This is a genomic window from Puerhibacterium puerhi, from assembly GCF_009846865.1.
GTDB classification, from domain to species: domain Bacteria; phylum Actinomycetota; class Actinomycetes; order Actinomycetales; family Cellulomonadaceae; genus Puerhibacterium; species Puerhibacterium puerhi.
Map to the genome: position 1 here is coordinate 1 of NZ_WUWN01000022.1, position 50555 is coordinate 50555.

General features: G+C 76.3%; 48 protein-coding genes and 1 riboswitch. Of the genes, 30 read left to right on the forward strand and 18 right to left on the reverse strand.

The features are described 5' to 3' along the window. Positions 1-154: 154 nt before the first annotated feature. Positions 155-976, reverse strand: a complete 822-nt coding sequence (locus GSF02_RS12250) for an alpha/beta hydrolase (protein WP_159796739.1) — start codon at positions 974-976, stop codon at positions 155-157. 672 nt (positions 977-1648) lie between these two features. Here GSF02_RS12250 and mihF point away from each other — a divergent pair. From mihF to GSF02_RS12285, 7 genes are all read left to right on the forward strand, one after another. After that, complete coding sequence (gene mihF, locus GSF02_RS12255) at positions 1649-1960, forward strand: integration host factor, actinobacterial type (RefSeq protein WP_069984477.1); 312 nt, start codon at positions 1649-1651, stop codon at positions 1958-1960. A gap of 40 nt (positions 1961-2000) precedes the next feature. Beyond that, on the forward strand, positions 2001-2642 hold the full coding sequence (gene gmk / locus GSF02_RS12260; protein WP_235915537.1) for a guanylate kinase: 642 nt from the start codon (positions 2001-2003) through the stop codon (positions 2640-2642). 56 nt (positions 2643-2698) lie between these two features. Then, positions 2699-2995: a DNA-directed RNA polymerase subunit omega gene (gene rpoZ / locus GSF02_RS12265; RefSeq protein WP_159796745.1), complete on the forward strand. Its 297-nt coding sequence runs from the start codon at positions 2699-2701 to the stop codon at positions 2993-2995. A 49-nt stretch (positions 2996-3044) separates the two neighbouring features. Continuing rightward, positions 3045-4271, forward strand: a complete 1227-nt coding sequence (gene coaBC / locus GSF02_RS12270; RefSeq protein WP_159796748.1) for a bifunctional phosphopantothenoylcysteine decarboxylase/phosphopantothenate--cysteine ligase CoaBC — start codon at positions 3045-3047, stop codon at positions 4269-4271. Positions 4272-4407: 136 nt separating this feature from the next. Continuing rightward, positions 4408-5601 carry a methionine adenosyltransferase gene (gene metK, locus GSF02_RS12275; RefSeq protein WP_159796751.1) on the forward strand — a complete coding sequence of 398 codons (1194 nt, stop codon included), beginning with the start codon at positions 4408-4410 and terminating at the stop codon, positions 5599-5601. Between the two features lie 54 nt (positions 5602-5655). After that, entirely contained in the window at positions 5656-7962 is a 2307-nt protein-coding gene (locus tag GSF02_RS12280; RefSeq protein ID WP_159796754.1) for a primosomal protein N' family DNA-binding protein, read from the forward strand. Further along, a complete protein-coding gene (locus tag GSF02_RS12285; RefSeq protein WP_159796757.1) occupies positions 7959-8666 on the forward strand; it encodes an HAD family hydrolase in 708 nt (235 codons plus the stop codon). Before GSF02_RS12280 ends, GSF02_RS12285 begins: the two co-directional genes overlap by 4 nt. On the opposite strand, the gene GSF02_RS18900 is transcribed toward GSF02_RS12285, so the two are convergent. Next, positions 8660-9451 carry a M15 family metallopeptidase gene (locus GSF02_RS18900; protein ID WP_235915530.1) on the reverse strand — a complete coding sequence of 264 codons (792 nt, stop codon included), beginning with the start codon at positions 9449-9451 and terminating at the stop codon, positions 8660-8662. The two genes, GSF02_RS12285 and GSF02_RS18900, sit on opposite strands and share 7 nt — an antisense overlap. A gap of 290 nt (positions 9452-9741) precedes the next feature. On the opposite strand from GSF02_RS18900, the gene fmt reads away from it, so the two are divergent. From fmt to GSF02_RS12340, 10 genes are all read left to right on the forward strand, one after another. Beyond that, a complete protein-coding gene (fmt, locus tag GSF02_RS12295; RefSeq protein WP_159796760.1) occupies positions 9742-10689 on the forward strand; it encodes a methionyl-tRNA formyltransferase in 948 nt (315 codons plus the stop codon). After that, positions 10686-12236, forward strand: a complete 1551-nt coding sequence (locus tag GSF02_RS12300; protein ID WP_159796763.1) for an RsmB/NOP family class I SAM-dependent RNA methyltransferase — start codon at positions 10686-10688, stop codon at positions 12234-12236. Before fmt ends, GSF02_RS12300 begins: the two co-directional genes overlap by 4 nt. A gap of 59 nt (positions 12237-12295) precedes the next feature. Then, positions 12296-12958 carry a ribulose-phosphate 3-epimerase gene (rpe, locus tag GSF02_RS12305; RefSeq protein ID WP_159796766.1) on the forward strand — a complete coding sequence of 221 codons (663 nt, stop codon included), beginning with the start codon at positions 12296-12298 and terminating at the stop codon, positions 12956-12958. Positions 12959-13049: 91 nt separating this feature from the next. Further along, positions 13050-13181, forward strand: a riboswitch (FMN riboswitch). Positions 13182-13386: 205 nt separating this feature from the next. Then, positions 13387-14451: a bifunctional diaminohydroxyphosphoribosylaminopyrimidine deaminase/5-amino-6-(5-phosphoribosylamino)uracil reductase RibD gene (ribD, locus tag GSF02_RS12310; protein ID WP_159796847.1), complete on the forward strand. Its 1065-nt coding sequence runs from the start codon at positions 13387-13389 to the stop codon at positions 14449-14451. Further along, positions 14452-15132 carry a riboflavin synthase gene (locus tag GSF02_RS12315; protein ID WP_159796769.1) on the forward strand — a complete coding sequence of 227 codons (681 nt, stop codon included), beginning with the start codon at positions 14452-14454 and terminating at the stop codon, positions 15130-15132. Beyond that, positions 15129-16448 (forward strand): 3,4-dihydroxy-2-butanone-4-phosphate synthase, encoded by a 1320-nt coding sequence (ribB, locus tag GSF02_RS12320; RefSeq protein ID WP_159796772.1) that lies wholly within the window; start codon positions 15129-15131, stop codon positions 16446-16448. The genes GSF02_RS12315 and ribB overlap by 4 nt, the downstream gene beginning before the upstream one ends. After that, positions 16445-16915: a 6,7-dimethyl-8-ribityllumazine synthase gene (ribH, locus tag GSF02_RS12325; protein ID WP_159796775.1), complete on the forward strand. Its 471-nt coding sequence runs from the start codon at positions 16445-16447 to the stop codon at positions 16913-16915. Before ribB ends, ribH begins: the two co-directional genes overlap by 4 nt. Positions 16916-17080: 165 nt before the next feature. Then, positions 17081-17344, forward strand: coding sequence for a phosphoribosyl-ATP diphosphatase (locus tag GSF02_RS12330; protein WP_069982556.1), 264 nt, complete (start codon positions 17081-17083; stop codon positions 17342-17344). A 57-nt stretch (positions 17345-17401) separates the two neighbouring features. Further along, complete coding sequence (gene hisG / locus GSF02_RS12335; protein WP_159796778.1) at positions 17402-18250, forward strand: ATP phosphoribosyltransferase; 849 nt, start codon at positions 17402-17404, stop codon at positions 18248-18250. Between the two features lie 70 nt (positions 18251-18320). Then, positions 18321-18782 carry a PH domain-containing protein gene (locus GSF02_RS12340; protein WP_159796781.1) on the forward strand — a complete coding sequence of 154 codons (462 nt, stop codon included), beginning with the start codon at positions 18321-18323 and terminating at the stop codon, positions 18780-18782. Between the two features lie 109 nt (positions 18783-18891). Here GSF02_RS12340 and GSF02_RS12345 read toward each other — a convergent pair whose 3' ends face one another. Continuing rightward, complete coding sequence (locus GSF02_RS12345; protein WP_159796784.1) at positions 18892-20811, reverse strand: DEAD/DEAH box helicase; 1920 nt, start codon at positions 20809-20811, stop codon at positions 18892-18894. A gap of 352 nt (positions 20812-21163) precedes the next feature. Between GSF02_RS12345 and GSF02_RS12350 the strand changes: the two genes are divergently transcribed. The 9 genes from GSF02_RS12350 (at position 21164) to GSF02_RS12390 (ending at position 27758) form a co-directional block, all read left to right on the forward strand. Next, positions 21164-21775 carry a CDP-alcohol phosphatidyltransferase family protein gene (locus tag GSF02_RS12350; RefSeq protein ID WP_159796787.1) on the forward strand — a complete coding sequence of 204 codons (612 nt, stop codon included), beginning with the start codon at positions 21164-21166 and terminating at the stop codon, positions 21773-21775. After that, the gene (locus GSF02_RS12355; RefSeq protein WP_159796790.1) at positions 21772-22659 is read left to right on the forward strand and encodes a DUF881 domain-containing protein; all 888 of its coding nucleotides are present in this window, start codon (positions 21772-21774) and stop codon (positions 22657-22659) included. The genes GSF02_RS12350 and GSF02_RS12355 overlap by 4 nt, the downstream gene beginning before the upstream one ends. 58 nt (positions 22660-22717) lie before the next feature. Further along, a complete protein-coding gene (locus GSF02_RS12360; RefSeq protein WP_159796793.1) occupies positions 22718-23050 on the forward strand; it encodes a small basic family protein in 333 nt (110 codons plus the stop codon). A 2-nt stretch (positions 23051-23052) separates the two neighbouring features. Next, positions 23053-24096: a DUF881 domain-containing protein gene (locus GSF02_RS12365; protein WP_235915531.1), complete on the forward strand. Its 1044-nt coding sequence runs from the start codon at positions 23053-23055 to the stop codon at positions 24094-24096. Positions 24097-24274: 178 nt separating this feature from the next. Then, on the forward strand, positions 24275-24745 hold the full coding sequence (locus GSF02_RS12370) for an FHA domain-containing protein (RefSeq protein ID WP_159796796.1): 471 nt from the start codon (positions 24275-24277) through the stop codon (positions 24743-24745). Then, positions 24742-25503: a transcriptional regulator FtsR gene (gene ftsR, locus GSF02_RS12375; protein ID WP_235915532.1), complete on the forward strand. Its 762-nt coding sequence runs from the start codon at positions 24742-24744 to the stop codon at positions 25501-25503. Before GSF02_RS12370 ends, ftsR begins: the two co-directional genes overlap by 4 nt. Positions 25504-25656: 153 nt before the next feature. Continuing rightward, positions 25657-26196, forward strand: coding sequence for a bifunctional nuclease family protein (locus GSF02_RS12380; RefSeq protein WP_235915533.1), 540 nt, complete (start codon positions 25657-25659; stop codon positions 26194-26196). A 208-nt stretch (positions 26197-26404) separates the two neighbouring features. Beyond that, entirely contained in the window at positions 26405-27010 is a 606-nt protein-coding gene (locus GSF02_RS12385) for a MerR family transcriptional regulator (protein WP_159796799.1), read from the forward strand. Between the two features lie 88 nt (positions 27011-27098). Beyond that, positions 27099-27758: an MBL fold metallo-hydrolase gene (locus GSF02_RS12390; RefSeq protein WP_159796802.1), complete on the forward strand. Its 660-nt coding sequence runs from the start codon at positions 27099-27101 to the stop codon at positions 27756-27758. 16 nt (positions 27759-27774) lie between these two features. On the opposite strand, the gene GSF02_RS12395 is transcribed toward GSF02_RS12390, so the two are convergent. From GSF02_RS12395 to GSF02_RS12415, 5 genes are all read right to left on the reverse strand, one after another. Beyond that, positions 27775-29079, reverse strand: coding sequence for a phospholipase D-like domain-containing protein (locus tag GSF02_RS12395; protein WP_201308910.1), 1305 nt, complete (start codon positions 29077-29079; stop codon positions 27775-27777). Positions 29080-29135: 56 nt separating this feature from the next. After that, positions 29136-30185, reverse strand: a complete 1050-nt coding sequence (locus tag GSF02_RS12400) for a tyrosine-type recombinase/integrase (protein ID WP_159796805.1) — start codon at positions 30183-30185, stop codon at positions 29136-29138. Between the two features lie 892 nt (positions 30186-31077). Then, a complete protein-coding gene (locus GSF02_RS12405) occupies positions 31078-31566 on the reverse strand; it encodes an SRPBCC family protein (protein WP_159796808.1) in 489 nt (162 codons plus the stop codon). After that, the gene (locus tag GSF02_RS12410) at positions 31563-32201 is read right to left on the reverse strand and encodes a P-loop NTPase family protein (protein ID WP_235915534.1); all 639 of its coding nucleotides are present in this window, start codon (positions 32199-32201) and stop codon (positions 31563-31565) included. The genes GSF02_RS12405 and GSF02_RS12410 overlap by 4 nt, the downstream gene beginning before the upstream one ends. Next, complete coding sequence (locus GSF02_RS12415) at positions 32188-34590, reverse strand: ATP-binding cassette domain-containing protein (RefSeq protein ID WP_159796811.1); 2403 nt, start codon at positions 34588-34590, stop codon at positions 32188-32190. Before GSF02_RS12415 ends, GSF02_RS12410 begins: the two co-directional genes overlap by 14 nt. A 103-nt stretch (positions 34591-34693) precedes the next feature. Here GSF02_RS12415 and GSF02_RS12420 point away from each other — a divergent pair, with 103 nt between their 5' ends. Continuing rightward, positions 34694-35182 (forward strand): GNAT family N-acetyltransferase, encoded by a 489-nt coding sequence (locus GSF02_RS12420; RefSeq protein ID WP_328799027.1) that lies wholly within the window; start codon positions 34694-34696, stop codon positions 35180-35182. A gap of 41 nt (positions 35183-35223) precedes the next feature. Here GSF02_RS12420 and GSF02_RS12425 read toward each other — a convergent pair whose 3' ends face one another. Both GSF02_RS12425 and GSF02_RS12430 read right to left on the reverse strand, forming a co-directional pair. Next, entirely contained in the window at positions 35224-36585 is a 1362-nt protein-coding gene (locus GSF02_RS12425; RefSeq protein WP_159796814.1) for a Calx-beta domain-containing protein, read from the reverse strand. An 81-nt stretch (positions 36586-36666) separates the two neighbouring features. After that, entirely contained in the window at positions 36667-37689 is a 1023-nt protein-coding gene (locus GSF02_RS12430; protein ID WP_159796817.1) for an LLM class flavin-dependent oxidoreductase, read from the reverse strand. A 120-nt stretch (positions 37690-37809) separates the two neighbouring features. On the opposite strand from GSF02_RS12430, the gene GSF02_RS12435 reads away from it, so the two are divergent. Continuing rightward, the gene (locus tag GSF02_RS12435) at positions 37810-38304 is read left to right on the forward strand and encodes a GNAT family N-acetyltransferase (RefSeq protein ID WP_235915535.1); all 495 of its coding nucleotides are present in this window, start codon (positions 37810-37812) and stop codon (positions 38302-38304) included. Between the two features lie 47 nt (positions 38305-38351). On the opposite strand, the gene GSF02_RS12440 is transcribed toward GSF02_RS12435, so the two are convergent. Then, positions 38352-39305 (reverse strand): ribonuclease Z, encoded by a 954-nt coding sequence (locus GSF02_RS12440; protein ID WP_159796820.1) that lies wholly within the window; start codon positions 39303-39305, stop codon positions 38352-38354. 60 nt (positions 39306-39365) lie between these two features. Further along, on the reverse strand, positions 39366-39812 hold the full coding sequence (locus GSF02_RS12445; protein WP_328799028.1) for an Lrp/AsnC family transcriptional regulator: 447 nt from the start codon (positions 39810-39812) through the stop codon (positions 39366-39368). Between the two features lie 296 nt (positions 39813-40108). On the opposite strand from GSF02_RS12445, the gene ald reads away from it, so the two are divergent. After that, a complete protein-coding gene (gene ald, locus GSF02_RS12450; protein ID WP_159796826.1) occupies positions 40109-41221 on the forward strand; it encodes an alanine dehydrogenase in 1113 nt (370 codons plus the stop codon). Between the two features lie 27 nt (positions 41222-41248). Here ald and GSF02_RS12455 read toward each other — a convergent pair whose 3' ends face one another. Further along, entirely contained in the window at positions 41249-41884 is a 636-nt protein-coding gene (locus tag GSF02_RS12455; RefSeq protein ID WP_159796829.1) for an FMN reductase, read from the reverse strand. A gap of 53 nt (positions 41885-41937) precedes the next feature. Then, positions 41938-43128 carry an LLM class flavin-dependent oxidoreductase gene (locus GSF02_RS12460; RefSeq protein WP_159796832.1) on the reverse strand — a complete coding sequence of 397 codons (1191 nt, stop codon included), beginning with the start codon at positions 43126-43128 and terminating at the stop codon, positions 41938-41940. A gap of 404 nt (positions 43129-43532) precedes the next feature. Here GSF02_RS12460 and GSF02_RS12465 point away from each other — a divergent pair, with 404 nt between their 5' ends. Next, the gene (locus tag GSF02_RS12465) at positions 43533-43877 is read left to right on the forward strand and encodes an RNA polymerase-binding protein RbpA (RefSeq protein ID WP_069982539.1); all 345 of its coding nucleotides are present in this window, start codon (positions 43533-43535) and stop codon (positions 43875-43877) included. 167 nt (positions 43878-44044) lie between these two features. Here the strand turns inward: GSF02_RS12465 and GSF02_RS12470 are convergent, their stop codons facing one another. From GSF02_RS12470 to GSF02_RS12485, 4 genes are all read right to left on the reverse strand, one after another. Then, complete coding sequence (locus GSF02_RS12470; protein ID WP_159796835.1) at positions 44045-44815, reverse strand: polyprenol monophosphomannose synthase; 771 nt, start codon at positions 44813-44815, stop codon at positions 44045-44047. Then, positions 44812-46614 (reverse strand): apolipoprotein N-acyltransferase, encoded by a 1803-nt coding sequence (gene lnt, locus GSF02_RS12475; RefSeq protein WP_235915536.1) that lies wholly within the window; start codon positions 46612-46614, stop codon positions 44812-44814. Before lnt ends, GSF02_RS12470 begins: the two co-directional genes overlap by 4 nt. A gap of 83 nt (positions 46615-46697) precedes the next feature. Continuing rightward, entirely contained in the window at positions 46698-48353 is a 1656-nt protein-coding gene (locus GSF02_RS12480) for an amidohydrolase (protein ID WP_159796838.1), read from the reverse strand. A 144-nt stretch (positions 48354-48497) separates the two neighbouring features. Next, positions 48498-50555, reverse strand: a 2058-nt coding sequence (locus GSF02_RS12485; RefSeq protein ID WP_159796841.1) for a DEAD/DEAH box helicase, incomplete at its 5' end; no start/stop codon positions are given.

Here is a 50555-nt window from a genome sequence, read left to right on the forward strand (position 1 = left end):
CGGCGCGCTGCGGTCCGCCGCCGCCGAGGCCGCCCGGGAGGCCGCCGCCGCGCTGCGCGGCTGACAGCCGGGGCGCCGGCCGGGGGAGACCCGGCCGGCGCCCCGCCGCGCGGCCGACGCCGACCGGCGTCGCCTGGCGCCGACCGCCGTCGTCTCAGCCGGGCCCCGCGCCGTGCGCGGTGATCCACCGGACGGCCAGCCCGTCCACGAGCTGGGCGCCGACCGTCCCGGGCAGGTCGAAGGTGTGCTGGCCGTGCGGCACGACGACGAGCTCGACGTCCGCGCCCCCGGCCCGCGCGGCGTCGACGAAGGCCCGCGCGCCCGCGGGCGGGACGATCCCGTCGTGGTCCGGGACCACGACGAGCGTGGGCGGCGCCTGCGCCGTGACGTGCGTGGCCGGCGTGATCGCGCGGTATCGCTCCGGGTGCTGCGCCGGGGTGCCGCCGGTGTAGGCGCGGGCCATCCACCGCGTCAGCGGCCCCAGCACCGGGTCGGGGTTGTCGTGGAAGCCGGCCGGGTCGGCGACGGGGGAGGTGACGACGACGGAGGCGGGCACCGGCAACCGCCCGCCGCAGGACGGCTCGAGCGTGCCCGCCGCCGCGCGGTAGGCCACGTCGAGCGCCAGGTTGCCCCCGGCCGACGCCCCCATCAGCGTCAGGCGGTCGGCGTCCCCGCCGTGGTCTCCCGCGTGCCGGCCCAGCCACGCCAGCGCGCACGCCACCTGCGGCTCGGTGGTGTCCCACCGGTGCGTGGTGGCGTCCGAGAGGCTGTAGTCGACGTGCGCCACCAGCCACCCGCGCCGGCGCAGCTGCTCCAGGTGCGCCAGGCCCACCGGTGCCAGCCGCGTGCTCGACACCCAGCCGCCGCCGTGCAGCCACACCGCGACCGGTGCGGGTCCGCCGGAGTGGTCGGCGCCGTCGTGCGGCTCCCACAGCGACAGCTCGACCGGGCGCCCGCCGTCGGTCGTGTACGCCACCGTGGCGTCCGGCGGGGGGGACCGGGTCCGGCCACCGGAACGGGTCGACGGCCACGCCGGCGGCGTCCGCGGCGCCCAGCAGGCGCTCGAGCACCAGGCCGCACCCGACGAGCCCCGCGGCGGCGACCGCCGCGACGACGCCGCGCAGCACCGTGCGCCGGGCCCACCAGCGCGCCGTCGCGCCGGCGAGCCCGGCGGCCGCCAGCACGCACAGCCAGCCGGCGTAGCCGGCGCCGTGCGCGGCCTGCGACACGAGCGGCAGGGTGGGCGCCACCGCGCCGAGGGCGACGACGCCCGGCACGCCGACGGCCAGGGCCGTCGCCGCAGCGGCGAGGGCCCGGGCACGGCGGCGGGCGGGGCGCGCGTGCCTGGTCGCCATGGGAGCTCCTCGTCGCGCCGGGCGCTGTCGCGGCAGTCGTGCTCGGGCGGGCCCGCGGCGCGGGTCCCGTCGAGCGCCACGGTAGGGCCGCGGGGCCGGCCGCGCGAGCGGCCCGCGCGGGCGCGACCCAGGGCCCGCGGGGCGCCGTTACGCGCCGGATGCCCGGAACGCACCGCCGCCGGGTACGACCGTGTCGCGCCACGCCGTCGATCACCGATTGCCCGCGCCGCAGGTCGTGGTTACTTTCGTCGGGAGCAGTACCCCCCATCGGCTCGACTGAGTAGGTGACTTGAGTGGCCCTTCCCCCTCTCACCCCGGAACAGCGTGCTGCGGCACTCGAGAAGGCCGCCGAGGCGCGCCGGGTGCGCGCGGAGATCAAGAACCGCCTGAAGTACTCCCAGGGCTCGCTCAAGGAGGTGATCGAGCAGGGCCAGACGGACGACGTGGTCGGCAAGCTCAAGGTCGTCTCGCTGCTGGAGTCGCTCCCCGGTGTCGGTAAGGTGAAGGCCCGGGCGATCATGGAGGAGATCGGGATCGCCGAGACCCGCCGCGTCCGTGGCCTCGGACCGCACCAGACCGCGGCGCTGATCGAGAGGTTTGGCTGACATTTCCGCGACACCCGCCGGCACCCCGGCCCCCCAGGACCTGCACGACCAGGAGCCCCGCTCCGCCCGCCTCACCGTCCTGGCCGGGCCGACCGCCGTCGGGAAGGGGACGGTGTCGGCGGACGTGCGCGCCCGCTACCCGCAGGTGTGGCTGTCGGTGTCGGCGACGACGCGGCCGCCGCGGCCCGGCGAGGTCGACGGCGTGCACTACCTCTTCGTGACGCCGGAGGAGTTCGACGCCATGGTCGCCGCCGGCGAGATGCTCGAGTGGGCGGTGGTGCACGGCCGCAACCGGTACGGCACCCCGCGCCGCCCCGTCGAGGAGCACCTCGCGGCCGGCGTGCCCACGCTCCTGGAGATCGACCTGCAGGGCGCCCGCCAGGTGCGCGAGACCATGCCCGAGGCGCGCTTCGTGTTCCTGGCGCCGCCGTCGTTCGACGAGCTGGTGCGCCGGCTCGTGGGGCGCGGCACGGAGGACGCGGAGGAGCGCGAGCGGCGGCTGGCGACCGCGCGCGTCGAGCTGGCGGCGGAGAGCGAGTTCGACGTCACGATCGTCAACGACGACGTGCGCCGGGCCACCGACGAGCTGGTCCGGGCGATGGGCATCGAGCCGACGCCGGCCGTGCCCGCCGCGCCCCCTGCGCCGGACGGTGCGCCGGACGGTGCCCCGGCCGTGCGCTGACGGCCGGGTAGACTGGCCAGTCGAATCCCATTCCTCCCACCACTGGAGCGTGAACCGTGGCCGGAACCGTCGCGCAGCCCATCGGCATCACCGACCCGCCGATCGACGAGCTGCTCGAGAAGACCGACTCGAAGTACGGCCTGGTGCTGTACGCCGCCAAGCGTGCCCGCCAGATCAACGCCTACTACTCCCAGCTCAACGAGGGCCTGCTCGAGAACGTGGGCCCGCTCGTCGAGGCCCGCTCGCAGGAGAAGCCCCTGTCGATCGCCATGCGCGAGATCAACGAGGGCCTGCTCACCTCGACCCCGACCGAGGACCCGGACGCCGCCAAGGACTCGAAGACCTCGCTCTGAGCGCACGCTCGAGCGACCGGTCCGGACCATCGGAGGACGACAGGCCCGCATGAGGATCCTCCTGGGCGTCAGCGGGGGCATCGCCGCGTACAAGGCGGTGCTCCTGCTGCGTCTGCTGCGCGAGGCGGGGCACGCCGTGCGCGTCATCCCCACCGCGGCGGCGCTGCGGTTCGTCGGCGCCCCCACGTGGGAGGCGCTGTCGGGCGAGCCCGTGAGCACCGAGGTGTTCGACGACGTCGAGCACGTCCAGCACGTTGCCCTCGGCAAGGGCGCCGACCTCGTGGTCGTCGCCCCGGCCACCGCCGACCTGCTGGCGCGCGCCGCGACCGGGCGCGCCGACGACCTGCTGACCTCCACCCTGCTCACCGCACGCTGCCCGGTCGTCATGGCCCCGGCCATGCACACGGAGATGTGGGACCACCCGGCCACCCGGGCGAACGTCGCGACCCTGCGGGCGCGCGGCGTGCACGTCATCGAGCCGGCCTCGGGCCGGCTCACCGGCAAGGACACCGGGCCCGGCCGGCTGCCGGAGCCCGAGGACATCGCCCGGGCGGCCCTCGCCGTCGTCGGAGCGCCGGACGCCGGCGGCGCGCCCGACGCGGTGCGGGACCTCGCCGGGCGCCGCGTCGTGGTGTCGGCGGGCGGCACCCGCGAGCCGATCGACCCGGTCCGGTTCATCGGCAACCGCTCCACCGGGCGCCAGGGCGTGGCCCTGGCCCAGGCGGCACGCGCCCGCGGCGCGCACGTCACGCTGGTGGCGGCCAACATCGCCGACCCGCCGGCAGGTGCGGCCGACGACGTCGTGGCGGTGGAGACGACTGCGCAGCTGCGGGACGCGGTCCGCACCGCCGCGGCGCAGGCCGACGTCGTGGTGATGGCCGCCGCGGTGGCCGACTTCCGGCCCGCCGCCGCGCCGGCGGCGAAGATCAAGAAGGTGCCCGGGCAGGGCCCGGCGCCGATCGAGCTCGTCGAGAACCCGGACGTCCTCGCGGAGCTGGCCGCCGACCGGCTGCGGCCCGGGCAGGTCGTGGTCGGCTTCGCGGCGGAGACGGGCGACGACCAGGGCGACGTGCTGCACCACGGCCGCGCCAAGGCCCGGCGCAAGGGCGCCGACCTGCTGGCCGTCAACGCCGTCGGCGGCGGCCTCGGCTTCGGCACGGCGGACAACGCCGTGACCCTGCTCGACGCGGCGGGGGAGACCGTCGCCGAGGCGGCGGGCAGCAAGCGCGACGTCGCGGACGCGATCTGGGACGCGGTCGCCAAGCTGTTTGCCTGACCGCCGCGCTCGCGCAGGTTCACCCCGACGCCGCCCGCCGGGACTCGGTCCGCCATGCGAGACTTTCTCGTGTTGTGAGACGCGCGTTGCCCGGGAGGGGGACGCGCGGCCCGTCGAGCCCTTAGGGTTGTGCGCCATGACCGATGCCCTGCGTCTGTTCACGTCCGAGTCCGTCACCGAGGGGCACCCGGACAAGGTCTGCGACCAGATCTCGGACGCGATCCTCGACTCCCTGCTCGAGCAGGACCCGCACTCGCGCGTGGCGGTGGAGACCATGGTCACCACCGGCCTCGTGCACGTCGCCGGCGAGGTGACCACCGACGCCTACGTCGAGATCCCGCAGATCGTGCGCGACGTCGTGCGCGGGATCGGGTACACCTCCTCGGCGATCGGTTTCGACGGCGACTCGTGCGGCGTGTCGGTCTCGATCGGCCAGCAGTCGCCCGACATCGCCCAGGGCGTGGACAAGTCGGCCGAGCAGCGCGACGACGCCTCCGACCTCGACCCGCTCGACGCCCAGGGCGCCGGCGACCAGGGCCTGATGTTCGGCTACGCCTGCGACGACACGCCGCAGCTCATGCCGCTGCCGATCTGGCTGTCGCACCGGCTCGCCGAGCGCCTCGCCCAGGTGCGCAAGACGGGGGAGGTCCCGGGCCTGCGTCCCGACGGCAAGACCCAGGTGACGATCGCCTACGACGGCGACCGGCCGGTGCGCGTCGACGCCGTCGTCGTCTCCACGCAGCACGACGGCGACGTGGCCCAGGACAAGCTGCACCAGGAGATCGCCGAGCGCGTCGTGGCGCCGGTGCTCGCCACCGTCGACCTGGAGTCCGCCGGCGCCCACCTCTACGTGAACCCGACGGGCAAGTTCGTCGTCGGCGGCCCGCAGGGCGACGCCGGCCTCACCGGCCGCAAGATCATCGTCGACACCTACGGCGGCATGTCCCGCCACGGCGGCGGCGCCTTCTCCGGCAAGGACCCCTCGAAGGTGGACCGCTCGGCGGCGTACGCGATGCGGTGGGTGGCCAAGAACGTCGTCGCGGCGGGCCTGGCGCGCCGCTGCGAGGTGCAGGTCGCCTACGCGATCGGGCGGGCCCACCCGGTCGGCCTGTACGTCGAGACGTTCGGCACCGAGACCGTCCCGGTGGAGCGGATCATCGGCGCGATCGACGCCGTGTTCGACCTGCGCCCGGCCGCGATCATCCGCGACCTCGACCTGCTGCGCCCCATCTACTCCAAGACCTCGGCGTACGGGCACTTCGGCCGCGAGCTGCCGGAGTTCACCTGGGAGCGCACGGACCGCGTCGACGCGCTGCGCGCCGCGGTCTGAGCCCGGGGCTCGAGCCGCAGGATCCCGGCGGGCCTGTGGGCGGGGCGTGGTGAGATGGTGGCCGTGAGCGACGTCGAGATCCCGGAGCAGCCGGCGCTGCTGGGGCTCGACGACGTCCCCGCCCCCGCCCGGGGGCGGGGCGGCCGCCGCCGGGTGCCGCTCGGCGCCCAGGAGATGGCCACCGAGCTGCCGGTCGCCCGCGTCGTGCTCGACCTGCAGCCCGCGCACCTGGACCACGAGTACGACTACCTCGTGCCCGCGTCGATGGCGCGGGACGCCGTCCCGGGCGCACGCGTGCGGGCGCGGTTCGGCCCCCAGGAGGTCGACGGCTACGTGGTCGCGCGCCTCGAGTCCTCGGACCACCCGGGCCGGCTGGTGCCGCTGCGCCGCGTCGTGTCGGGCGACCCGGTGCTCGCGCCGCAGGTGCTGCGGCTGGCCCGGGCGGTGGCGGACCGGTGGGCCGGCACGCTGTCCGACGTGCTGCGCCTGGCGGTGCCGCCGCGCCACGCGCGCGTCGAGAAGGAGGTCCTCGCGCGGGTCGCCGGCGGTGCGACCGACGCCGAGGCTGACGCAGAGGCCGACGCCGAGGCTGACGCAGGGACCGACGCAGGGACGGACGTGGACGACGGCGCCGCGGCCGAGGGCGGCACCGAGGCCGCCGGCACCGAGACGGGCGACACGCCCGGCGCGCCGGTGCGCCCGCCGGGACCGCGCGTCCTGCCGGCCGCCTGGGCGCACCTGTGGTCCCCGTACCACGGCGGCGAGGCGTTCCTGGGCCACGTGGCGGCCGGCGGCGCGCCGAAGGCCGTCTGGACCCCGCTCCCGGGCCTGGCCCCCGCCCCGTCGGACGACGAGCCCCCGCGGCTGCCGCACTGGGCCGCCGCCGTCGCGGTGGCCGTGCGCAGCGCCGTGGCCGCGGGCCGCGGTGCGCTCGTCGTCGTCCCGGACGCCCGGGACGCCGAGCGGGCGTGCGCCGCGCTGGACGCGGCCGGGGTGCGCGACCACGTGCGGCTGCTCGCCGACGACGGTCCCGCACCGCGGTACCGGGCCTTCCTCGCGGCGCGGCACGGGCTCGCGCGCGTCGTCGTGGGCACGCGGGCGGCGGCGTTCGCGCCCGTGACGGACCTCGGCCTGGTCGTGCTGTGGGACGACGGCGAGGACACCCACGCCGAGCCGCACGCGCCCTACCCGCACGCGCGCGACGTTCTGGCCCTGCGCAGCGACCTGGAGACCGCGGCGCTCCTGCTCGGCTCGCCGGGCCGCACGGTCGAGGCGCAGGCGCTGCTGGCCTCCGGGTGGGCGCGGGAGGTCGCCGCGCCCCGCGACGTCGTGCGCGCGCGGGCCCCGCGGGTGCGGGCGCTGACGTCGGTCGAGCTCGCGGCCGAGGGCGCGGGCGCCGCCGCCCGCGTGCCGACGGCCGCCTGGCGGGCCGCGCGCGACGCGCTGACCCGTGGGCCGGTGCTCGTGCAGGTCCCCCGCACGGGCTACCTGCCGGTGGTGGCCTGCTCGCGGTGCCGCACCCCGGCGCGGTGCGCCGCGTGCCACGGTCCGCTCGCGCTCGGCGGCGCCGCGTCGACGCCGCAGTGCCGCTGGTGCGGCCGCCTGGCCGGCGGGTGGCGGTGCGACGAGTGCGGCAACGGCAGCATGCGCGCCGTGCGCGTGGGCACGGAGCGCACGGCGGAGGAGCTCGGGCGCGCGTTCCCCGGGGTGCCGGTGCGCGTGTCCGCCTCGACGGCGCCGGGCGGCGTGCTGGGCGCGGTGCCTGGCACGCCCGCGGTGGTCGTCGCGACCCCCGGCGCCGAGCCGGTCGCCGAGGGCGGGTACGCCGCAGCGCTCCTGCTCGACGCCGCCGTCGCCACCGCCGGGGTGGGCCTGGCGAGCGCGACGCGCGCGCTGCACCGCTGGCTCGCGGCCGCCCACCTCGTCCGCCCGGCCGGTGCCGGGGGCCAGGTCCTGCTCGTCGGCGACGGCGCGCCCGGCCCGACCGGCGCGCTCGTGCGGTTCGACCCCGGCGGCTTCGCCGACCGCGAGCTGGCCGAGCGCGTGGAGCTCGACCTGCCCCCGGCGGTGCGCGTCGCCGCCGTGACCGGCGACCGCGCCGGCGTGCTGGCGGTCGTCGACCGCGTCGGGCTCGCCGGGCCGCAGTCCGTCCTGGGGCCCGTGGAGACCGAGCCCGACCCGCGGGACGTCGTCGGGGACGGCAGCCTGTTCGACGCCGCCCCCGTCCGCGTCGTCGTGCGCGTGCCCGCGCGCGACGGCCTCGCCCTCGCCCAGCAGCTGCGCGCCTCGCTCGCCGTCCGCTCCGCCCGGCGCGAGCCCGGCAGCGTGCGCGTGCAGCTCGACCCCCCGGAGATGCTGTGACCGACCAGGACGCCGGCCGCGACCACCCGCGCCCCGCCATCGACACCGTCGTGTACGACTTCGGCAACGTGCTGGTCCGCTGGGACCCGCGGGGCGCCTACGCCGACCACGACCCGGCTGCCGTCGACGCGTTCTTCGCCGACTTCGACTTCGCGACCTTCAACCACGCCCAGGACGCCGGGCGGCCCTACGCCCAGGGTCGCGCCGCGGTGGCGGCCACCGCGCCGCACCACGTGCCGATGCTCGACGCCTACCTCGAGAACTACGCCGGCACGCTCGGCGGCCCCGTGCCCGGGTCGGCCGAGCTGGTCGCCGAGCTCAAGGAGCGGGGCCTGCGGCTCTACGGGCTGACGAACTGGTGGGCGGAGACCTTCCACCACGCGGCGCAGGCGGCCCCGGCGATCGACCTCATGGACGGGGTGGTCGTGTCCGGCCGGGTGTGCCTGGCCAAGCCCGACCCGGCGATCTTCCGCCACCTCGCCGAGACCTTCGACGTCGAGCCCGCGCGGGCCGTGTTCGTCGACGACACGGCGGTCAACGTCGAGGCGGCCGCGTCGGTCGGCTTCCACGCGCTGCGCTTCACGACGACGGAGCGGCTGCGCGCAGACCTGCGGGCGCTCGGCGTGCCGGTGCGGCCGGACGGGGACGCGGGTGCGTCGCCGGACGCGCCCGACGGGGACGGGCGCCCTCGGCGCCCTCAGTAGGTGGGCGCGGCCGGCAGGCCGAAGTACTCCTCGAGGCTGCGCGCGCCGGAGGCGGCGACGTCGGCGGCCGTGGCGGCGCCGACGTAGCGCAGGTGCCACGGCTCGGCCGTGTACCCGGTGACGTCCTCCTGGCCGTCCTGGTAGCGCACCACGAAGCCGTAGTCGGGCGCGTGCTCGGCCAGCCACGCCGCCTGGGGCGTGTCGCCGAAGCAGCCGAACGCCTGGCACGTGCCGTCGGCCGGCAGCACGTCCAGGGCCAGGCCGGTCTGGTGCTCGGAGTAGCCCGGGCGCGCCGACTGCACGTCGGCCTCGGCCGACCCCAGCACGTCCTCCCAGTGGGCGTACGTGGCGACCTGGGTCTCGTACGACCGGAACCCGCTGCGCGGCAGCATCGGCACCCCGGCGCGCTCGGCGTCGGCCAGCAGCCGGTCGGCGGCCGCCGCGGCGTCCTCGCGCAGCTCGACGTCGGTGCCCGCGACGGCGCCCAGGTGGTGCGGGGCGTAGTCGAGCGGCTCGAGCGGGCGCTGCTTGTTCACGACGACGAGGGTCCCGGCCGCCGTGACGGCCGGCTCCGGGGCCCGGGGCGGGGGAGCGACGAGCGAGCCGGCCCGGCTCGGGTCCGGGATCGCGACCGGCCGGCGCGGGGTCCCCAGCGCGACCGCCCGGTGCTCTGGGCCGGCGGCGGTGACGGTCTGCGCGACGGCCGGCTCGGCGCTGACGGTTCGCGCGACGGCCGTGGCGGGCAGGGCCGTGGCGGGGACGAGGGCGGCGGCCAGGAGCAGCACGACGGCGCGGCGGCGGGCACGGGGCTGCGGGAGAGCGGCTCCGCGTCGGGCGAGGTGTCGGGCTCGGGTCGGCACGGTCGGTCCTGGGTCTCGGCGTACGGGCTGGACGGTCGGGGGCGGTGACAGCGGCGCGTGGTGCGCCCCGGCCTGCGGCACGGCCCGCGGCGGCGACGCCGTGAAGCACGTGCCGGAGGTGACCGTACCCGCCCCGCGCCCCGGTGGCCACAGCGGCGGAGCACCCGGGCGCGGGCACGGCCGGGCCGCCGCCCCGCGGTCCGTAGAATCGGCGGGTGCGCCTCCTCTTCGCCGGAACCCCGCAGGTCGCCGTCCCGTCGCTGGAGGCGCTGATCGCCTCGCGGCACGAGGTGGTCGCCGTGCTCACCCGCGCCGACGCCCCCGCCGGGCGCGGCCGACGGCTCGTGCCGAGCCCGGTGCGGGTCGCCGCCGAGGAGGCGGGCATCCCCGTCATCACGGACCCGCCGCGCGGCGAGGAGTTCCTCGCCCGCCTGCGCGAGCTCGCCGTCGACGCGGCGCCCGTGGTCGCCTACGGGCACCTGCTGCGCCCCGACGTGCTCGCCGTGCCGCGGCACGGCTGGGTCAACCTGCACTTCTCCGTGCTGCCCGCCTGGCGCGGCGCCGCGCCCGTGCAGCGCGCCGTCATCGCCGGCGACGAGGTCACCGGTGCCACCACCTTCCTGCTGGACGAGGGCATGGACACCGGCCCGGTGCTCGGCACGCTCACCGAGACGGTCCGGCCCCGCGACACGGCCGGCGACCTGCTCGACCGCCTGTCCCGGGCGGGCGCCGGCCTGCTCGTGGCCAGCCTGGACGCGCTGGAGGAGGGCAGCGCGCAGCCGCAGCCGCAGCCCGCCGACGGGGTCTCGATCGCCCCCAAGCTCACCCCGGCCGACGCCTTCGTCGACTTCCGCGTCCCGGCCCTCGCGGTGGACCGGCTGGTGCGCGGGTGCACGCCCGCCCCCGGCGCCTGGACCACCCTGCCGGCCGGCGACGGCCAGGCCACCCGGCTCGGCCTCGGCCCGGTCGTCCCGCGCCCGGACGTGACCGACCTGTCGCCGGGGGAGCTGCGCGCGGGCAAGAAGGAGGTGCTCGTGGGCACCGCCACCCACGCCGTCCAGCTCGGGGACGTGCAGCCGGTCGGCAAGCGGCCCATGGCGGCCGCCGACTGGGCGCGCGGCGCCCGGCCCGCCGAGGGCACCGTGCTGGGGGCCGCGCGATGAGCCCGCGCGACGAGGCGCGCGGGCGCGGGAGCGAGCCCGGCCGCAGCGGTGGCCGGGGAGGCGACGAGCGGCGGGACGCCCGCGGCCGGCAGCGCGGTGCCGCGCGCGCCCGCGGCGAGCGCAGCCGCACGTCGCAGGCCCCGTCCCAGCGACGCCGGGGCACCGACCCGGCCCGCACCGCCGCGTTCGACGTGCTGCGCGAGGTGGACGGCTCGGACGCCTACGCCAACCTCGTGCTGCCCCCGCTGCTGCGCGAGCGGCGCATCGCCGGCCGCGACGCCGCGTTCGCCACCGAGCTGGCCTACGGCACCCTGCGCCTGCGCGGCCGGTACGACGCCGTGCTGGCCCGCTGCGTCGACCGTCCGCTGGAGCGGCTCGACGCGCCCCTGCTGGACGTGCTGCGCCTGGGCGCCCACCAGCTGCTCGGCATGCGGGTGCCGCAGCACGCCGCGGTGTCCGAGACGGTCGGCCTGGCGCGCGACCGCGTCGGCGCGGGGCCGGCCCAGATGGTCAACGCGGTGCTGCGCCGCGTGGCCGGCACCGACCTCGACGGCTGGCTCGAGCGGCTGCGCGCGGAGGCGCCCGACGCCGTCGCGGCCAGCGCCGCGGTCGGCTCGCACCCCGCGTGGATCGTCCGCGCCCTGCGCGAGGCCCTCGCCGGCAACGGGCGCGACCCGGGCGAGACAGACGCCCTCCTCGAGGCCGACAACGCCGCGCCCCGCGTCACGCTGGTGGCCCGGCCCGGGCTCGTCGCGCCCGACGAGCTGACCGACGGGGCACCCGAGGGCGTCCGGGTGGCGCCGGGACGGTGGTCCCCGACCGCGTCCGTGCTCGAGTCGGGTGACCCCGTCGCGGTGCCGGCGGTGGCCGACGGCCGCGCCGGCGTCCAGGACGAGGGCTCCCAGCTCGTGGCCCTGGCGCTGGCGGCGGCCCCGCTGGACGGCCCGGACGCCCGCTGGCTGGACCTGTGCGCGGGGCCCGGCGGCAAGGCTGCCCTGCTGGCCGCCCTGGCCGCGCAGCGCGGCGCGCGCCTCGTGGCGAACGAGGTGGCGCCGCACCGCGCACGCCTGGTGCGCCAGGCGCTGCGCGCCGTGCCCGACGGCGTGGTGGAGGACGTGCGCACCGGCGACGGCCGCGAGCTCGGGGGCCTCGAGCCCGGCGGGTTCGACCGCGTCATGGTCGACGCCCCGTGCACCGGGCTGGGCGCCCTGCGGCGGCGCCCGGAGTCGCGCTGGCGCCGCACGCCCGCCGACCTGGCGCACCTGACCACGCTGCAGCGCGAGCTGCTCGCCTCGGCCCTGGACGCGGTCCGCGTCGGCGGCGTCGTGGCCTACGTCACGTGCTCGCCGCACCTCGCCGAGACGCGGCTGGTGGTCGACGACGTCCTGCGCCGGCGCGACGACGTCGAGCGCCTGGACGCCCCCGCCGCGCTCGGGGCGGCCACGGGCCGCGACGTGCCGCTGGCCGACCGCACGGACGTCCAGCTGTGGCCGCACGTGCACGGCACCGACGCGATGCACCTGACGCTGCTGCGCCGCACGCGCTGAGCCCGCGGGCGGTGCGCGGAGGGCGCGGGCGGGGCGCGCGCACGCCCTACCCTGGGGCCATGCCCGCTCGCATCGCCCCCAGCATCCTGTCCGCCGACTTCGTGAACCTCGAGCGCGACCTGGCCGCCATCGCCTCGGCGGACCTGGCGCACGTGGACGTCATGGACAACCACTTCGTGCCCAACCTCACGCTGGGGCTGCCGATCTTCGAGCGCATCGCGCAGGTCTCGCCGGTGCCGATCGACGCCCACCTCATGATCGAGGACCCCGACCGGTGGGCGCCGGCGTTCGCCGAGGCCGGCGCCGCGTCGGTCACCTTCCACGCCGAGGCCGCCACGGCGCCGGTCCGCCTGGCCCGCGAGCTGCGCGGCCGCGGCGTGCGCGCCGGGCTCGCCCTGCGGCCGGCCACGCCCGTGGAGCCGTACCTCGACCTGCTGCCCGAGTTCGACATGATCCTCGTGATGACGGTGGAGCCCGGCTTCGGCGGCCAGTCGTTCATCGAGGGGACGCTGCCCAAGATCCGTCGCACCCGCGAGGCCGTCGGCGCGTCCGGGCAGGACGTGTGGATCCAGGTCGACGGCGGCGTCTCGCGCGCCACGATCGAGCGGGCCGCCGACGCCGGCGCCGACGTCTTCGTGGCCGGCTCGGCCGTCTACGGCGCCGAGAACATCCCCGAGGAGATCGCCGCGCTGCGCGAGCTCGCCGCCGCGCACGTCCACTGAGCCGTGCCACCGGGTCGGCGGGCGCGAACGGCCCGCCGACCCGGTGGTTTGCCCTCGCCGGGGTGGGCGGGGCAGGATCGCCGGAGCACGAAGCATGCTCCGGGGGCGGTGAGATTCCGCACCGGCGGTGACAGCCCGCGACCCGCAGACCCGCAAGGGCGAGCGGTTGACCTGGTGGAACTCCAGGGCCGACGGTGAAAGTCCGGATGGGAGGAAGCATGTGCGGTGCGCGCACCCGCGCGCACCGTGACGTCGTCGTGCGCCCGCACCCGCGGCCCTGAGCGGCCGCGCGCCGCGGGCGCGTGCCGTCGCCGTACCCCCGGAGCACCGACGCTCCGGGAGGATCTCGCGTGACCGGCACCCCGCCGACATCCCCGTCGACGTCTCTACCGACGTGCCCGCCGACGTCCCTGGACGTCCCCGCGGCGATGGACCGCGCCCTCGAGCTCGCGCGCCGCGGGCCCGCCCACGGCCCCAACCCCCGGGTCGGGTGCGTGCTGCTCGCCGGCGGCGTGCCCGACGGGTCGCCCGCCCGCGTCCTCGGCGAGGGCTGGCACCGCGGGGCGGGCACCGCGCACGCGGAGGTCGCCGCCCTGGCGGACGCCGCCGCGCGTGGCCACGACGTCCGCGGCGCGACGGCCGTCGTCACGCTCGAGCCGTGCGCGCACACCGGCCGCACGGGCCCGTGCGCGCACGCGCTCGCCGACGCGGGCGTGGCCCACGTGGTGCACGCCGTGGAGGACCCCAACCCCGCCGCGGCCGGCGGCGCGGCCGCCCTGCGGGCCCGCGGCGTGCGGGTGACCTCGGGCGTCCGCGCCGCCGAGGCCGCCGAGCTGCTGCGCGTGTGGGCCACAGCCGCGGCGCGCGGGACGCCGTACGTCACCCTCAAGACGGCCACCAGCCTCGACGGTCGGGTGGCCGCGCGCGACGGCACGAGCCGGTGGGTCACCGGCCCGCAGGCCCGCGCGCACGCCCACGCGGTGCGCGCAGCCGTCGACGCGGTCGCCGTGACGACCGGGACCGTCCTCGCCGACGACCCGGCCCTCACCGCGCGCCGCCCCGACGGCTCGCTCGTCGACCACCAGCCGCTGCGCGTCGTCGTCGGGCGCCGCGACGTGCCCGCCGCCGCCCGCCTGCGCGGCGCCGGCGGCCCGCTGCTGCACGTGCGCAGCCACGCCGTCGCCGACCTCCTCGCCGCCGTCGCCGCGCGCGAGGTGCGCCACCTGCTCGTCGAGGGCGGCCCTGCCCTGGCCACGGCGCTGCTCGCCGCGGACGCCGTCGACGAGCTGCACGCCTACCTCGCGCCCGTCGTCCTCGGCGCCGGCCCCGCCGCCGTCGGCGACCTCGGCGTGAGCACCCTCGCCGCCGCGCCGCGGCTGCGCACCGCGCGCGTCGAGCGGCTCGGCGACGACGTCCTGCTCGTCGCCCGCCGCGAGCCCGCCCCGGCCGTCGCTCCGGCCGCCGCCACCGCCCCCATCGAAGGAGACAGCTGAATGTTCACCGGCATCGTCGAGGAGACCGGCCGCGTCCGGTCCCTCACCCACCCGGACGCCACGGCGGTCGACGCCGTCCTGGTCGTCGAGGCCGACGTCGCGACCCGCGACGCGCACCCCGGCGACTCGATCGCCGTCGCCGGCGTGTGCCTGACCGTCACCGGCCTCGACGAGCGCGGGGCCTTCGCGGTCGACGTGATGCCCGAGACCCTGCGCCGCACCGGCCTCGGCCGGCTCCGGCCGGGCGACGCCGTCAACCTCGAGCGTGCGCTGCCCGTCGGCGGGCGCCTGGGCGGGCACGTCGTGCAGGGTCACGTCGACGGCACCGCCACGCTGCTGGCCCGCAGCCCGGGGCCGCGGTGGGACGAGCTGACGTTCGCCCTGCCCGCGCCGCTCGCGCCGTACGTGGCCACGAAGGGCTCCGTCGCGCTCGACGGCGTCTCCCTCACCGTGGCGGAGGCCGGCGCCGACACCTTCACCGTCTGCCTGGTGCCCACCACGCTCGCGCGCACCACCCTCGGCGCGCTGCGGCCCGGCGACGTCGTCAACGTCGAGGTCGACGTGCTGGCCAAGTACGTCGAGCGGCTGCTCGCCCACGGGGCGGCAGCGGGCCGGGCGGGCACCGTGGCGGACGTGCCGGCGGACGGCGTCCTGCCCGCCGCGCCGGAGGAGGCCCGGTGAGCGCGGTCGCGGCGGCCCTGGCCGCCCTTGCCGCGGGGCGCCCCGTGCTCGTGGCCGACGACGCGGCGCGCGAGGACGAGGTGGACGTCGTGCTGGCGGCGCGGGACGCCGACGCGGCGACCGTCGCCTGGGTGGTGCGGCACAGCTCGGGCTACCTGTGCGCCCCGATGCCGGCCGCGCGCGCCGACGCGCTCGACCTGCCGCTGATGGTCGCGCGCAACGAGGACTCGCTCCGCACCGCCTACACGGTCTCCGTGGACGCGGCCTCGGGCGTGGGCACCGGGATCAGCGCCGCCGACCGGGCCCGGACGCTGCGGGTGCTCGCCGACCCGGACGCGGCGCCGGGCGACCTGGTGCGCCCGGGGCACGTGCTGCCCCTGCGCGCCCGGCCCGGCGGCGTCCTGGAGCGGCCCGGGCACACCGAGGCGGCGGTCGACCTCGTGCGGCTCGCCGGGCGCGGCGAGGTCGGCCTCATCGCCGAGCTCGTGCACGACGACGGCCGGATGGTGCGCCGGGACGACGCCCGCCGTCTCGCGGAGGCCGAGGGCCTCGTGCTGCTGACCGTCGCCGAGCTGGTCGCCTGGCGCCGGGAGCACGACCCCGCCGGTGCGCCGAGCGCCCTCGCGGAGCCTGGCGAGGCGGACGAGCAGCCGGACGAGCGCGTCGCGGCCGTGGCCGAGGCGGCCCTGCCCACCCGGCACGGCGCCTTCCGGCTGCACGCGTTCCGCGACCGGCGCACCGGGGCCGAGCACGTGGCGCTGGTGGCCGCGCCGCCGGACGGCCCGGGCTCCCGGGGGCCCGGCGCAGCGCCGCTGGTGCGCGTGCACTCCGAGTGCCTCACCGGGGACGCGCTGGGGTCGCTGCGCTGCGACTGCGGGCCCCAGCTGGAGGCCGCCCTCGCGCGCGTGGCGGCCCACGGCGGCGCCGTCGTGTACCTCGGCGGCCACGAGGGCCGGGGCATCGGCCTGGCCGCCAAGGTCGCCGCCTACGCGCTGCAGGACGCCGGCATGGACACCGTCGCGGCGAACGTCCACCTGGGCCTGCCGGTCGACGCCCGGGAGTACGGCGCCGCGGCGGCGATCCTGCGGGCGCTCGGGCTCGGGCGCGTCACCCTGCTGACCAACAACCCGCAGAAGGTGGCGGGCCTGCGGCGGGCGGGCGTCGACGTCGCGGCCACCGCGCCGCTCGAGGTGGGCCACGGCGCGCACAACCACCGGTACCTGCTGACCAAGAAGACCGCGATGGGCCACCGGCTGGCCCTCGCCGCGCCGGCCGACGCACGGCCGGCGCCGACCCTGGAGGAGGAGAGCGCATGAGCGGTGCGGGAGCGCCGACGATGTCGGTGGACGGGACGGGCCTGCGGGTCGTGGTCGTGGCCGCCAGCTGGCACGAGCGCGTCATGGACGGGCTGCTGGACGGCGCGCGGCGGGCGCTGCGCGCCGCCGGGGTGGGGGAGTGGCAGGAGGTGCGGGTGCCGGGCTCGTTCGAGCTGCCGGTCGCCGCGGCGCGCGCCGCCGCGGCGGGGGCGGACGCCGTCGTCGCGCTCGGCGTCGTGGTGCGGGGCGGCACCCCGCACTTCGACTACGTGTGCTCGGCGGCCACGTCGGGGCTGACGGAGGTGAGCGTGCGCACCGGCGTGCCCGTCGGGTTCGGTGTGCTCACCTGCGACGACGAGCAGCAGGCCCTCGAGCGCGCGGGCCTGGCCGGCTCGAGCGAGGACAAGGGCCACGAGGCGGCCCAGGCGGCGGTCGCGACGGCGGTCGCGCTCCGCGCCCTCGGCTGACACTCCCGGTTGTCAGTACCGGCGCACGCCCGAGCCTGCGCTGGTACTGACAACCGTAGGAGACGAGATTAATAGTGTGCCAAGCGTCCTCTCACCGCTGTGACCTCCGTCCCGAGCACCGAACCCCAGCCCGGAGGGGAGGGGCGGCCCCACTAGGCTGACCCCGTGAAGACCTTCGACTCCCTGTTCGCCGAGCTCGCCGAGAAGTCCGTCACGCGCCCCGCCGGCTCCGGCACGGTCGCGGAGCTGGACGCCGGCGTCCATGCGATCGGGAAGAAGATCGTCGAGGAGGCGGCCGAGGTCTGGATGGCGGCCGAGCACGAGGGCGACGAGCGCACCGCGGAGGAGATCTCCCAGCTGCTCTACCACCTGCAGGTGCTCATGGTGGCCAAGGGGCTCACGCTCGAGGACGTCTACACCCACCTGTGAGCGGCGCGAACGCCGCACGCCCGCCGACCGCCTGACCACCCCAGCGAGGTTTCCCTGATGCTCCGCATCGCCGTGCCCAACAAGGGCTCCCTGTCCGAGCCGGCCGTCGCCATGCTGCGCGAGGCCGGCTACAAGCAGCGCCGGGACTCGCGCGAGCTCGTGCTCGCCGACCCGGACAACGACGTCGAGTTCTTCTTCCTGCGGCCGCGCGACGTCGCCGTCTACGTCGGCTCCGGCACCGTGGACGCCGGCATCACCGGCCGCGACCTGCTGCTCGACTCCGGTGCCGCCGCGATCGAGCACCTGCCCCTCGGCTTCGCCCGCTCGACGTTCCGCTTCGCCGCGCCGGCCGGCACCATGTCCGACGTCGCCGCGATCGCCGGGCGCCGCGTGGCGTCGTCGTACACCACGCTCGTGCGCGACCACCTCGCCTCGCGCGGCGTGGAGCCTGCCGCCGTCGTGCACCTGGACGGCGCCGTCGAGAGCTCCGTGCAGCTCGGCGTCGCGGACGTGATCGCCGACGTCGTGGAGACCGGCACCACGCTGCGCGCCGCTGGCCTCGAGGTCTTCGGCGAGCCGATCCTGCGCTCCGAGGCCGTGCTGATCCGCCGCGCCGACGCGCCGGAGCCCGCCGGGCTGAGCGTGCTCACCCGCCGCCTGCAGGGCGTCATCACGGCGCGCGAGTACGTCCTGATGGACTTCGACGTGCGCAACGACCACGTCGACGCGGCGGTGGCCATCACCCCGGGCTTCGAGTCCCCGACGATCTCGCCGCTGCACGACCGCGACTGGTCGGCGGTGCGCGTCCTGGTGCCGCGCAAGGACATGAACCGGATCATGGACGCGCTGTACGAGGTGGGCGCCCGCGGCATCCTCGTCACGTCGATCCTGGCCAGCCGGCTCTGACCGCGCGCCGCGTCCCCGTGACGGCCCGCGGCGCTGTCGAGCAGGTCGCCCACGTGGCAGCGTGACGAGCATGACGCACGACGCGCGCTACCGGACGTTCCGTCCGCGCTGGGGCCAGGTCGCGGCCTGGGCCGTCGGCGTCATCTCGGTCGGCGGGACCGTCCTGGTGGCGTTCACGTCGCGCGGGCCGCTGGGCCAGGCCGCGGGCAACCGCCTGTCGTTCGCCCTGTTCGCCCTCTGCGCGGCGCTGCTGCTGTGGCGTGTGGGCGGCGTGCACGCGCGGCCGAGCCCGCAGGGGCTGGTGGTGCGCAACATCGTGCGCACGCGGCGGCTGGAGTGGGCCGAGATCCTGGCCGTACGGTTCGGCGTCAACGACCCGTGGGTGCGGCTCGACCTCGCCGACGGCGACACCATCGCCCTCATAGGCATCCAGCGCGCCGACGGCGAGCACGCCATGGCGGAGGCGCGGCGCCTGGTCGCGCTGGTCCAGGAGCACGGCGAGGCGTCCGAGCCGGGCGAGCGACAACCCTGACGGTGCGTGCCGGCCACGCCGCGGGCCCGCCCCGACGGCAGCGGGCCCCGACCCTCGAAGGGTCGGGGCCCGCGGTCGTCACCGGGTCCGGCGCGTCAGGCTCTCGCGATCAGAAGTCGCGGTGCTGGCGCGGGCCGCGCTCCGTGCGCGGCGCGCGGTGGTCGCGGCCGCCGTCCCGGAAGCCCTCGCGGAAGCCATCGCGGCGCGGGCCGCGGTGCTCGGGGGCGCCGCGGTCGACCGTGATGCGCAGGGACTTGCCGGCCACCCGCGCGCGACCGAGGCGGTCGAGCTGGGCCTCGCTCAGCGGCGCGGTGATGTCGACCAGGGAGAACGACCCGAAGATGTCGATCTTGCCGACGTCCGAACCGGCCAGGCCGCCCTCGTTGGTCAGCGCCCCGACGATGCCGCCGGGGTTGACGCCGTGCGTGTGCCCCACGGCGACGCGGTAGCGCGTCCCCGCGGCGGGGCGGCGGATGCCGCGCGGGCGGTCGTCGTCGGCACGGGACGGGCCGCGGCGGTCGCCGCGGTCGAACCGGTCGCGGGCGCCGCGCCCGTCGCTCGCCTCGTGCCGGCGGGTCTCGCGGGCGGTGCGAGCCGCACGGGCCTCGCGCTGCTCCCGCTCGTACTCCTCCTGCTCGGCACGCTGGCGCGGGCCGTCGTCGCCGACCGCGAGAGCCAGGAGCGTGGCCGCGAGGTCGACGGGGTCGGCGCCCTCGGCCGCCCGGGCGCGCACCAGCTCGGTGTACAGGTCGAGGCGGCCCGCCGCGAGGCGCTCGGGCACGGCGTCCAGCAGGCGGCCGGCCTTGTGCGCGGACACGTCGCGGGGGGAGGGGACCGCGACCTCCTCGAGGGAGGTCTTGATCGTCGCCTCGATGTGCTTGAGCTTGCCGCGCTCGTGCGGGGTCACGAAGGACACGGCCCGGCCGGTGCGGCCCGCGCGGCCGGTGCGCCCGATGCGGTGGACGTAGGCCTCCGGCTCGCGGGGGATGTCGAAGTTGACGACCAGCCCGATGCGGTCGACGTCGAGGCCGCGTGCGGCGACGTCGGTGGCCACGAGCACGTCCAGGGCGCCCGAGCGCAGGCGCTCGACGATCTTCTCGCGCTCCTTCTGGGCGACGTCGCCGGAGATGGTCGCCGCGGAGATGCCGCGCTCGATCAGGGCGGCGCCCACCTCCTCGGCGGCCGAGCGGGTGCGGGTGAACACGATGGCCGCGTCGGCGTCGGAGGTGGCCAGCACGCGCACCAGGGCGCCGGTCTTGTGGCGGAACGGCACGATCGCGTACGTCTGGTGCACCGAGGCGACGGTGGAGGACTGGCGCGCGACGGCGATGGCGACCGGGTCGTGCAGGTGGTTCTCGGCCACGGCGCGGATGGCCGGCGGCATCGTCGCGGAGAACAGGGCGACCTGGCGGCGGGCGGGCGCCTTGCCGAAGATCTGGTCGACGTCCTCGGCGAAGCCCATCCGCAGCATCTCGTCGGCCTCGTCCAGGACGAGGTAGCGCACGGAGTCGAGGGTCAGCGACCCCCGCTCCATGTGGTCCATGACGCGGCCGGGCGTGCCGACGACGACGTGCACGCCCTCGCGCAGCGCGCGCTGCTGCGGCACGTAGGGGGCGCCGCCGTACACCGGCAGCACGCGCACGCCGGGCAGGTGCGAGGCGAACGACTCGACGGCCTCGGCCACCTGCATGGCCAGCTCGCGGGTCGGGGTGAGCACGAGGGCCTGGACCTGGTGGAGGTCGGGGTCCACGGCGGCCAGCAGCGGCAGGGCGAACGCGGCGGTCTTGCCGGTGCCCGTCTGGGCGACGCCGGTGATGTCGCGGCCGGACAGCAGGGCGGGGATGGCCTGGGCCTGGATGGCCGAGGGGGTGGTGAAGCCGAGGTCGGCGACGGCGGCCGCGAGCGCCGGCGGCAGGCCGAGCTGGTCGAAGCCGGGCTGGGCGGGGGCGGTGTCCGCGGTGACGGCCTCGGGGGCCGCGGCGGAGGTCGTCTCGGTGTCGGCGGGCAGGGTCGTGGGCGCGCTGGGCATGGGTGGGTGCACCGTTCGGTCGTCAGTGGTGGGAGTCCGGCACGGCCGGCGGCAAGGGCCGCCGGGTGTGTCGCCAGATCCCGAGACACAGACACGAACCAGCGCGTGACCCGGAGCCAGGCAGGTGCCGGGGCCGGGTGCGGGGCGCACGAATGCGGGACGGAGCGACGAACTCCAAGGGGGTGAGCGCCCATCGTACGCCCCGTGCCGGCACCAGCGCCCGACGGCGCCCGGTGAGGTCCGTCACCGCGACGTGGCCCGCAGGGGCTCCGACGGGTCACGACGTGCTGCGTAGGATGGCGGTGCCGGGTGCGGTGCACCCGGCGGACGTGCAGAGACGAGGACGGTGGGCGTGCAGCGAGGGCAGGAGGTCAGCTCCTCGGTCCTGACCGTCCCGAACCTGATCAGCCTGCTGCGGCTGGCCCTGGTGCCGGTGTTCGCGGTGCTGATCGTCTCGGGGCACGACGTGTGGGCCCTGGTGGTCCTCGCGGTCTCTGGCTTCACCGACTGGCTCGACGGCGTGCTCGCGCGCCGCCTGCACCAGGTGAGCAAGCTGGGCGAGATGCTCGACCCGGCGGCGGACCGGCTCTTCATCTTCGTCACCCTGGCGGGCCTCGCCTGGCGCGGCGTGGTGCCGCTGTGGGTGCTCGTCGTCATCGTCGCGCGCGACGCGGTGCTCGCGGTGGTCGTGGTGCTGCTCGGGCGCCGCGGCTACGGGCCGCTGCCGGTCAGCTTCGTCGGCAAGGCGGGCACGTTCGCGCTGCTGTACGCCTTCCCACTGCTCCTGCTGGCCGAGGTGCCCGGCGGCGTCGGCGCGGTGGCCCACGTGGTCGGCTGGGCCTTCACCTGGTGGGGCGTCGGGCTGTACTGGCTCGCCGGGTGGCAGTACCTCGGTCAGGCCCGCCGGCTCCTGGGCCCCGGGACCTCCGACGGCGCGACGTCGGGACGCTGGGAGACTCGATGACGCAGCCTCCCGCGCCCGGGCCGGGGCGGCGACGCCGCCCCGACGAGTCGATGACGCTCCTGATCGAGGTGATGGAGCGCCCCCTCGACCCCGGCTACGCGGAGGCCGCGGAGCGGCGGCGCAGCGCCGCCGCGTCCGGCCGGCCCGCGACGCGCCGTCCGGCCACGCGCGTGGCGCTCGTCGTGCTGGCCGTCGTGCTGGGGCTCGCGACCGCTGCCGCCGCCCGCCAGCTGCGAGCGCCGCAGCCGTCGGTGTCCGAGGCGCGCGCGGTGCTCGAGCAGCAGATCACGGAGCGCAACGACGAGGTCGCCGACCTGAGCGAGCGGTCCGACCGGCTCTCGGCCGAGATCTCCGACCTGCAGCGCTCCGCGCTCGCCAGCCGGTCCCCGCAGATCCTCGACAGCATCCGCCTGGACGAGACGGTCAACGGCACCGCGCCCGTCGAGGGGCCGGGGCTGGTGGTCTCCCTCACCGACGGCGGCGGCGGCCTCGCCGGCGACAGCGAGAGCGACGCCCGGGTGCGTGACACCGACCTGCAGGCGGTCGTCAACGCCCTCTGGGCGGCCGGCGCCGAGGCGGTGAGCGTCGACGACCAGCGCCTGACCATGACCTCGGCCGTGCGCAACGCCGGCGACGCCGTGCTCGTCGACCTGGTGCCGCTCACCGGTCCGACGTACGTGGTGCGGGCGGTGGGGGACACCGACGCCATGCAGACCGCGTGGGCCCGCTCCGAGGTGCCCACCTACCTGCAGGTGCTCGGCTCCCAGTACGGCATCTCGTCCAGCGTGGTGGCCCAGTCGCGGCTCGAGCTGCCGGGTGCCGGGCCCCAGACGCTGCGCTACGCGCAGCCGGTAGGCTCCGAGGCCGGGAGCGAGACGCCGTGAGGACCACGGCCCGTCCTTCGGCCGCGCACGGAGCGGAGAGTCAGGAGTTGATCGCCGGATGATCGCCGTCGTCGGCCTCGTGGTCGGAGTGGTCGCGGGGCTGCTGCTGGAGCCCACGGTGCCCGTCGCCCTCCAGCCCTACCTGCCCATCGCCGTGGTCGCCGCGCTCGACGCGCTGTTCGGCGCCTTCCGGGCCATGCTCGACGGACTCTTCGACGACAAGGTCTTCGTCGTGTCGTTCCTGTCGAACGTGCTCGTGGCGGCGTTCATCGTGTTCCTCGGTGACCAGCTCGGCGTGGGCTCGCAGCTGTCCACGGCAGTCGTCGTGGTGCTCGGGATCCGCATCTTCTCCAACGCCGCGGCCATCCGGCGCCACCTCTTCAAGGCCTGACCGTGGCAGGTCGCGAGGAGAACCCCACCGGTCCCGTCGAGCCCGAGGTGCCCACGCCGACCGAGGTGCCCGAGGCGGAGGCGGAGGCGACGGAGACGGATACCGGAGCAGCCGAGGCTGAGGCGACGGAGACCGGAGCGACCGAGCCGGTCGCTCCCGAGCCTCCTGCCGACCCGGGTGAGCCCGACAGCGAGGCGCAGGAGCCCGACGAGGCCGACGCGACCGACCACGCGACCGGCCCCGACGAACCGGACGCCGGCGACACGGAGGATCCGGCGTCGTCGGGCACGCCTGCGGAGCCGCCGAGCACCGAGCCGCCGAGTGCAGTCAGCCCCTGGCAGCGGCTGGCCGGTGCCATGCGGCCGCGAACCTCCCGCTCCCACGTGCTCATCGGCGTGCTGTGCGCCGCGCTCGGCTTCGCGCTGGTGGTGCAGGTCCGCCAGTCCGGGCAGGACGAGCTGGCGTCGTTGCGCCAGGACGACCTGGTGCGGCTGCTCGACGAGGTGACCCAGCGCGCGGAACAGCTCGACGACGAGGTGACGCGCCTGCAGCAGAGCCGCGACGAGCTGGCGTCGGGCACGGGCCGGGCCCAGGCGGCGCAGGAGCTGGCCCAGCAGCGTGCGGCATCGGAGGGCATCCTCTCCGGGCGCCTGCCGGCCGAGGGCCCGGGCGTGGAGATCCAGATCGTCGACAGCGGCGACAAGCTCGAGGCGTCGCACCTGTTCAACGTCCTCGAGGAGCTGCGCAACGCGGGCGCCGAGGCCGTCCAGGTCAACGACGTGCGCCTGGTGACCTCGTCGGCGTTCGTGGACGGGCCGGAGGGCATCGAGGTCGACGGGCAGCGGATCGACTCGCCGTACCGGTGGGTGGCGATCGGCGACCCGGCGACGATGGACCGCGCCCTGGAGATCCCCGGCGGCGCCCTGGCGACCGTGCGCACGCAGGGCGCGACGGCGACGACCGAGCGGTCCGACCACCTCACGGTGGACGCCACCCGTCAGCTCTCCGAGCCGAGGTACGCCCGTCCGCAGGAGGACGACGACTGACCATCCCGCGGCGCCCGCCGGGCGTCGCGCACCAGACCCGTTCGGTCGCCTCACCTGCCCGGACGCCCCAGGCGGGTTCCCGCGAAGGGCGTTCACGCGATAGGTTGGCGAGAGGACGGCAGACCCGCCGGCGTGCCCGTCGACACCGCCGTCACACCGGCCCTTGCGTGGAGGACTGATGACCGACCCTCGTTCCCTGCCCCAGCAGCACGCCGCCGACGTCACGGCGACGCTCGGGCGCATCGGCGTGCCCGCGGCGGAGGAGCAGGCCGCGCGCGTACCGCTCACGGCCGAGGACGCCGCCGCGGTCTCGGCGCTGCCGCGCCACTCCGCCCTGCTCGTCGTGCAGCACGGCGGGTCGGGGGAGCGGTTCCTGCTGGACAGCGACCGCGTCGTGGCGGGCCGCAGCGAGCACGCCGACATCTTCCTCGACGACGTGACGGTGTCGCGCAAGCACGCGGAGTTCGTCCGCGAGGGCGAACGGTTCCTGGTGCGCGACGTCGGGTCCCTGAACGGCACGTACGTCAACCGTCAGCGGATCGACGTCGCGGCGCTGGCGACGGGCGACGAGGTGCAGATCGGCAAGTTCCGCATGTCGTTCCACGCCAGCCCGCAGGCGCCGCGGGAGCCGTCGGCGCCCGCCTCGTGACGGCGGCGCGCACCTGGTCGGCCGGGCCCGAGCCCGGCGAGGAGCACGCCCCCGAGCCGTGGCCGCGGGGCATCTCGCGGCAGCCCACGATGCGCATCTCGGACGTGCTGGCGGCGCTGTCGCCGGAGTTCGGGCAGGTCAGCCACTCGAAGCTGCGGTTCCTCGAGGAGCAGGGGCTCATCCACCCGGTGCGCACGCCGTCGGGCTACCGGCAGTACAGCCCGGCGGACGTCGAGCGCCTGCGCTTCGTGCTCGCCGAGCAGCGCGACTCCTACCTGCCGCTCAAGGTGATCAAGGAGCGCCTCGCGGCGATGGACGCCGGCGAGGAGCCGGCGCCGGTGCCGGCGCCGCGGCTCGCGGGCGGCTCGGCCGACCGGTCGGCCGAGCCGGCGCGGCCGCGCTGGACCGTGGAGTCGGTCGCGCAGGCTGCCGGGGTCGACGAGGCGTTCGTGCGCTCGCTCGTGTCCTCCGGCCTCCTGCACGAGTCCGCCACCGGCCAGCTCGACGCCGCGGCGCCGGACGTCGTGCGCACTGCCACCCGGCTGGCGGAGTACGGCATCGAGCCGCGGCACCTGCGGCCCCTGCGGACCGCCGCCGACCGCAGCGTCGACCTGGTCGACCAGGTCGTCGCCCCCTACCGCCGGCAGCAGACGGGCTCCGCCCGCGCCCAGGCGGACACGCTGGCCGAGGAGCTGGGCGAGCTGCTCGCGCGCCTGCACACCGTCTGGGTGCGGCGCGGCGTCGACGACCTCGGCTGAGCGGCCGGCCCGGTACGCCGTGCCCGCCCGAACCGCACCCGAGCCCGGTCAGCAACCCGGCAGCGAGCCGGCAGCGAGCCGGCAGGAACCCTCGGCCGCCGAATCCGGGCGGGACGGCGACGCGAACTGCTGCGCGGCGTAGCGTGGGGCCTTATGGACGACCGCTCACCGTTCGGCGACCAGGGCCCCGCGGACGACGTGCCCATGGTCCCCGTGGAGGTGCTCGGGGTCCGTCAGCAGCGCGGCGACCAGGAGATCGTCGTCCTCCTGCTGGACGGCGCGGCGTCCCTGGTGGTGCCCATCGTCATCGGACCGCGTGAGGCGAGCGCGATCGCGATGGCGCAGGCCGGCCTCGTCACCCCCCGGCCCCTGACGCACGACCTGCTGCGCGACCTGCTCGACGCCACCGGCGTGGGGCTCGAGCGCGCCGAGATCGTCGCCCTCGACGGCGGGATCTTCTTCGCCGAGCTCGTGCTGTCCAACGGGGTACGGGTCGACTCGCGCGCCTCGGACGCCATCGCCCTGGCGGTCCGCACCGGCTCGCCGGTCCTGTGCTCGGCCGAGGTCGTCGCGACGGCGGGCATCGAGACCGTCGACGCCTCGCACCAGCGCGAGATGGACCGGTTCCGCGACTTCCTGGCGAACGTCGAGCCCGACGACTTCGCCGGCCCGGGCGGCGCTCCCCGGGAGTGAGGCCCGCGACAGCCTCCCCGGGGTCGGACGCCCTCGTGTGCTCACCCTCACGTCGAGGTCGAGACCCGGACAGACCGGTCCGAACCCGTAGAAGACGACCCTCTACCTGAGGTCGAGGGGGCGACACGCGACGCGCCGGGGGCCGTTTGCGTTGAATCGGCACGGAGTGCGGCCTAGCGTGGACGCAGACATCCACCGGGAGGCACGAGTGAACACCAGCAGCGGCAAGGCGAGCGCCGTGTCCGGCGCGTCGGCCGAGACTGCGGTGCCGCACGGCGCCCAGGGTCTCCTCTTCGGCGAGGACCTCACGGAGCAGGACGCCGCGACCGGGTACCGCGGGCCCACCGCGTGCCGCGTCGCCGGCATCACCTACCGCCAGCTCGACTACTGGGCGCGCACCGGCCTCGTCGAGCCGTCGATCCGCCCGGCCACCGGATCGGGCACCCACCGGCTCTACAGCTTCCGCGACATCCTTGTGCTCAAGGTCGTCAAGCGGCTGCTCGACACCGGCGTCTCCCTGCAGCAGATCCGTGCCGCCGTCACCCACCTGCGCGAGCGCGGCGTGGAGGACCTGGCGCAGATCACCCTGATGAGCGACGGCGCGTCGGTGTACGAGTGCACGTCCCCCGACGAGGTCGTCGACCTCGTCCAGGGCGGCCAGGGCGTGTTCGGCATCGCCGTCGGGCGCGTGTGGCGCGAGATCGAGGGCACCTTGTCGACCATGCCGACCGAGACGCTCGCCGACGCCGAGCGCCCGGCCGAGCTCGCCGGCGACGAGCTCGCCGCCCGCCGCGCCAAGCGCCAGGCCGGCTGACCCGGACCCGCGCGCCGCGGCCGGCGCACGTCGCGACCGTTCGTCGCCCCGAGCGACAGTCCGCGGAAACCGGGGATAGCCTGCAGGCATGCAGCTGACGTCCCACGGCCACGCGTGCGTCCGCCTCGACGGCGCCGGGGCCCGCCTCGCCGTCGACCCGGGCACCTTCTCCGACGCGCAGGGCGCCCTCGCCGGCGCCACCGCCGTCCTGATCACCCACGAGCACCCCGACCACGTCGACGCACCGGCCGTCGCCGCTGCCCTGCGCGCCGACGCGGGCCTGCAGGCGTGGGGGACCGCCGGCGCGGTCGCCGCCCTGACCGGGGCGGGCGCGCCCGCCGGGCGCGTGCACACCGCGCAGCCCGGCGACGTGCTGGAGCTGGGGGCCGCGCGCGTGACCGTCGGCGGCGGGGCGCACGCCCTCATCCATCCGGCGATCCCGCGGGCGACCAACGTGACCTACCTCGTCGAGCTCGACGGGGCGAGCGCCTACCACCCGGGCGACTCCTTCGACGCCCCGCCCACCGGCGTCGACGTGCTCCTCACGCCCGTCTCCGGGCCGTGGCTCAAGCTGGGCGAGGTCATCGACTTCGTGCGGGCCGCGAGCGCCCGGTACGTGGTCCCGACGCACGACGCGCTGCTGTCCGAGGTGGGCTACCGGATGGTCTCTGGCCGGCTGTCCGACGCCGCGCTGGTCGGCGAGCACGCGTACGCCCGGCTCGGGACGGGGGAGACGCTCGCCCTCTGAGCCGCGCACCGGCCGCTCAGAGCAGGGGGCCGAGCGGCGCGACGAGGCGCTCGCCCACCTTCTGGAAGGCCGGCCGCCGCTCCCAGGCCGCGAGCGTGAGCTCGCGCGCGTTGCCGAGGTCCATGGCGAAGACGTCCTCGAGCGTGCGGGCGACGTCGCGGTCGACGATCTCGAGGTTGATCTCGTAGTTGCCGGTCAGCGAGAGCCGGTCGATGTTCGCCGTGCCGACGGTCGACCACCGGCCGTCGATCGTCGCGGTCTTCGCGTGGATCATCGCCCCCTGGTACAGGAAGATCCGCACGCCGCCGCGCAGCAGCGTGGCGTAGTGCCCGCGGGCGAGCCAGTCGGCGACCACGTGGTTGGAGCGCTCCGGCACCAGCACCCGCACGTCGACGCCGCGGCGGGCGGCGGCGAGCAGCGCGGCGAGGATCTCCCGGTCGGGGATGAAGTAGGCCTGGGTGATGTGCACGTGGCTGGTCGCCCGGTCGATGGCGTCGAGGTAGATGCCGCGGATCGGGAAGACGAGGTCGCTGGGGGCGTTGCGCGCCGCGCGCAGCTGCGGCAGCCACGACGGCGAGCCCACGTCCTGCAGGACCGGCAGCCGCGGGCGGCGCCACCGGTTCCAGAAGTCGACGAACGAGTTGCGCAGCTCCCAGACGGCCGGGCCCTCGAGCCGCAGGTGGGTGTCGCGCCAGTGCGCGGCGTACAGGTCGCCGAGGTTGTACCCGCCGACGAAGCCGACCTCGTCGTCGACGACGAGCAGCTTGCGGTGGTCGCGCCCCGAGTAGCGGATGCCGCCCCACAGGATGCCCGGGCGCAGCACGGGGAAGCGCAGCACGTGGACGGCGCGCGGGAAGCGGAAGAAGGACGGCGGCACGACGAGGTTGGCGAACCCGTCGTAGACCACGTAGACGGCGACACCCCGGGCCGCGGCGTCGGCCAGCGCCTGCTTGAACGCCTGGCCGACCTCGTCGGCCTTCCAGATGAACGTCTCGAGGAAGACGTGGTGCTTGGCGCCGCGGATGGCCTCGAGCATCGCGTCGTACAGGTCGTGGCCGGAGGTGTACACCGTGGTGGTGGTCCGCCCGACCTGCGCGTCCGTGGGCGGCGCGGTGGGGAACGGGGCGTCGAGCGGGTGGCGGTGACGGCGCAGGCGCTCGCCCGCCATGATCGCCAGCCCCGTGGCGACGGGAACGGCCACCGCCGTGAGCGCGGCCCGCAGCGCCACGCGGCGCACACCTGCCCAGGTGGTGTCGGTCGGCAGCGTGACCGCGAGGCGGGGCAGGCGGGCGGAGCGCGAGGGCAGGGCGGGGCGGGGCACGGGCGCCAACCTATCCGGGCCGGGACGCCGGTGCAGCGAGCCTGCCGCCCGGCGCGTCACGCCCCGAGCGCGTCCGACAGCGGGTGCGAGCGGATCGCGGCGGCCAGCTCGCCCTCGATCCGGTCGAGGTAGACGCCGGTGGTCGCGATCGACGCGTGGCCGAGCAGCTCCGCGACCACCTTGACGTCCCACCCCTCGGCGACCAGCAGCGTCGCGGTCGTGTGCCGCAGCGCGTGCGGGGTGGCGGGCCGGCGGTACTCCGCGGGCATGCGCCCGACGGCGCGGGCCAGCAGGCCGCGGATCGTCTGCGGGTCGGCGCGTCGCCCGCGCCAGGTCAGCAGCAGCGCGCGCTGGGCGTCGGGGTCGTCCGGGCGGCGGGCGGCGAGCCGGGGCCGCAGCGTCGTCAGGTAGTCCTCGAGCGCCGCGGCGAGCGGCGGGCTCAGCGCCAGCGTGCGCGTGCTGCCGCCCTTGCCGACCACGCGCCAGCGGGTGTGACCCGGTTCGCGGGTGAAGTCCTCGACGTCGGCCCGGGCGAGCTCGGAGACCCGCGGGCCGAGCACCAGCAGGAGGGCGACGACGAGGCGGTCGCGCAGCGCCAGGTCCTGGTCGGTGCGCGCCGGCGCCGACCCTGGCCCGGGCGCACCCGTCGCCGTGGCGAGCAGGGCCTGGGCCGCCGACGACGACAGGGCGGTGCGCGCCACGCGCAGGCCGCCGCGCACCTTGGCCGGGGGAGCGGCCCACTGCATGGGGTCGGCCTGGACCCAGCACTCCTTCGCGGCGTGCGAGAAGAACCGCGTGGCCGACTGGCGGAAGCGGTTCACCGTGGCGGTGGACCGCCCCGGGCCGGCCTTGCGCGCGGGGTCGGTGAACCGTCCGTCCGGGCTGGCCTGGTAGCGCACCAGCGCGTCGTCGACGTCGTCGCCGGTGACGTCGTCGAGGACGCGCTCGTGGCCGAGCAGGCGCGCGAGCTCGCGCACGTCGCGGTCGTAGCTGCGGGCGGTGGCGGGGGAGAGGACGCCGCGGACGGTCTCGACGCGCACGGACGCGAGGTAGCGGTCGGCGGCCTCGGCGACGGTGAGGCGGTTGAGCCGGGGCGGGGCGACCACGAGACCTCCTCGGACGACGGCGCCGGGGGACGCGGGCGCTGACCTGTACGGACGCCGCCGAGGCTAGTCGGACGCACCGACACGGGCACCGACACGGGCGGGAGCCCTCGCAGCGGGCGCCGCGTCGGCGAGACGGCGTGCCCGGGGACGATGCGCCTGCGTTATGTCACCGGCACCACTGTGTTGTACCATACACAATGGTTTGGGCGCTATGTCCGAATCAGTGTAGCGGGCTGCGGCTCGCCGAGAGGGTCGTCAGCGGAGCCATCCGCCGGCGTGTCGGCACCGGCGCGTCGGCACCGGCGCGTCGGCGCTGCGACGCCGTGTGCGGTGGCGTGGCGGCCTCGACAGGGGACGGCGGCTGCGGCTGGAGGTGCGGCGCCGGACAGTGGGCGCGCGTCCCGGCGCCGCAGCGCTGCGGCCTGGGCGCCGACATGCGCCGAGCGGCGCCCGGGTGCGGGCCGGCGCGCGCCCAGCGGTGCCGACGGCGCCCGACGCCTGACGCCCGACGCCGACGCGCAGCGTCCGGCGCGGCAGGAACGTCTCTGGCGAGCCGGCGCCGACGGTTCGGCCCGGACGAAGCTCGGGCGGATCGGTTCCGGGGCCAACCAGCACCTCGACGCTGCCGGACGGCGGCGGAGGGCGGCGAGGCGAACGCGCCCGGGCCGCGCACCGGCTGCCCATGGCCCGCGACGCCGCGCCGGGCGCGCTATCGCCGCCTGACGCGTCGTCGCGCACGCCACACGGTCCGGTCGCCGCGCCACCGTCGGCCTCGTCGAGGGGAGCGCTCTGGCAGCCGCTCCTTCCTCCGTAATGACATAATGTGCATTATCGGCATACCGCTCGAGGTGCTCGGACACTCTGGAGAGGCTGCTCGCGGGCCCGCACCGCCTCAGTGGGCCGTGGGCACCCGCCACGACCGCATGCGCACGATGCGCGCCGCACGGCGCAGGTCCGCGCGCACGGCGTACGGCGCCAGCGCCCGCAGCGTCACGACCACCGGCGACCAGGCGCCCGATCCCTCGACGGCCAGCTCGACGCCCAGCGTGGTCCCCGCGGCGCCGCCTGGGGCGAACGTCAGCCGCAGCCACGCCCGCAGCCCGCGCCACGTCCCGGCCTCGCTCCACGCGCCCGGTTCGCCGTGCGCGCCGGGCGGCGTCGACTCGGTGATCTCCAGACGCGGACCGGCGCCCACCAGCGTGCGGTCCACCCAGCGCGTGCCGACCGGCGGCGGCCCTGGGGCCGGTGATCCGTCCGGAGCCGTCAGCCGGTCCACCGCCCGCAGGCTCGACTGCCACTCGGGCCGGTGGCGCGGGTCGGCGAGGTAGTCGAACGCCGCCCGCGGCGGCGCGTCCACCGGCATCGTGAAGCGCGTCGTCATCCGGCCCGCCCGGGCCGTGCTCCCCCGCCGTTCGCCCCGATCGCTCGCGCCGCGACCGCCTGCGCGGCGACCCACCGGTCGACGTCGCGCCGGGTGCGCAGCCGGACGACGACGTGCGGGGCGTCGCGGGCGAGCTGCTCGGGCAGGTCGGCGAGCTTGTGCCGGGTCTGCCACGCCCAGCGCAGGATGTGGTCCCGGTCGTTGACGATCGTCCACAGCGGAGGCTCGACGTTGCCGTTCCACAGCTCCGTGCGGCGCACCGACCGTCGGACCGTGCGGCGCACGACCTGCCGCATGACCACCCGGACCGGCAGGTCGAGCCAGACCAGCACCTCGGCACGCGCCGCGAGCAGCGGCCGGGCCGGCGCGTACTGGTACTCGGTCACCCAGCGGTCGGACGCGGCGAGCCCGCGCACCTCGTCGAGGAACTGCGGCCGCGGCTGCCAGCCGGGCCCGTGGAACAGGCCGTCCAGCTCGGTGTGCGGGATGCCCCACACCGTCGCGAGCCGGCCGGCCAGCGTCGTCTTGCCCGCGCCGGAGGTACCCGCCACCAGCACGCGCCGCGGCCGCTCCCCCAGCGCCGCGACGAGGTCGTCGTCCGGCCCGAGCACCCGCACCGGCTCACGCACCGACATAGGCCGCGAGGTGCTGTCCGGTGAGCGTGGAGCGCGCAGCGACGAGGTCGGCGGGCGTGCCCTCGAAGACCACGCGGCCGCCGTCGTGCCCGGCGCCGGGCCCCAGGTCGATGATCCAGTCGGCGTGCGCCATCACGGCCTGGTGGTGCTCGATCACCACGACGGACTTGCCGGACTCGACGAGCCGGTCCAGCAGGCCCAGCAGCTGCTCGACGTCGGCAAGGTGCAGCCCGGTGGTGGGCTCGTCGAGCACGTAGATCCCGCCCTTCTCCCCCATGTGCGTCGCCAGCTTGAGCCGCTGCCGCTCACCGCCGGACAGGGTGGTCAGCGGCTGGCCGAGGCTGATGTACCCGAGGCCGACGTCGGCGAGGTGCCCGAGGATCGTCCGCGCCGCCGGGGTGCGCGCCTCCCCCGCGCCGAAGAACTCCAGCGCCTCGGTGACGGGCATCGCGAGCACCTCGCTGATGTCCTTGCCGCCGAGGGTGTACTCGAGCACCTCGGCCTGGAACCGCTTGCCCTCGCACTGCTCGCAGGGGGCGGCCACGCCCGCCATCATCACCAGGTCGGTGTAGATGACGCCGGCGCCGTTGCAGGTGGGGCACGCGCCCTCGGAGTTCGGGCTGAACAGCGCGGGCTTGACGCCGTTGGCCTTGGCGAACGCCTTGCGGACCGGCTCGAGCAGGCCGGTGTAGGTGGCGGGGTTGCTGCGCCGCGAGCCGCGGATGGCGCCCTGGTCGATCGAGACGACGTCGGCGCCGCGCGGCAGCGAGCCGTGCACGAGCGAGCTCTTGCCCGAGCCGGCCACGCCGGTGACGACCACCAGCACGCCGAGCGGGATGTCGACGTCGACGTCCTGGAGGTTGTTCGTGCTGGCCCCGCGGACCGCGAGCGCCCCGGTGGGCGTGCGCACCGACGGCTTGAGGGTGGCCCGGTCGTCCAGGTGCCGACCGGTCAGCGTGCCGCTGGCGCGCAGGCCCTCGAGGGTGCCCTGGTACACCACCTGGCCGCCCGCGCTACCGGCGCCCGGGCCGAGGTCGACGACGTGGTCGGCGATGGCGATCGCCTCCGGCTTGTGCTCGACGACGAGCACGGTGTTGCCCTTGTCCCGCAGGCGCAGCAGCAGGTCGTTCATGCGCTGGATGTCGTGCGGGTGCAGCCCGATGGTCGGCTCGTCGAAGACGTAGGTGACGTCGGTGAGCGAGGAGCCGAGGTGGCGGATCATCTTGGTGCGCTGGGCCTCGCCGCCCGAGAGCGAGCCCGAGGAGCGGTCGAGCGAGAGGTAGCCCAGCCCGATCTCGACGAACGAGTCGAGCAGGTGGCGCAGGTTGGCCAGCAGCGGCGCGACGGACGGCTCGTCGAGCTCGCGCACCCACTCGGCGAGGTCGCTGATCTGCATGCGGCAGGCGTCGGCGATGCTGATGCCGCGGATCTTCGACGAGCGGGCGCCCTCGTTGAGGCGCGTGCCGTCGCACTCGGGGCACGTGGTGAAGGTGACCGCCCGCTCGACGAACGCGCGCACGTGCGGCTGCATGGCCTCGCGGTCCTTGGCCAGGATCGTCTTCTGCAGCTTGGGGATCAGGCCCTCGTAGGTGAGGTTGATGCCGTCGACCTTGATCTTGGTCGGCTCCTTGTAGAGCAGGTCGTCCAGCTCGCGCTTCGTGTACTCCCGGATGGGCTTGTCCGGGTCGAAGAAGCCGGAGCCGGCGAAGATGCGGCCGTACCAGCCGTCCGCGCTGTAGCCCGGGACCGTGAACGGGCCCTCGCGCAGCGACTTCGTGTCGTCGAACATCTCCGTCAGGTCGAAGTCCGTCACCTTGCCCATGCCCTCGCAGCGCGGGCACATGCCGCCGGTGATGCTGAAGCTGCGCCGCTCCTTGGTGGTCTTGCCGCCACGCTCGAAGGTGACGGCGCCGGCGCCGCTGATCGAGGCCACGTTGAAGGAGAACGCCTGGGCCGAGCCGACGTGCGGCTGCCCGAGGCGGCTGAACAGGATCCGCAGCAGGGCGTTGGCGTCCGTGACGGTGCCGACCGTCGAGCGCGGGTTCGCCCCGATGCGCTCCTGGTCGATGATGATCGCGGTGGTCAGCCCGTCGAGCAGGTCGACGTCGGGGCGCGCGAGCGTCGGCATGAAGCCCTGGACGAAGGTGCTGTAGGTCTCGTTGATCATCCGCTGCGACTCGGCGGCGATGGTGGCGAAGACGAGGGAGCTCTTGCCCGAGCCGGAGACGCCGGTGAACGCGGTCAGACGGCGCTTGGGCAGGTCGAGGCTGACGTCCTTGAGGTTGTTCTCCCGGGCCCCGCGCACCCGGATCAGGTCGTGGGCGTCGGCCGGGTGCACGACGTCGGCGCTCGGACCGGGGCTCGGGGCAGGGCTCGTGGCGGTGCTCATCGTGTCTCCACCTGTCTCGGGAGCGGGCGCTGGAGATCGTCCCACGCGCGCGCCGGGGCTGCCTAGGCCTCGCCGGGTGGACGCCGTGGCACGATCACCGACCGTGAGCGCCGCACGTCAGCAAGCCCCGACACAAGCCCCGACGCCGGCCCCGGTGGGCCCCGACGACGTCACCGACCTGGTCGGCTTCCTGCGCTCGGTCGACCTCACGACGGCCGGGCTCGACGCGCCCACCGTGCGCCTGTGGGTCGACCGCGACGCCCGCGGCCGCATCACCGGCAGCACCGGGTACGAGCTGAGCCCCGACGGCGCGCACGCGCTGGTGCGCAGCGTCGCCGTCGCCCCGTCCGCGCGGCGCGCCGGGTACGGCACGGCGCTGGCCCGTCATGCCCTCGCGGCAGCGGCGGCCGAGGGCGCCCGCCGGGCCTGGTTGTTCAGCCGCAGGTCGGGCGGGTTCTGGCGCACGCTGGGCTTCGTCCCGGCCGACCGCGACGCGATGGCCGCCGCGCTGGACGCCACGCACCAGGTCCGGCTCTTCACGGCCACCGGGCAGCTGGCCCACGAGGTGGCCTGGTCGCGGCCGCTGCCCTGACCGCGGCGACCCAGCGCCGGCCGCGAGCGCCGGCGCGGTCGTCACGCCCGGCGGCGCCGAGACCGCCGCAGGGCCAGGACGGCGCCGGTCGCCAGGCATGCGCTGGCCACGGCCAGCAGCGCGATCGGCCGGACGCCGGACTCGGCCAGCGCGGCGAGCGGACGCCAGCCCTGCGCCGCGGTCGTGCCCGCGCGGCCTGTCGAGGACGCAGCGCCCGGCCCGACGCTCGAGGCGACCCCGCCGGCGTCGGAGCCGCCCGGCCCCGCAGCGCCGCCGCCCACGTCGGACGGGTCGTCACCGTCGTCGGGTGCGTCGTCACCCGGCGCCGCGGAACCACCGTCGCCACCCGGCGCGCCACCATCGTCGCCACCCGGCGCGCCACCATCGTCGCCACCCGGCGCCGCGGAACCGGCCGGGAGCGTCACGGTCGCTGCGGCGGCGCCGACCGTCGTGGACGCGCGCTGCAGCAGGACGAACAGCTGTTCGGTCCTGGCTCCCGTGGCGCGCGGGGCGAGCGGGACCGAGACGACGGCGCGGTCCTGCCCGTCGTCGAACGTGACGGTGCCCGAGGAGCTCGTGTAGTCCTCCCCCGCGGTGGCGGTGCCGTCGGCGGTCGTCCAGTCGACGCGTGCCGTCCCGGACGCGCTGGACCGTGTCACGGTGACCTGCGCCGAGGCCTCGGAGACGGTCACGTCTCCGACGCTGATCGTGCCCGGGTCGACGACGTCGACCGCGGTGCTGGCGCTCGACGCCTCCCAGGTCGTGCCGGGTTCCGGCACGAAGTCGGCGGTCAGCGACCGGGTCCCGCTCCCGTCGACCGGGAGCTCGAAGCGGGCCGTCCCGGCCGCGTCGAGCGGTGCGGAGGCGACGGTGCGGCCGTCCACCTGCAGCTCGACCGTGCCGGAGGTCGGCTCGGGCGCGACGAACGACCGGACCGATGCCACCACGGTGACCTCCGCGCCCGCGGTGGCCGTCGTGGGCGCCGACAGCTCCGTGCGGGTCACGTCACCGCACGAGGGGCTACCGTGCCGGGCGACGCTCGCGAGCTGAGTCGAGGGGCCGAGCAGCACCCACGAGACGGTCGAGGAACCGACGGCGAACGACGTAAAGGCTCCCTCGTGCCGCCCAGGGGCGAAGACCGACGGCTGTCCGCGGTCCCGGGCGCCGGGCATGACGAAGTTGGTGCTCGGCTTGGCGATGGTGATCGGTTGGTCACCCGTGTTCTCGTAGCCCCAGACGATGATCCACGGAGCGTGATCGACGTCGGTCATCCCCGAGTCGAGCACGCAGGTGACGAACGGGATCACCTCCCCCTCGGCCGCGGAGGCGGAGGGCGCCAGCGCGGGCGTCGCGACGAGGACGGTCAGCAGGGACGCGGCGAGTCGAGCGGCGAGTCGAGGCACGCGCGCACGCTACCGAGCCGCTCCGGCGTGCGACCAGGCTCCGCCCGGGTGATGTCCTCGCTCGCGCACCCGGCCGGGCCGTCAGCGCCAGCCGAGCTGCGGCGCTACGTGCGTGAGGATCGCCTCGATGACGTGGGCGTTGTAGTCGACGCCGAGCTGGTTGGGCACCGTCAGCAGCAGGGTGTCCGCCGCAGCGATCGCCTCGTCCTGCGCGAGCTGCTCGACCAGCACGTCGGGCTCGGCGGCGTAGGAGCGGCCGAAGATCGACCGCGTCCCCTGCTCGATCACGCCGACCTGGTCGGACTCCTCTCCGCCGCCGCCGAAGTACGCCCGGTCCTCGTCGGAGACCAGCGCGAAGATCGACCGGCTGACCGAGACGCGCGGCTCGCGCTCGTGCCCGGCCTCCTTCCACGCGTCGCGGAACGCCCGGATCTGCTCGGCCTGCTGGACGTGGAAGGGCTTGCCGCTCTCGTCGTCCTTGAGCGTGGAGCTCATGAGGTTCATCCCGTGCTCGGCCGCCCAGCGCGCGGTCGCGTTGGACCCGGCGCCCCACCAGACGCGCTCGCGCAGGCCCGGAGAGTGCGGCTCGACGCGCAGCAGGCCGGGCGGGTTGGGGAACATCGGGCGGGGGTTGGGCTGGGCGAACCCGCGGCCCTCGATCACCTGGAGGAACACCTCGGCGTGCGAGCGGGCCATGTCGGCCTCGGTGCGCCCCTCGCCCGGCTCGAACCCGAAGTAGCGCCACCCGTCGAGCACCTGCTCGGGTGACCCGCGCGAGATGCCGAGCTGCAGGCGGCCGCCGGCGATGAGGTCGGCCGCGCCGGCGTCCTCGGCCATGTACATCGGGTTCTCGTAGCGCATGTCGATCACGCCGGTGCCGATCTCGATCCGGCTCGTGCGCGCCCCGACGGCCGCGAGGAGCGGGAACGGCGAGGCGAGCTGCCGGGCGAAGTGGTGCACCCGGTAGTACGCGCCGTCGGCGCCCAGCTCCTCCGCCGCGACGGCCAGCTCGATCGACTGCAGCAGCGCGTCCGACGCCGACTGGGTGCGCGAGGTGGGGTGCGGCGTCCAGTGGCCGAAGGACAGGAACCCGATCTTCTTCACGTCCGGTTCAACCCGCTGCGCCGGCCGGCATTCCCGGGAGGCCGAGGCGGGCGGGGATCCCGGCGTGCGCGGGCGCGGGCATGTCACCTGCCGGCAACGCGCGCGTGCCACCATGCGTCAGTGACCGTCCCCGCCGACCTCGTCGTCGCCCCCGAGCCCCCCGACCACCCCGACGTCGTCGCCCTGCTGTCCGAGCACCTGGCGGACATGTACGCCACGACGCCGGCCGAGTCGGTGCACGCCCTGGACGTGCGCGCGCTGCTGGACCCGGCCATCACCTTCGTGACGGCGCGCGACGCCGGCGGCGCCCTCCTCGGCTGCGGCGCCCTCAAGGAGCTCGACGCCGGCCACGGCGAGCTGAAGTCCATGCGCACCGCCGCTTCGGCGCGCGGACGCGGGGTCGCGACGGCCGTGCTGCGCCGGCTGCTGGCGATCGCGACGGAGCGCGGGTACGCCCGGGTCAGCCTCGAGACCGGGACCCAGGAGTTCTTCGCCCCCGCCCGCCGGCTGTACGCCCGGCACGGTTTCACCGAGTGCCCGCCGTTCGCCGGGTACGGCCCCGACCCGCACAGCGCGTTCATGACGCTCGCGCTGCCGGTGTCCGCGAGCGCCTGACCGCGGCGGCTGGCGCCCGGGCGCTGCAGCCGGGCGCCGCAGCCGGCTCAGCGCCCCCGACGCAGCGGGAGGGCGACCCGGTCGAGGTCGGCGGCGACGGTCAGCTCGCCGTCGAACACCTCGCGTGCCTCGCGCTCGAACGCCGCCGGCAGCTCGTCGGGCTCCGTGTACCGCTGGGAGAAGTGCGTGAGCACGAGGTGGCGCACGCCGGCCTCCGCCGCGACCTGGGCGGCCTGCCGGCAGGTGAGGTGACCCCAGCGCTTGGCGAGGTCGGCGTCGCGGTCCAGGAACGTCGACTCGACCACGAGCAGGTCGACGCCGTCGGCCAGCCGCCCGACGGCGTCGCACAGCCGGGTGTCCATGACGAACGCCACCGACTGGCCCGGCCGCGGCACGCTCACCGCGTCCCGGTGCACGGTGCGGCCGTCCGCGAGCGCCAGGGAGCCCTCGCGCTGCAGGCGGCCGACCGCGGGCCCGGCGATGCCCAGCGCGGCGAGGGCGGCCGGGTCGAGGGACACGCCGTCGGGCTCCTGCAGCCGGTAGCCGACGGCGTCGACCGTGTGGTCGAGCCGGGCCGACGTCAGCGCCGCGGTGGTGCCGCCCTTCTCCCCCGCCACCCGCGGCACGGGCCCGTCCGCCTCGAGCGGCTGCAGCACCACCCGTTCGTGGTGCCCGAACGCGCTGGCCTCGAGCAGCCGGCTGACCCACGGCAACCCGGAGGCGGGGAACGAGATGGGCACGGTGTGCGGCACCTGGTCGCCGGACAGCCGCTGCACGACGCCGGCGAGGCCGAGCGAGTGGTCGCCGTGCAGGTGGGTCAGCGCGACCCGGGTCAGGTCGGTCGCGGAGACCCCCGCGTGGGTCATCTGCCGCTGGGTGCCCTCGCCCGGGTCGAACAGGATGCCGGAGTCGTCGAAGAGCAGCACGTAGCCGTTGTGGTTGCGGGTGCGGGTCGGGACCATGCTGGCGGTCCCGAGCACCACGAGCTCTCGACGCGACACGCGCTCTCCCTCCTCGGCGGCCGGGCGCACCGCCCGGGACGGCCAGCCTGTCAGAACCCGTCAGAACACGTACGCCTGGGCGTGCTGGAAGATCAGGTTGGTCTCGGTGAGCGCCACGTCGGGGTTGGCGGACAGGTGCTCGACGACGAAGTCGTTGAGCCCGTCGGTGTCCGGCGCGGCCACGTGCACGAAGAAGTCGTGCGCCCCGCCGAGCAGGAAGACGTTGAGCACCCCGGGCAGCCCGGCGAGCTCGTGCAGGAACGACGTCAGGCGCGCCCGGGCGTGCCCCTGCATCCGCACGGCGATGATCGCCTGCAGCGGCCGGCCCACCCGGGCCGGGTCGACGTCGGCGTGGAAGCCGCGGATCACTCCCTTGTCCCGCAGGGCCCGCACCCGGGCCAGGCACGTCGAGGGGGCGACTCCCGCCCGCGCGGCCAGGGCGTTGTTGGGCACGCGCGCGTCCTGCGCGAGCGCGCGCAGGATCCGGTGGTCGACCGCGTCGAGCACCACCGGGGCGTCGGCGCGCGGCTCGAGGCCCGACGGCGGTGCGGGGGCCGGCGACGCGGGCGACCGTCGAACATCGTTCGGTCCGCCAGGACGCGGGGGCGGCGATACGGAAGATCCGTCGACCATGGTCGAAGGCTACAGAATCTTCCACGGAAGTTGCCCGTCCGGCCGAACATCGGCCGCCGCAGCCGCGAGAATGGTGGTGCGGGTCACCCCGCCGGCCCGCTCCCGTCGGGCCCCGCGCCGACCGCGCGGCGCCCGACGGGAGCACCCCCACACGGAGAAGGTGAGCGACGATGCGCATCGGTGTCCCCACGGAGGTCAAGAACCACGAGTACCGCGTGGCCATCACCCCGGCCGGGGTGCACGAGCTGGTGCGCCACGGGCACACGGTGCACGTGCAGGCGGGCGCCGGCGTCGGCTCCGCGATCCCGGACGCCGAGTACACGGACGCGGGCGCCACGATCGAGCCGGACGCCGACGCCGTCTGGGCGGCCGGCGAGCTGGTGCTCAAGGTCAAGGAGCCGGTCGCCGAGGAGTACCACCGCATCCGCCCCGGCCAGGTCGTCTTCGCCTACCTGCACCTGGCGGCCGACAAGGCGCTCACCGAGGAGCTCCTGGCCCGGCGCGTCACGGCCGTCGCCTACGAGACCGTGCAGACGGCCGCCGGGGCGCTGCCGCTGCTGGCGCCCATGTCCGAGGTCGCCGGCCGGCTGGCGCCGCAGGTGGGCGCCGCCACCCTGCTCAAGGCCGCCGGCGGTCGCGGCACGCTGCTCGGCGGCGTGCCCGGCGTCGCGCCGGCGCACGTCGTGGTCGTCGGCGCCGGGACCGCCGGCATGAGCGCCGCCCGCATCGCCGTCGGCATGGGCGCCCAGGTGACGCTGCTCGACAAGAACGTGGACGTGCTGCGCGCCGCCGACCGCGAGCTGTCCGGCCGGGCGCGCACCCTGGCCTCGAACGCCTACACCGTCGAGCGGGCGGTGCTCGAGGCCGACCTGGTCATCGGCGCGGTGCTGGTGCCGGGCGCCAAGGCGCCCGTGCTGGTCTCGGACGAGCTGGTGAGCCGGATGCGGCCCGGCAGCGTGCTCGTCGACATCGCCGTCGACCAGGGCGGCTGCTTCGAGGGCACCCGGCCCACCACGCACGCCGAGCCGACCTACCGGGTGCACGACAGCGTGTTCTACGCCGTGGCCAACATGCCCGGCGCCGTGCCGCACACCTCCACCTACGCACTGACGAACGTCACGCTGCCGTACGCCGTGGCGCTCGCGGACCTGGGGTGGCGCGACGCGCTGCGCGCCGACCCGGCGCTCGCGGCGGGCCTGAACGTGCACGACGGCGCGGTGACGCACCGCGGCGTGGCCGAGGCGCACGGGCTGGAGGCGGCGGACCTGGGCGCCGTGCTCTGAGAGCCCCGGCCCGCCGCGCCCCGGGCCTCAGGACTCCACGCCGCCCTGGGCCAGCAGGTCCGCGAAGCTCGGGGCGGACGCGAACGGGTCGGCCGGGCCGGCGTTCTCGCGGGCGTGCACCCGCTCGGCCAGCTCCCGCCCGGCCCGCTCGATCCGCCGCGGCAGCGGGTTCGCCTCGTCCCCGCCCTGCCCGGCCCAGTCGTCCGTCGCCGCGAACACGGTCGTGGCCAGGACGTCGGTGCGCAGGTAGCTGAACAGCGGCCGCACCGAGTAGTCCAGCGCCAGGGAGTGGCGCGGGGTCCCCCCGGTGGCGCCCAGCAGCACGGGCATGTCGCGCAGGGAGTCCTTGTCGATGATGTCGACGAACGACTTGAACAGCCCCGAGTAGGTCGTGGTGAACAGCGGGGTGACCGCGATGACGCCGTCGGCGGCGACGAGCTGCTCGAGCGCCTCGGCCAGCTCCCCGGTCGGGAAGCCGGTGAGCATGGCGTCGACGATCGCGTGCGCGTGGTCGCGCAGCTCGAGGTTGACGACGGTGACGTCGTCGCCGAGCCGCTCGAGCTCGCGCACCGTCGCGTCCGTCAGGCGGTCGGCCAGCAGGCGGGTGGAGGACGGGTTCGACAGGCCGGCGGAGACGACGACGAGGGTGCGGGCGGTGCTCACGGGCTTTCCTTCGTTCTGTGCGGGGTGCGGGGTGCGGGGTGGCTGGCCGGGTCTCAGAGGCCGAACGACTGGCCGGCGCGGGAGGCGGGCCGGGCGTCCTCGGCGACCGTGCCGGTGTACGGGTCGACGGAGTCGCCCACGTGCGTGGCGGCGGCCTGCCCGGCGGCGCGGGCGGCGGCGACGCGCTCGGCGTGCGTCGGCGGGTTCAGCGGCACGTCGTCGGCGGGGCGCTTGGCCTCCACGATCCTGCGCAGCTCGGGGACGATCTCGCCGGCGAGGATGTCGATCTGCTCCAGCACGGTCTTCAGCGGCAGGCCGGCGTGGTCCACCAGGAACATCTGGCGCTGGTAGTAGCCGACCTCCTCGACGAACGCGCCGTACCGGTCGATGACCTGCTGCGGGGAGCCGACGGTCAGCGGGGTCTCGCGGGTGAAGTCCTCCATCGACGGGCCGTGGCCGTACACCGGCGCGACGTCGAAGAACGGGCGGAACTCGTTCCAGGCGTCCTGGCTGTTCTTGCGGACGAACACCTGCCCGCCCAGGCCCACGATCGCCTGGTCGGCGCGGCCGTGGCCGTAGTGCTCGTAGCGCTCGCGGTAGAACTGCACCATCTGCTTGGTGTGGCTCATCGGCCAGAAGATGTTGTTGTGCAGGAACCCGTCCCCGTAGTACGCGGCCTGCTCGGCGATCTCGGGGCTGCGGATCGAGCCGTGCCACACGAACGGCGGCACGCCGTCCAGCGGGCGCGGGGTCGAGGTGAAGCCCTGCAGCGGGGTGCGGAAGCGGCCCTTCCAGTCCACGACGTCCTCGGTCCACAGCTTGCGCAGCAGCGCGTAGTTCTCGATGGCCAGCGGGATGCCGTTGCGGATGTCCTGGCCGAACCAGGGGTAGACCGGGCCGGTGTTGCCGCGGCCCATCATCAGGTCCATGCGGCCGCCGGAGATCACCTGGAGCATCGCGTACTCCTCGGCCAGGCGGACCGGGTCGTTGGTGGTGATCAGGGTGGTGGCGGTGGACAGGGTGATGTTCGTGGTGACGCCCGCGAGGTAGCCGAGCATCGTGGTGGGGCTGGAGGCGACGAACGGCGGGTTGTGGTGCTCGCCCGTCGCGAAGACGTCGAGGCCCGCCTCGTCCGCGTGCTTGGCGATGGTCAGCATCGCGCGCACGCGCTCGGTGTCGTCCGGGGTGTGGCCCGTGGTCGGGTCCGTGGTCACGTCGCTGACGGAGAAGATTCCGAACTGCACGGTGCTCAGCTCCCTGCTCGGTCCCCCGGCGGCCCGGCCGCCGGGGCTGCCGGCGCGGGCCGGCAACGGTTTTTCCATGCTCTTGCATGGACTTTCGCCTCAACCACGGGGTGGGCGCGAACATTCCCGCCCGCGCTCGCCCTCGTCCCGGCCTGTCCGCCACCACCGTGGCACGTTCTCTGCCAGTCTGGTCCCGTGCGGCGCTCGCGGCGCGCGGCGCACCGGGCGCCCGCGAGGCTCGAATTGCGCAAAACGCCTCGACACGGAACCCTTGACACCGAAACAGACGTCTGCAGTGGCGTGCGTCTCACCGCCCGCCGGAACAATCCGGCCGCGGGCGGACGTTGACCACCTTGGCCCTCCGTCAGCCGGAGGCCTCACCATCCCACCTTCAGGAGGACGACATGCCTGACCGGTCCCTGCGCGGCATGAGCATCGGCGCGAAGAGCATGGAGTCGGACGAGGGTGTGGACTTCGCCCCGCGGTTCCAGGCCTACTACGACTGCCCGAACGGGCACACCATCATCCTGCCCTTCTCCACCGACGCCGAGGTCCCGCCGGTGTGGGAGTGCCGCTGCGGCGCCGAGGCGCTGCTGCGCGACGCCGAGAAGCCCGAGCCGAAGGCCACCAAGCCGCAGCGCACCCACTGGGACATGCTCCTGGAGCGCCGCACGGTCTCCGAGCTCGAGGAGCTGCTCGAGGAGCGCCTGGAGCTGCTGCGCGCCGGCAAGCTGCGCCGCGGCGCCTGAGCCGCACCACCCGAGCCGCACTACCTGATCCGCACCGCGAAGCCACTCTCGCGACCCGATCCACGACGAAGGCCGGCCCCGGCGGGGCCGGCCTTCGTCGTGCCGGGAGAACCGTGCCGGGAGAACCGTGCCGGGAGAACCGTGCCCGGTGCGTCCTGCGGCGCGCCTCAGCGCCGCGCGGGCCGGCGCGCCCCGCCGACCAGGGCGCGCAGCTGCCGCCCGCGGTGCGCCAGCCCCCACGCGGTGGTCTTGGTCAGGGCCTCGGCCACGATGGCCCGGCTCATCTTCGACACGCCGGCCACCCGCTCGACGAACGTGATCGGCACCTCGACCACGTGCCCGCCGGTGCGCACCACGCGCCAGGTCATGTCCACCTGGAAGCAGTAGCCGTGCGACTCCACCGAGGCCAGGTCGATGCGGCGCAGGGTGTCGGCCGGGTAGGCGCGGAACCCGGCGGTCGCGTCCTTGACGCGCATGCCGAGCGCCAGGCGCACGTAGGTGTTGCCGCCGCGCGAGAGCAGCTCGCGGTACCAGGGCCAGTTGACGACGCTGCCGCCGCGCACCCACCGCGAGCCCACGACGAGGTCGGGCCGGTCCGGCTGCGCGGCGCGCGCCAGCAGCCGGGGCAGGTCCACGGCGCGGTGGGAGCCGTCGGCGTCCATCTCCACCAGCACGTCGTAGCCGCGCTCGAGCCCCCAGCCGAACCCGGCGACGTAGGCCGCGCCGAGCCCGCCCTTGCCCTGGCGGTGCAGGACGTGCACGGCCGGGTCGGCCGCGGCGAACGCGTCGGCGACCTCGCCCGTGCCGTCCGGCGAGGCGTCGTCGACCACGAGCACGTCGACGCCCGGCACGTGCTCGCGCAGCGCTGCGAGCGTGGCCGGCAGCGACTCGCGCTCGTCGTAGGTGGGCACGACGACGAGGGTGCGGGGGGCGCTCACGCCGCCGCGTCCGTCCGCGTGGCGTCCGCCCGCCGCCGGCGCGCGTCGCGCACGCCGACGACCAGGCCGGTGGCGGCGAGCAGCGCGCCCGCGGCGCTGACGACCCAGCCGGGCCAGTAGCCGGCGACGACGGCGGGCGTCAGCGTGGTGCGCAGCGGCAGCCGGGCGGCGATCTGGTCGGCGGTGAACAGGCCCGTGCGGGCCACCAGCGTGCCGTCCGGCGCGACGACGCCCGAGACGCCCACGGTGGAGACCTGGACGGCGGCGCGGCCGGTGGTGATGGCCTGCAGGCGGGTCATCGCCAGCTGCTGGGTGGACTCGGCCGTCAGGCCGAAGGACGCGTTGTTCGTGGGGACCACCAGCGCCTGGGCGCCGCGCAGCACGGCGTCGCGCAGGATCTCGTCGTAGGCCACCTCGAAGCAGATGGCCGTGCCGAGCCGGACGGTGCGGCCCAGCCGCTCGGACGGCACGTCGACCACGGGCGGGTTGACCGCCGCGATCATGTCGGTGGACACGCGGTCGACCTGGTCGCTGAACAGCCGCACGAACGACCGCAGGGGGATGTACTCCCCGAACGGCGCGGGGTGCTGCTTGGCGTACCGGTCGATCACCCCGGCGCCGTCCTGCCACAGCAGCAGCACGTTGTAGCGGCCTCCGGTCTCGGGGAACTCCTGGGCGCCGACGAGGACGGGCGCGCCGGCGTCGGCCGAGGCGGCGTCGAGCGCGGCGGCGACGTCGGGGGCCTCCTGCGGGTCGAGGTCGGAGCCGTTCTCGGGCCACAGCACGACGTCGAGCCGCTGGTCGGCCGCGGCGTCCGCCCCGTGGGTCGCGGCGAGCACCGCGGTGCCCGCCAGGTGGTTGTTCAGCACCTCCGCGCGGTTGGCGAAGGACCCCAGGCCCGGCTCGTCCACGTCGCCCTGCACGGCGCCGACCTGCAGCACGCCCGCCTGGGCGGTGGCGGTGCCGGCGTCCACGAAGCGCGACCGGTCCGGGGCCGTCACCGCGGCGGTGACGGGCGGGGACGGCACCGGGGTCGTGGCGTCGTCGTGCGGCAGCGGCAGGCCCTGCGGCCCGACCAGGAGCACGGCCCCGGCAGCCGCGGCGCCGACGGCGCCGACGAGGGCGCGGCGGCGTGCCGCCCCGTCGGGGGTGCGGACCGCCGCGCCCGTGCGGCGCACCAGGACGGCCAGCAGCACGCCGGCGGCGGCGAGCAGGAACGTCACCAGGACCGTGCCGCCGAGCCAGGCGGCGCGCCCGGTGGGCGCCGCGGCGACCGACCAGGCCAGGCGGCCCCACGGGAAGCCGCCGAACGGCCACTCCGAGCGCCACTGCTCCACGGCGGTCCAGACGGCGGCGAAGGCGGCCACGTGGGCGGCGGTGCCGGCGACGCCGCGCGCCCGGCGGATCGCCGGCAGGCGCCGGGCCCAGGTCCACAGCACGCCGAACACACCGACGAAGAGCGCCTCGACCAGGCTCAGCGCGACCCAGGGCACCGTGTCGGTGGCCTCGTTCGCCCACCACAGGTGCGACAGGAAGAACACCGCACCGGTGAGCGATCCCACCAGGAGGTTCCACCCCGCGCCGTCGCGGCGCAGCGCGGCGTGCAGCAGCGCCACGCCCACGACGGCCAGGGGCCACACGCCCGCGTCCGGGAAGGCCGCCCACAGGCACGCGCCGGCGGCCACCGCGAGCAGCAGCGTCACGGGCCGGGCCGCCCAGAACGACGTGTCGTCCGGGGCGGTGCCGGCGGGTCCCGCCGTGCGGGGGGCGCGCCGGTCGTGGGGGTCGGGTCGCAGCACGCGGGAAGCGTACGCGACCTGGCTGGACGTGGGCTCGGACGTGGGCCCGCCCGGGCGGCCCGGCACCGGGCCGGGCGCGCCGCTCACGCGAACGTGTCGAACAGCGGGACCCCGTCGCGGGCGGTGTGCAGGCACACCGGCTCGGGGGCGCCGGGCGCCAGGTCGGGCAGCACCGGCTGGCCGGCGCGGGCCTCCTCGCTCCACGACGACAGGCCGCGCCCGGAGCTCTGCACCACGTACGCGTCGGAGCGCCAGACCGCGAGGTGGGCCGGGGCGCCGACGCGCAGCTCGCCGGCGTGGTCGGCGCCGGCCAGGCGCCAGCCGCCGCGGGTGTGGGCGCGGAACGCGGCGCGGGCGGACAGCCGCTGCGTCTCGTCGGTGTGGGTCAGCGCGGCGCGCACGGCCTGCCACGGGTCCAGCGGCGTCGCCGGGGCGTCGGAGCCGAACGCCAGCGGGATGCCGGCCGACTGCAGGTCGGCGAACGGCGCCATGTTCTCCGCGCGGGGCGCACCGAGCCGGGTCGCGTACAGGCCGTCCGGGCCGCCCCACGCCGCCGCGTGCGCGGGCTGCACGGACAGCGACACCCCGTGCAGCAGCAGCGTGGCCAGGGCGGAGGCGTCGACGAACGGCGCGTGCTCCACCCGGTGGCGCCCCGCGCGCAGGGGCCCGGCGCCCAGGCGCTCGGCGGCGGCCTCGAGCCCGGCCACGAGCTCGTCCATGGCGCGGTCGCCGGCGACGTGGAACCCGGCCTGCACGCCGACGGCGGAGACGGCCGCCAGGTGCGCGGCGACCTGCTCGGCGCTCAGCGCCAGGGTGCCGCGGGGGTCCGGGCCCGCCGCGCTCGCCACGACGTCGGCGTACGGCTGGCGCAGCGCCGCCGTGTGCGCCGCGATCGACCCGTCCACCGCGATGTCGCCGGCGATGCCGCGCAGGAACGGCAGGTCGGCCAGCAGGGCGCGCGCGTCGTCCTCGGACGCGCACAGCTCCCCCCGGTAGGCCACGACGAGCGGCAGGCCGCCGGCGGGGTCGGCGCCCAGGTCCACCAGCTCGCGCAGCCCGGCGCGGGTGTCGGTGTGCGGGGTGCTCATCTCGTGCACCGCGGCGATGCCGAGCCGGGCCGCCCGCTCCAGCGCGCGGCGGTAGGCGCGGGTGCGCCGCTGCGGGGGCAGGTCCTGCGCGACGGCGCGCACGGCGGCCAGGGCCTCCCCCACGACCAGCCCGGAGGCGTCCCAGCCGGGGACGCGCTCCGCCCCCGCCGCGGCGGCCAGCGACGTCGAGACGGCCGCCGCGTGCAGGCCGGCGTGCGCGGCGTAGACGGGCCGCCCGCCGCACGCCGCGTCGAGGTCCTCACGGGTCAGCGGGGCGCGCTCCGGCCAGGCCCGCTCGTCCCAGCCTGCGGCCAGCAGCACCTCGTCGCCGGCCGGGTCCGCGGCCGCCAGGGCCCGCGCGGCGGCCGCCAGCGCGTCCAGGGCGGCGGCCCGCGTGGGTGCCGCGGCCGCGCCCAGGTCCACCGACTCCAGCGCCAGCCCGGTCTCGAGCACGTGCACGTGGGCGTCCACGAACGCCGGCGCCACGAGCGCGCCGTCCAGGTCGATCACCCGGTCGGCCCGGGCCGCCAGCCCGGCCGCCGTGTCCTCCGCGCCGAGCCAGGCGACCACGCCGTCGTCGACGAGCAACGCCTCCGCGAACGGGTCGGCGGACGAGTGGATGACACCGTTGCGGTACAGGGTCGAGGTCACGGGCCGACTCTAGGGCACCCCGGCCGGCTCCCCGCCGGTGAGCAGCGGGTTCTCAGCCGGCGGTCGGCCGGCTCGCACGCCGTCCCCCGCGCTGTGCCGACCGCTGTGCCGACCGCTGTGCCGACCGCTGTGCCGACCGCCGCCTCACACGCTGGAGTAGGCGACGACGCCGCGCAGCACGGCGTCCTGCGCCTTGCGCGCCGCCGACCGCAGCGCCGGGCGGGGCGCGGCCTGCGCGAGCTGGTCGAGCACGTCCACCACCTGCTTGCACCAGCGCACGAAGTCGCCGGCGGCGATGTCAGTGCCCCGCAGCACGGCGTCCAGGCCCTTGCCGGACGCCCAGCGGTGCACCGGGGCGACCAGGCCGAGGTCGATCTCCCCGGTGGCGTCCAGCGCGTGCGTCTCCTCCAGGTCCGTCACCTCCGACCACACCCGCACCGTGGCGTCCAGGGCCTGCGCCAGCCGGCCGTGCGGCCCGCCCGGCACGTACGGGTCCGTGGCCTCCTCGCGGCGCCCGGAGTACACGACCGTGGACACGGCGGCCGCCAGCCCGGCCGGGTCCAGCCCGTCCCACACCCCGCGGCGCAGGCACTCGGCGAGCAGCAGGTCGCTCTCGGCGTACAGCCGCCGCAGCCACCGCCCGTCCGTGGTGACCCGCAGGCCCGCCGCACGCTCGGCAGAGCCCTCCACGCGCTCCAGGTAGCCCAGGGTGAGCAGCACCTCGCACGTGCGGTCGAACGTGCGGGCCACCGACCCGGTCCGGTTCGCGATCCGGGACACCAGCCGGTCGTGCTCGGCCTTGAGCCGGTCCCACCGCTCCGCCCAGCGGGCGTGGTCGTCGCGCTCGGGGCACGCGTGGCACGGGTGCGCCCGCAGCGCGGCCCGCAGGCCCTGCAGCTGCCGGTCGCTCGCGGCGTCGCTGCGGCGGCCGGGCCCGTGGCCGGGGCGCGGCGCTCGCGGCCCGCGGCCCGTGCCGGCGTCGTCGCGGAACGCGCCGAGCGCGTTGCGCATGCTGGACGCCAGGTCGCGCCGCGCGTCCGGGCGCCGGGCGTTGAACGCCTTGGGGATCTTGACCCGGGTGACCACGTCGACGCCGCCGGGGGCGTCGGCGAGCGTGAGCTTCTTGACCTGGCGCTCCTGGGTGAGCACGGTGGGCCGCGGCCCGTCGAACCCGCGCTCGTCCTGGCCCGGGTCCAGCACGACGACGTAGCCGCGCCGCCGTCCGCTGGGCACCTCGACGACGTCGCCGCGCTTGAGCTTCTCGAACGAGGCTACGGCCTCGGCGCGGCGCTTGCCGGAGGCGGCGCGGGACAGCTCCTTCTCCCGCTCGCCGATCTGCCGGCGCAGGTCCATGTACTGGGCGAAGTCGCCCTTGTCGCACGTCATGGCCTGGGCGTACCCGTCGAGCGCCTCGGCGTGCGCCTGGGCCTGCTTGGCCAGGCCGACCACGCCCCGGTCGGCCTGGAACTGGGCGAACGACGTCTCGAGCACCTCGCGGGCGCGGTCGCGCCCCACCTGGGCCACGAGGTTGACGGCCATGTTGTAGGTGGGCCGGAAGCTCGAGCGCAGCGGGTACAGGCGGCGGGAGGCGAGGCCGGCCAGGGCCACGGGGTCCAGGCCGGTGTGGTCGACGACGACGGCGTGCCCCTCGACGTCGATCCCGCGGCGCCCGGCGCGCCCGGTGAGCTGGGTGTACTCCCCCGGCGTGACGGGCTGGTGGGCGCTGCCGTCCCACTTGACGAGCTTCTCCAGCACCACGGAGCGGGCGGGCATGTTGATCCCGAGCGCGAGCGTCTCGGTCGCGAACACGACCTTGACCAGGCCCCGGGCGAACAGCTCCTCGACGGTCTCCTTGAACACCGGCAGCAGGCCGGCGTGGTGCGCGGCGATGCCACGGGCCAGCGCCTGCTGCCAGGTCCAGTAGCCCAGCACGTCGAGGTCCTCGGGCGGGATGGTGGCGGTGCGCTCCTCGACCACCCGCCGGATCTCGGCCTCCTCCTGCGGCGAGGTGAGCCGCAGCCCGGCCTGCAGGCACTGCTGGACGGCGCCCTCGCAGCCGGCGCGGGAGAAGATGAAGTAGATGGCCGGCAGGAGCGCGTCGGCGTCGAGCGCGTCGACGACGGCGAAGCGCGGCGGCGTGCGCCGCTGCGGCGCCAGCCCGGCCGCGCCGGCCCCCCGCCGGGCGCGCGGGGCGACGCCGCG

What these genes read in the sequence shown, in the direction of transcription:
- ribD (WP_159796847.1), top strand. Translation starts at nt 13,387, where the DNA reads ATGGACCGCGCCCTCGAGCTCGCGCGCCGCGGGCCCGCCCACGGCCCC.
- GSF02_RS12360 (WP_159796793.1), top strand. Translation starts at nt 22,718, where the DNA reads ATGATCGCCGTCGTCGGCCTCGTGGTCGGAGTGGTCGCGGGGCTGCTG.
- GSF02_RS12345 (WP_159796784.1), bottom strand. Translation starts at nt 20,811, where the DNA reads ATGCCCAGCGCGCCCACGACCCTGCCCGCCGACACCGAGACGACCTCC.
- GSF02_RS12380 (WP_235915533.1), top strand. Translation starts at nt 25,657, where the DNA reads ATGGACGACCGCTCACCGTTCGGCGACCAGGGCCCCGCGGACGACGTG.
- ribH (WP_159796775.1), top strand. Translation starts at nt 16,445, where the DNA reads ATGAGCGGTGCGGGAGCGCCGACGATGTCGGTGGACGGGACGGGCCTG.
- GSF02_RS12405 (WP_159796808.1), bottom strand. Translation starts at nt 31,566, where the DNA reads ATGACGACGCGCTTCACGATGCCGGTGGACGCGCCGCCGCGGGCGGCG.
- GSF02_RS12315 (WP_159796769.1), top strand. Translation starts at nt 14,452, where the DNA reads ATGTTCACCGGCATCGTCGAGGAGACCGGCCGCGTCCGGTCCCTCACC.
- metK (WP_159796751.1), top strand. Translation starts at nt 4,408, where the DNA reads ATGACCGATGCCCTGCGTCTGTTCACGTCCGAGTCCGTCACCGAGGGG.
- hisG (WP_159796778.1), top strand. Translation starts at nt 17,402, where the DNA reads ATGCTCCGCATCGCCGTGCCCAACAAGGGCTCCCTGTCCGAGCCGGCC.
- GSF02_RS12280 (WP_159796754.1), top strand. Translation starts at nt 5,656, where the DNA reads ATGGTGGCCGTGAGCGACGTCGAGATCCCGGAGCAGCCGGCGCTGCTG.
- GSF02_RS12390 (WP_159796802.1), top strand. Translation starts at nt 27,099, where the DNA reads ATGCAGCTGACGTCCCACGGCCACGCGTGCGTCCGCCTCGACGGCGCC.
- coaBC (WP_159796748.1), top strand. Translation starts at nt 3,045, where the DNA reads ATGAGGATCCTCCTGGGCGTCAGCGGGGGCATCGCCGCGTACAAGGCG.
- GSF02_RS12370 (WP_159796796.1), top strand. Translation starts at nt 24,275, where the DNA reads ATGACCGACCCTCGTTCCCTGCCCCAGCAGCACGCCGCCGACGTCACG.
- ald (WP_159796826.1), top strand. Translation starts at nt 40,109, where the DNA reads ATGCGCATCGGTGTCCCCACGGAGGTCAAGAACCACGAGTACCGCGTG.
- GSF02_RS12415 (WP_159796811.1), bottom strand. Translation starts at nt 34,590, where the DNA reads ATGAGCACCGCCACGAGCCCTGCCCCGAGCCCCGGTCCGAGCGCCGAC.
- GSF02_RS12355 (WP_159796790.1), top strand. Translation starts at nt 21,772, where the DNA reads ATGACGCAGCCTCCCGCGCCCGGGCCGGGGCGGCGACGCCGCCCCGAC.
- GSF02_RS12410 (WP_235915534.1), bottom strand. Translation starts at nt 32,201, where the DNA reads ATGTCGGTGCGTGAGCCGGTGCGGGTGCTCGGGCCGGACGACGACCTC.
- GSF02_RS12465 (WP_069982539.1), top strand. Translation starts at nt 43,533, where the DNA reads ATGCCTGACCGGTCCCTGCGCGGCATGAGCATCGGCGCGAAGAGCATG.
- GSF02_RS12300 (WP_159796763.1), top strand. Translation starts at nt 10,686, where the DNA reads ATGAGCCCGCGCGACGAGGCGCGCGGGCGCGGGAGCGAGCCCGGCCGC.
- rpe (WP_159796766.1), top strand. Translation starts at nt 12,296, where the DNA reads ATGCCCGCTCGCATCGCCCCCAGCATCCTGTCCGCCGACTTCGTGAAC.
- GSF02_RS12340 (WP_159796781.1), top strand. Translation starts at nt 18,321, where the DNA reads ATGACGCACGACGCGCGCTACCGGACGTTCCGTCCGCGCTGGGGCCAG.